Origin of the sequence: Shinella sp. SUS2, from assembly GCF_001262505.1 — a bacterium.
In the GTDB taxonomy this organism is placed as follows: Bacteria; Pseudomonadota; Alphaproteobacteria; order Rhizobiales; family Rhizobiaceae; genus Shinella.
Genome location: NZ_KQ410731.1, coordinates 170,389 through 227,057, shown reverse-complemented (window position 1 = coordinate 227,057; position 56,669 = coordinate 170,389). Strand labels below are relative to the sequence as shown.

Here is a 56,669-nt window from a genome sequence, read left to right as displayed (position 1 = left end):
GCTTGAGGTAGCCATCGGGCGGCACGATGACGCCGCCGGACGCCATGACCGGCTCGGCGATGAAGGCGCCGATATGCTCCGCCCCCTTCTCCTCGATGACCGCGCGGAACTCCTCGACAAGGAAATCGCAAAAAGCCTCGACGCTCATGCCCTCCGGCCGGCGGAACGGATCCGGGCAGGAGAGCTTGACGACGAGATCGGCAGCGCTGTCCATCCAGTCGTGGTCGCGCGGCCGGCCGTTGAGCGAGGCGGAGAGGTATGTCGAGCCGTGATAGCCGCCCTGGCGCGAGACGATCAGCTTCTTCTCCGGCCGACCCTTCACATTGTTGGCAAACTGCATGAAGCGCAGCGCCGTCTCGACCGCGGACGAGCCGCCGGTCGTGTAGAAGACATGGTCAACCCTGTCGGGCGCGTGTTGCGCAAGGCGCGCGGAGAGCACGGCGGATGGCGCGTTGGTCGTGTACCAGGGCGAATTGTAGGAAAGCTCCATGGCCTGCGTGGCCATGACGTCGGCCAGCAGCCTGTTGCGATGCCCGGCATTGACGCACCACATGCCGGCAGGCCCGTCGATCAGGCGGCGGCCGGCGGCGTCGGTGACATAGATGCCCTCGCCCGCCTCGATGCGCCCGCGCGCCTCCGCGCCGATGGAGCCGGAAACCGGCCAGGGCTGCACCAGGTGGCGCTCGGCCAGCCGGGTAAGCGCGTCACCAGTCGCCTCGTCGGCACACCGGTCCTCGTTCACCGTCTTCGGAATTGCCGCCATGCCCCTCTCCATCGATTATTTCCCAAGAAGAATACCAGACCAACAATATGAAAGATCTTACCTTTCTCAATCATATTGAATGTTCGTTCAATCAATATTGCAGAACCAGGGCTTGATTTCAACGGGGATTTCAGCGCATGCTGTCAATCAGGGAACAGCAGCGTGCCCGAAAAGCAGCACGCAGAGGCCGAAAAGGCGCAAGCGCATGGGAACGGGAAATCTCACGCTCTATGAAAGTTGTCGCGGCGGGAGTTGTGGCCGATGACGGCGGCGGCGTTCGGCCCGCTTGCCGACACACCCTCCCCCGGGAGGCGCAAGGTCTGGATGCGCAGCGAAGAGGCCCGCGGCCTCGCACTGATCTCCCCGACCTTCCTCTATGCGCTGGCGCTGCTCTTCCTCCCGGTCCTCATCGTCATCGCCTACAGTTTCTGGACCCAGAACTATCTCGACATCGACCGCACCTTCACGCTGGAGAACTACCGCCAGGCCCTCACCGAGCCGATCTACCGCGACCTCTTCGTCCGCTCGCTCTGGATCTCGCTGACGGTCAGCATCGTCACCGTCGTCTTCTCCTATCCGATTGCCTGGTTCATCTCCTTCCATGGCGGGGTACACAAGAACCTCTGGCTGTTCCTCGTCACCGTGCCCTGCTGGACCAGCTACCTTTTGCGCGTCATGTCGTGGAAGGTCATCCTCGGCTATGGCGGCGTCTTGAACACCGGCCTCATCTCGATGGGCCTCATCGACAAGCCGCTGACCTCGCTCGTCTACAATTCCAACGCCGTCGTCATCACGCTGGTGCACAGCTGGGCCGCCTTCGCCATCCTGCCGATCTACGTTTCGCTGCAGAAGATCGACCGCACGCTGATCGAGGCGGCTCGCGATCTCGGCGACAGCCGTTTCAGGGCCTTTCTGCGCATCACCCTGCCGCTCTCGCTGCCCGGCATCATCTCCGCCTTCCTGATCGTGATGATCCCGACCGTCGGCGACTATGTCACGCCGCGCCTCGTCGGCGGCAAGGACGGCGTGATGATCGCAACCGCCATCCAGGCGCAGTTCGGCAAGGCCGCCAACTGGCCGCTCGGCGCCGCTCTCTCCGTCACGACCATGGTGCTCGTCTCGCTCACGGCGGCGGCCGTCGTGCTGGCGCTGAAATTCGCCGTCAGGAGGATCAGATGAACCTCCTCACGCAGCGCCTGCGCGTTCTTCCGTTCCTGCCGGCCTATGTCGCGCTCTATTTCCTTTTTCTCTATCTGCCGATCCTGCTGCTGCCGGTCTTCTCCTTCAACAACGCAGCCACCACCACCTTCCCGCTCGCCGGCTTCACCACCAAGTGGTACGCCTCGCTGGCCGGCAATTCGGTCATGCTGGAAGCGGCCTGGAACAGCCTCGTCGTCGGCGTCTCCGTCTCGCTGCTCTCCACCGTTCTCGGCATCTGCGCCGCCCGCGCCATCACGCGCTACCGTTTTCGCGGCCAGAGGGCTGCGGCCGGCCTCATCATGGCGCCGCTCTTCCTGCCGGAGATCATCGTCGCCGTCTCTCTCCTGATGATCGTGCTCGCAATGGGCGTGCAACTGTCGCTGATCACGGTCATCCTTGGCCAGACGGTGTTCTGCGTGCCCTACGCCATGGCGGTGCTCGTCTCCGGCTTCGAGGGGTTCGATCGCAGCCTGGAGGAGGCCTCCTACGACCTCGGCGAGACCGCCATCGGCACATTCCTGCGCGTCACGTTGCCGGTCGTCGCGCCGGCTATCGTCTCCAGCCTGCTCGTCACCTTCACCATCTCGCTCGACGAGTTCATCCTCGCCTTCTTCCTGTCGGGCACCGAACCGACGCTTCCGGTCTATATCTGGGGGCAATTGCGCTTTGCGGCGAAGCTGCCGGGCGTGCTGGCGCTCGGCACCGTCATGCTCGTCGCCTCCATCCTCATGCTCACCCTTGCCGAAATCCTGCGCCGCCGGGCCGAACGCCGCACGCAGATGGCCTTCACGCTGCCCTGAGAGGAGAAGTCCGCCATGGCCGACCGCCCGATGATCGAAATCGCCAACGTGTCCAAGTACTACGGCATCTACAAGGCGCTCGACGACGTCTCGCTCACCATCGGCGAAGGCGAGTTCTTCTCGCTGCTCGGGCCGTCCGGCTGCGGCAAGACCACGCTCCTGCGCTCCATCGCCGGCTTCGAGACACCGACGGCGGGAGAAATCTTCATCGACGGAATACCCTCCCTCGCACTGCCGCCGAACAAGCGCCCGACCAACATGGTCTTCCAGAACTACGCGATCTTTCCCCATCTCGACGTCGCGGAAAACGTCGCCTACGGTCTGAAACGACTGCGGCTTTCGGCGCAGGAGGAAAAGAAGCGGGTGGGCGACGCGCTCGACCAGGTGCGCCTAGCGGGCCTCGGCCAGCGCAAGGCGCATGAACTCTCCGGCGGCCAGCGCCAGCGCGTCGCGCTTGCCCGTGCGCTTGTCATGCGGCCGAAGGTGCTGCTGCTCGACGAACCGCTCTCCGCCCTCGACAAGAAGCTGCGCGAGGAGATGCAGGTGGAGCTGCGCACGCTGCAGAAGGCTGTCGGCATCACCTTCATCCTCGTCACCCACGACCAGTACGAGGCGCTGGCGTTGTCGGACCGCATCGCCGTGATGTTCGGCGGCCGCATCGCGCAGATCGCCGGCCCGAAGGAAATCTACCAGCGCCCGCGCACCCGCAAGGTCGCCGACTTCCTCGGCGGCATGAATTTTTTGAAAGCGAAGGTGCTGGGAGAACAGGGCAACGCCGTCTCCGTCGATGCCGCCCGCTTCGGCGCCGTCAACCTCGACAAGCCGCAGGGCTTTGCCGCCACAAACGGCCATGTCACCGTCGGTATCCGCCCGGAACGGCTGCGGCTCCTGTGGGACGACGACCGCGCCCCGCACGAGCTTGCCGGCCGCATCGAGAACCGCGCCTATTTCGGCGAGGTCACCCACCTGACCGTCGGCGTCGACGGACTGGAACAGCCGCTCTCGCTGGTCGAGACGAACAATTTCGGTGCGGACGATCTGCCGGTCGGCGCGGAGATCCGGCTGGCCTACGATCCGGAGGCGTTCGTGTTGCTGGCGGAAGACCCGCCGGTTACGCGCGTGTGACCTAGCCCCTCATCCGGCCTGCTGGCCACCTTCTCCCCGCAAGCGGGGAGAAGGAACCGTGCTGCAGGGCTTTCCTTCGATCAACGTGAAGAGGTCGCCACAGCCTCCTTCTCCCCGCTTGCGGGGAGAAGGTCGCGGCAGCGGGATGAGGGGCCGCTGCCCTCTCAATACCCCGCTTTGATCTTCTCGAATTCCGCGATCATCTTCTGCCGCAGCTCTGTCGGGATCGGCGCCTGGAACAGCGTGTTGGCGACGAAGGCGTCGACATCCGCATACCCCTTGTCGGCGAGGATCTTCGGATCGACCGCGGCCATGCCCTTGGCGTTGGAATGGCCGTAGCCCCAGCTTTCGACCATATAGGCGGCAACGCCGGGATCGGTGACGGCGTTGAGGTAGTCATAGGCAAGGTCAGGGCTGCCCTCCGCACCCTTCAGCCGCGAATAGCCGCAGACCCAGGTGGACAGCCCCTCCTTGGTATCCTTCTTGATGGCGACCGGCTGGCTGTCGGCCTGCAGCGTCGTCGCCGTCTCGTTCCACGCCCAGGCGAGATCGACCTCCCCGCTCGCCAGCGCCTGGCTGAGATCGGTGTTGTCGGTCCAGTAGAGCCGCACGTTCTTGTGCACCTCGCGCAGAAAGGCGGAGGCCTCCCCGAACTGTGCATCCGTCATCGTGGTCAGGTCCTTGAGGCCCGTGGCAAGGCCCGCCAGCGCATAGGCATCATCGACATTGTCGCCGATCGACACGCGATCCTTGAACTTCGGATCGGCAAAGGCCTTGAGGGAGGCGATCTCCTCGGGCTTTACCGTGTCGGTGCGGTAGGTCAGCACCGTGTTGCCCCATTCGAAGGGCAGGAACCAGGCCGTACCGTCCTCGGACATCATCAGGTTCTTCATGCCCTTGAAGGCCGGCAGGATATCGTTCCACGCAGCCAGCTTGGACGTGTCGAGCGGTTCCAGCAGCCCAGCCTCGCGCCACTTCACGATGCTCTGCGCGCAGGGATGCGCAAGATCGGCCTTGAAGCCGGAGCGCAGCTTCTGGAAGGCCTCTTCCTCGTCGCCGAAGAAGGAAAAATCCGGCGAACCGCCATGCTTTTCCGTATAGGCGGGGTGGAAGGCGGGGTCCTCGTAACCGGACCAGTCGAAGACGGTGAGCGTATCGGCGGCGAAGGCTGGGAGGGCGGTTCCGAGGGCGAGGAAGGCGGTGAGTGCCGCCATTGTGGTGCGCTTGGCCGTGTGTGCAGTCTTCATGCCATACTCCTTCCCCGTTCCGGGTTCCCTATTGTGATTGTGGTCCTTGCAAGGTGAGATGCTTCGGGAAGGTCGTGGCGACGAAGGCGATCGCCGCCTCCAGCGCCTTTTCCCGCGTGGTGCCGTCGCCCATCATCAGGCGCAGCCACAGGCCCTCCAGCATGGCGCAGAGCGACAGCGCGGTCGGCTCCGGCTCATAGGCATAGCCGCCCTCCGCCTTTAACGCGGCGCAGAGCGAGATCACGGTCTCCTGGTACTTCACGTCACGCGCGCCGCACAGCGCCTGGTAGGTCGGCCGCGACTTGGCCTCGCCCCAGAAGGCGCACCAGGCTGCAAGCTTGCGCTTTGTACAGATCTTCCGGTCGAAATCCGCATGAACAAGCGCCCAGATGCGGCTCGCCGCGCTCGGGCCGGCCTTTTCGAGCGCCGCGTTCCAATGGTCCGCATATTCCTCGGACATGAACTGCAGCGTGGCGATGAGCAGGTTTTCCTTGCTCTCGAAATGGAAGTTGACGATGCCGCGGGAAAGGCCGGCGCCGTCGGCGACATCCGCGAGCGTCGTGTCGGAATAACCGCGCTTGGCGAGCGAATCGATCGTCGCCTCGACGAGCTGCTGCCGCCGCGTCTCCTTGGAGGCCTTGCGTCCCCGCTTCTCGCCGTCGCCCGAGCCCTGTTCAGCCCCGCCTGCCCGCATCTTCACCGCCACCTTGCCTTTGGGATTGCGCATCGTCACGGTCACGGGCGAACTCCCGCGGCCGGCTTGATGCCGCGCAGATGAGCCGGACAATGCTCCCCGCTGTCAAGAACCTTCTGCATCGCCGTCCAGGTGCGGATGTTCTTCGCGACATAGGCGTCGCCCACTGCCGCCACCGCCTCGGCATGAAGCGGCCCTTTGAGGCGCTCCAGCTCACCGCGCGCCACGTCGCGATACCAGGCATTGCGGCTTTCGACCGTCCCTTCGGAAAAGCCGGCGGCGGCCATCGCCAGAAGATAGCGACGTGGCGAGGCCATGCCGAAGGAGAGGCCTTCGGCGGCAATATAGTCTTTAATATCGGCACTCGGCTCACCGTCATGGCCAATCAGCCAGTCGGACGCCGCAAGGATGCCGCCCGGCTTGAGCACACGGAAAAGCTCAGAAAACAGCGCTTCCTTGTCCGGCACGTGGATCATCGCATCCTTGGAGAAGACGACGTCGAATTCGCCGTCGTCGAACGGCAGGCGGCCCGGCGGGCTGGAGGCGAAACGCGCGACCGCGGAAAGCCCCGCCTTGGCCGCGGCCACCCGCGCCCGGTCGATGACCGGCTGCTCCACGTCGTAGCCGACGACCTCGGCCGGGCCATAGGTGCTGGCAATGTGCAGCGCGATGCCGCCGGCACCGCAACCGAAATCGAGGATGCGCCGGCCCTTCAGATTGACGCCAGAAAGGATGCGATCGACCTCCGCCGAACCGCCCGGCGAAAGATAGCCCTCGCCCCAGAGGACCGCAAGGAAGCGGATCGCCGCCTCGTCATATTCCGGCTCCGCCGCCGCACCGTCCCTGCCCGTTGCCGTCATGGCCTCCGTCACCCTCCGGCCGCATGGCCGTCGCGCTTTTCCCGTGGCCGAAATTCTAGCGCATAATCAGGCGATTGCAAGATACTTGCTGAATGATCATTCAGAATATCTGGACAACATTTTGCTTTTGATGCAGCTTTTAGAAACAAGGGAGACATCAAAAATGCAAAAATACGATGCCCTGATCGTCGGCGGCGGCCATAACGGGCTCGTCACCGCCTGTTACCTCCAGCGATCCGGCCTGAAGGTCGCCGTGCTCGAAAAGAACGGCTGGGTCGGCGGGGCGGCGACGAGCCGCGAGCTGACCCCGGGCTTCCTCTACTCCAACTGTTCCTATGTCTGCTCCCTCTTCCGGCCGGAGATCATGCGCGACCTGGAACTGCCGAAACACGGCCTCCAGGTCATCGCCTACGAGGGCGGCGCGGTCTTCACCCGCGACGGGGACTACCTCGCCTCCTACCGCGACCACGACAGCCACCGCCGCGAGTTCGCGCGCTATTCGAAGCGCGACGCGGAGGCCTACGAGCGCTACGCCCGCGACGTGACGCGCCAGTGCCGTTTCATCCAGCCGCTCCTGATGCGCACCGCCCCAGATCCGTTCGGTTTTCGCCCGCGCGACCTGTCCGAATTCCTCTACCTCGCCAAAAAATTCGGCGAATTCAGCCCGCAGGAAATGGCCGAGACGCTCCGCTTCTGGACCATGTCGATCTCCGACTTCCTCGACGAATATTTCGAGACCGACGTCATCAAGGCCTATCTCGCGCTGTCGGGCATCATCGGCACCGCGCTCGGCCCCCTGTCGCCCGGCACCGCCTATGTGCTGCTGCACCACTATATGGGCGAGGTGGACGGCTCCGTCGGCGCCTGGGGCTATGCGCGCGGCGGCATGGGCGCGGTGACGCAGGCCCTCGCCCGCTCCTTCGAGGCCGCCGGCGGCACCATCCGCACCGACGCCGAGGTCGCAAAAATCCTTACCCGCGGCGGCCGCACGACCGGCGTGGTGCTCGCCAATGGTGACGAACTCAATGCCGGCCTCGTCGTCTCGAATGCCGACGTCAAGCGCACCTTCCTCACGCTCGTCGACGAGGACACCCTGCCTGGCGAATTCGTCCACCGGGTCAGGCATTTCAAGATGCGCGGCTCCTCCGGCAAGGTGAACATCGCGCTCGACAGCCTGCCGGAGTTCCCGGCCTTGCCGGAAGGCTCCTCCTGCCTGCGCGGCGACATGCATTTCACCGATTCGATCGAGCGCATGGAGCGGGCCTACGACGACTGGAAGGCTGGGCGCTGGTCGGCCGATCCCTTTCTCGACATGGTGATCCCGACGACGCTCGACCCGACCATGGCCTCGCCGGGAAAACACTTCATGAGCTGCTTCGTGCAGTACTGTCCGCCAAAGCTCGAGGGGCGCGACTGGACGGACGCCGACCGCGACGCCTTCGCCGAGACGGTGATCGGCCAGATCGCGGACTATTCGCCGGGCTTTCGCGAGCGCATCGTGCATATGGAGGTGCGCACCCCGCGCGAGATCGAGAACGAGGTGGGCCTGACGGAGGGCAACATCTTCCAGGGCGAGCTCACCTTCGACCAGCTGCTCTTCAATCGGCCCGTGCCCGGCTACGCTCAGTACCGCAGCCCGATATCCGGCCTCTATATGTGCGGCTCCTCCACCCATCCGGGCGGCGGGGTGATGGGCGCGCCCGGCCGCAACGCCGCCGCCGAAATCCTGCGCGACCTGAAGCGTTCCCCCGAGCAGATGAGCAAAGCCCATGACGTCATTTGATGCCATCGTGATCGGCGCCGGCCACAACGGCCTTGCCGCCGCCGCCCGCCTCGCCAAGGGCGGCCGCAGGGTTTTGGTGCTGGAAGCGGCGAACGAACCGGGCGGCGCGACGCGCGGCCGCGAGTTTTTCCCGGGCTTCCGCTCCGCCGGCCTTGCCCATCTCGTCAACCGGCTCGATGCGGACATGGCCCGCGACATCGGCCTCGACCTTGCCGGCACGGACAGCTTGCTGCCGACGGCGGTTCTCGACGGCTCAGGAAGGGCCACCGTGCTGCACGGCGCCTATGGCGAGCGCATCGACGGCGTGTCGCCGCAGGAGGCGGAAGCCTTCGCGGCGCTGCGCGCGAAGCTGGTCTTCCAGGCGGGCATCCTGAAGCGGTTCCTCCGCCGCCCGCCGCCGCAGATCGGCGCGCTCTCGCTCGGCGACCTCTCCACCTTCGCTTCCGCCGGCTTCGGCCTCATCCGCAAGGGGCGCAGCGAAGGCCGCGATTTCCTGCGCATGCTGCTGATGAACGTCGCCGACGTCGCGGACGAATATCTTGCGGACGACCGGCTGAAGGGGCTCCTTGCCTTCGATGCGACGCTCGGCATCCATCTCGGCCCCCGCTCGCCGACCTCCCTGCTCGGCCTCTATTATCGCCTGACCGGTGAGGTCGCCGGCAAGGCGGGCGGGCAATTCGTGCCGGCGGGCGGCATGGCGCGCGTCGCGCCCGCCTTCCTGCGCGCTGCCGAAAAGGCCGGCGTCACCCTGCGCTGCGGCGCGCCCGTCGGCCGCATCCTTGCCGATCGCGGCCGGGCGAGCGGCGTCGTTCTCGCCGACGGGACGCAGATCACCGCACCCGTCATCGTCTCGGCGATCCACCCGCAAACGACCTTCCTCCACCTCATCGATCCCGCCGAAAGCGGCACAGGCTTCGTGCGCTCGGTGAAGAACGTGCGCAGCCACGGCAACGTCGCCAAGCTCGACCTCGCACTCGACCGCATCCCCGATTTCACCGGCCTGCCAAAGGAAGCCTGGGGGGGCCGCATCGTGCTGGTGCGCTCGATGGAACAGGTCGAAGAGGCTTTCAACCCGGCAAAATACGGCGAATTCTCCAGCGATCCCGTCATGGAAGTGACGCTGCCGAGCCTTGCCGACTCGTCGCTGGCGCCGGCCGGCGGCTGCACGCTCTCGGCGCTCGTGCAATATGCTCCCTATCGCCTCAAGAGGGGCTGGGAGAACGGCAAGCCGGCCTTCCTCAAGATCGTGCTCGACACGCTGGAGCGCCATGCGCCGGGCCTCGGAAAGTCCGTGGTCTCGGCCAGCCTGATGACGCCTGTTGATATCGAGGCGGAATACAACCTGCCGGGCGGCCATTGGCACCACGGCGAGCTGCAGGCCGACCAGTTGCTCGTCAACCGACCGACCAGCGCCGCCTCCGGCTATCGCACGCCGATCGAAGGCCTCTATCTCGCGAGCGCCGGGGCGCATCCGGGCGGCGGCATATCCGGTCTGCCGGGCTGGAACGCGGCCCGTCACATCCTTTCGGGAGCGACCGCATGAACGCCATGACGAAATCCGCCGCCGAAATCCGCCGCGCCGCCCGCAACCACATTCTCGCGCCGCGACTGGAGAGCCCGTTCCATGAGCGCCTGATGGCGCTGAGCGAGGTGAACGACTGGTACAACTGGGCCGGCTACAAGGCGCCGCATGCGCTGTTCGACGGCGAACTCGAATATTTCGCCATCCGTTCCACGGCCGCCCTCTTCGACATCTCGCCGATGGTGAAATACCGCATCACCGGCCCCGACGCCGAGCGTTATCTCAACCGCCTGACCCTTCGCGATGTGCGCAAGCTCGCCGTGAACCGCGTGCACTACACCGCCTGGTGCGATGACCACGGCCATGTGCTTGATGATGGTACGCTCTTCCGCCTCGGCGAGAGCGAGTTCCGCCTCTGCTGCCAGGAACGCCACCTGCCCTGGCTCATCGACAGCGCCTTCGGTTTTACGGTCGATATCCACGAGGAGACGGAGGAGATCGCCGGTCTCGCCCTGCAGGGTCCGACAAGCTACGCCGTGCTGCGCGATGCCGGCTTTGCCGGCGTGGACGTGTTGAAACCCTTCCATATAGGTACTTTCCCGCATGAGGGCGGCGAGGTGACCATCTCGCGCACCGGCTTCACCGGCGATCTCGGCTACGAACTCTTCGTGCCCCGCGCAAACGCGCTCTCGCTGTGGGATCGGCTGTGGAGCGCCGGCGAGCGGCACACAATCCGCGCCATCGGCTACGGCGCGCTCAACCAGGCGCGCATCGAGGCGGGCTTCATCGTCGCAAACACAGATTTCGTCACCGCCGAGGGCGCGCTGCGCGCCGACCGGGTGCGCATGCCCGACGAGATCGGCCTCGACTGGCTGGTCGATCCGGACAAGCCGAACTTCAACGGGCGCCGGCCCATCCTCGACGCGCGGCGGAATCAGTCTCTGAAGCACATCCTCGTCGGCCTTGAAATCGAAGGGAATATTCCCGCCGAGCATGCCATCGTCTATCATCGGCAAAAGCGCGAGGCAGGCCTCGTCACCGCCGCGATCTGGTCGCCGACGGCCAAGCGCAACATCGCCATCGCCAGCCTCGAGCGGCCCTACGGATCGAAATTCACGGAGGACCTCTGGGTGGAGATTTATGCGATGCGGGAGCTGAAATACCAGAAGCTGATGAAGCGCGCCAAGATCGTGCCGCGTCCCTTCGTCAGGCTCGCAAGGCGGACGGCAAGCCCGCCGGGCCTCACCTGACATGGACGAGGAGGCCCGCCGCAACTGGGAGATCATCACCATGCCCCCCGGCATTGAATGGTCCGGCCGGGCGCGCTACGCGGCGGCCATGTACTTTTGCCAGCGTGGCGAGATGGCACCGGAGGTGCTGGAGGTCTACCGCATCTGTTCACGGCTCGACGCGGAGGACCCCGTCTCGGTGCTCAGGCGCTGGCAGATCGGCGCAGACTGGATCGCGCGGCTTGAAGCCCCCCGCTCAGTGTGACGGTACGGGACTCGCATAGGTCAGGAAGAGGCGGCGCAACGCGTCCTTGCCCTCGCTGGCGATATCGAACCGCCGGCCGAACAGCAGCCATTCTGCGCAGAGTCCCTTGATGAGCCAACGCAGCATCGAGGCGGCGGAGCGCGGCGTCCAGGCCGCGCCCAGCTTGCCCTGTCCCTCGGCCTTCGCAAATGCCGCTTCCAGTGCTTGCATGTGCTCGTCGTTGATGTCGTTCTGCCGTTCGGAAATGGCGGCGAATTCGCCCGACGTATCGCAACGCAGGAGGATCGACAGGATGCGTTGGCGGTGCTCGTCGGTGGCCAGCAGCTCGAGCCATTCCCGGCCGATCCGTTCGAGCACGCCGAAAACATCGGCGTTCTCCGCTTCCAGCTCGCGGGCGATCAGCTCCTCCTGCGGCATGGGCAACGAATTGTAGAGTTCCAGCACGAGATCCGCCCTATTGGCGAAGTGCCAGTAGATGGCGCCGCGGGTGACCCCCGCGGCGCGCGCCACATCCTCCATGGAGGCGTGGGCGACACCCTTTTCGTAGAAGACCTTCTCCGCCGCCAGCAGGATCTGCTGGCGGGTTTCCTTGGCCTCTGCCTTGGTCCGGCGCATGGCGACTTACTCCGCCGGATTTGCCGCCGGAGCCGGCTCCTCCTTCTTCTCCTTGCCGTAACCGAACATCTTCATCACGAAGACGAAGAAGACGGGCACGAAGAAGATGGCGAGCACCGTGGCCGTGATCATGCCGCCCATCACGCCCGTACCGATGGCGCGCTGGCTGCCCGAGCTTGCGCCCGTGGCGATTGCGAGCGGCAGAACGCCGAGCGTGAAGGCGAGCGAGGTCATCAGGATCGGGCGGAAGCGCAGGTGGCAGGCCTCGATGGTCGCCTCGATCAGCGACTTGCCGTCCTCCATCAGCTCCTTGGCGAACTCGATGATCAGGATCGCGTTCTTCGCCGAAAGGCCGATGATCGCGATCAGGCCCACCTTGAAGTACACGTCGTTCGACATGTCGCGCAGGGTGACCGCGATGACCGCGCCGATGACGCCGAGCGGCACGACGAGGATGACCGCGAACGGGATCGACCAGCTTTCATAGAGCGCCGCAAGGCACAGGAACACCAGGAGGATCGAGAGACCGACGAGGATCGGCGCCTGCGAACCGGACTGGATTTCCTGCAGCGACTGGCCCGTCCATTCATAGCCGAAGCCCGGCGGAAGCTGGGCGGCAAGCCGCTGCATCTCCGCGATCGCGTCACCGGACGAGAAGCCCGGCTTCGTGTCGCCGCTGAAGCGCATGGAGGGGTAGCCATTGTAGCCGACGGTCTGCGTCGGCGCCATCGTCCACTCCGCGGTCGCGAAGGCGGAGATCGGCACCATGCCACCCGACGCGTTCCTGACATTGAGATTCAGGAGGTCGGCCACCTGCATGCGTTCGTTCTGGTCCGCCTGGACCGTCACACGCTGCATGCGCCCGGCATTCGGGAAGTCGTTGACATAGGTCGAGCCGAGGTTCGTCGAGATCGTCGAGTTGATGTCGGCGAAGGTCACACCGAAGGTATTGGCCTTCTCGCGATCGATCATGACGTTGACCTGGGCTGCATCCGGCATGCCATCGACGCGCACGCCCGCAACCACGTTGCTCTGGGCCGCAAGGCCGAGAAGCTGGGCGCTCGCGGCCGACAGTGCCTGCTGGCCGAGGCCGCCTCGGTCCTGCAGACGGAACGAGAAGCCGCCCGTCGTGCCGAGACCCTGGATCGGCGGCGGCGACAGCGCGAAGCTGATCGCATCCTTGATCTGGCTCATGGCCATGCTGGCACGCCCGGCGATCGCCTGCGCCGAATTCTCCGGCCCACGCTCGCTCCAGTCCTTCAGCGTGACGAAGGCAAGGCCTGCGTTCTGCCCCGAACCGAAGAAGGAGAAGCCGTTGATGCCGACGATCGTCTCGACCGCGGGCTCCTGACCGAAGATCTGCTCGACCTGGGTCAGCACTTCGTCGGTCCGGTGGCCCGTCGCTTCGGAGGGAAGCTGCATCATGACGATGGCAAAGCCCTGGTCTTCGTCCGGCAGGAACGAGGACGGAAGCTTCATGAACAGGTAGCCGAGGCCGGCGAGGATCGCGAGATAGATCACCATGAAGCGACCCGTCCGGCGCACCAGCCAACCGACGCTGCCGCTATAGCTCTTCGACGAACGGTCGAAACCGCGGTTGAACCAGCCGAAGAAGCCGCGCTTGGCGTGATGGTGGCCCTTCGGCACCTGCTTGAGGAAGCTGCCGGCAAGCGCCGGGGTCAGCGAGAGTGCGAGGAACGCCGAGAACAGGATCGACACGACCATCGTCAGCGAGAACTGCTGGTAGATGACGCCGACCGCGCCCGGGAAGAAGCCCATCGGGATAAACACCGAGGCGAGCACCAGCGTGATGCCGATGACGGCGCCGGTGATCTGCTTCATCGCCTTGCGGGTCGCCTCCTTCGGGGGCAGGCCCTCTTCCGACATGATGCGCTCGACGTTTTCCACGACGATGATCGCATCGTCGACGAGAATGCCGATGGCGAGAACCATGGCGAACATGGTCAAGACGTTGATCGAAAAGCCCATGGCGAGCATGACGGCGCAAGTGCCGAGCAGCGCGACCGGGACGACGAGCGTCGGGATGATCGTGTACCGGATGTTCTGCAGGAACAGGAACATCACGAGGAAGACGAGACCGACGGCTTCGAGCAGCGTATGCAGAACCTTCTCGATCGACACCTTGACGAAGGGCGAGGTGTCATAGGGCGTCGAATATTCGAGGCCCGGCGGGAAGAACTGCGCAAGCTCGTCCATGCGGGCCTTGATTGCCTCGGAGGTCGCCATGGCGTTGCCGGTCGGCGAGAGCTGCACGGCGACGGCGGCCGAAGGCTGGCCGTTAAGGCGCGTCGAGAACGAATAGGTCTCGCCGCCCACCTCGACGCGCGCGACGTCGCGCAGACGCACGGCCGAACCATCCGCATTGGCGCGAAGCACGATGGCGCCGAATTCTTCCGGCGTCGTCAGCTGGCCCTTGATGTTGACGGGAGCCGCGATCTGCTGGGTGATCGGGTTCGGCTGCGCGCCGATGCTGCCGGCGGCGATCTGGGCGTTCTGCGCCTGGACGGCGGCCGTCACGTCCGCGGCCGTCAGGTTGAGGCCGCGCATCTTGGCAGGATCGAGCCAGATGCGCATGGAACGCTGCGTGGCGAAGAGCTGCGCACGGCCGACGCCGGGCACGCGCTGGATTTCCGAGAGAACGTTGCGGTTGACGTAATCGCCGAGGCTGATGGCATCCATCGAGCCGTCGGTGGAGGTCAGCGCGACGATGAGCAGGAAGCCGGAACCGGCCTCTTCGACCTGCACGCCCTGGCGGCGCACGGAATCGGGAAGGCGCGGCTCGACGCGGCTGACGCGGTTCTGCACGTCGACCGACGCCTGGCTCGGGTCGGTGCCCGGCGCGAAGGTGATGTTGATTTCGGCCGAACCCGAGGCACTCGAGGTCGATTCGAAATAGAGCATGCCCTCGACGCCGTTCAGCTCATCCTCGATGAGCTTGGTGACGCTCTGGTAAGTGTCCTGCGACGACGCGCCGGAATAGGTCGTCGACACCGTGATCTGCGGCGGGGCGACGTCGGGATACTGCGCGATCGGCAGAAGCGGAATGGCGATGGCGCCGGCGATCATGATGAAGATCGCGACGACCCAGGCGAAAATCGGCCTGTCGATGAAAAAACTGGGCATCCTTCAGATCCTCACTTCGCCTGCTCGGCCTTGGCGGCGCCTTCGCCGCCCTCCGCCTTGCCGGCTTCGCCGGTCTGTGCAGCACCGGCTTCGGCCTTGCCGGCCTCCCCGTTCTTGGCCGCGCCGCCTTCGGCAGCCTTCGCCACGGCATTCGGGTCCCACTCGGCCGGCACGACTTCGCCGCCCGGCTGAACCTTCTGGAAGCCTTCGACAATGATCTTCTCACCGTCCTTCAGGCCATCCGGGATGACCCAGTTCGTGCCGATGGCACGGCCGACGCGCACATTGCGGGTGCCGGCCTTGTTGTCGGCGGAAACGACATAGACGAGCGCGCTGCCCGAAGCGTCACGCTGGACGGCCTGCTGCGGCACGATCACGGCGTTCTTCTCGATGCCCTGTTCGATCTGCACGCGCACATACATGCCCGGCAGGAGGTCGCCGTCCGGGTTCGGGAATTCGCCGCGCAGCGTCACCTGGCCGGTCGTCTCGTCGACGGCGGCTTCGGAAAACAGGAGCTTGCCCGGATGCGGATAGGCGGACCCGTCGTCGAGCACCAGCTTGACGTCGGCCGAATTGTTGTCGGCCATCAGCGCGCCGTCTTCCAGCGCCTTGCGCAGGCGCATCAGGTCGGTCGCCGACTGGGTGAAGTCGGCATAGACCGGGTCGAGCTGCTGGATCGTCGCAAGGTTTTCCGTGCCATTGGCCGAAACCAGCGCGCCCTCGGTGATGAGCGCACGGCCGATGCGGCCGCTGATCGGCGCCTTGACCTCGGTATATTCGAGATTGAGCTTGGCGGTCGCAAGGCTCGCCTCGGCGATGGCGACATCGGCGTCCGCCTGCGCAAGCTGGGCGACGGCGTCGTCATAGGTCTGCGCGGACGCGACGTTCGACTTGCGCAGCTGTTCCTGGCGCTCGGCGGTGTTGCGCGCCTGGGCCTGGACGGCCTTGGCACGGCGCAGCGTCGCCTCGGCGCTGTCGACCTGCACCTGGAACGGCGCGGGATCGATGCGGTAGAGCACGTCACCTTCCTTGACCTGCGAGCCCTGCTCGAAGATGCGGTCGATGACGATGCCGGTCGCGCGCGGCCGGACTTCCGCCGTGCGGGTCGCTGCGATGCGGCCCGGCAGGTCGTTGGTGATCGGCACATCCTCTGCCTTCACGGTGATGACGGCCACCTGCGGCGGCGGGAACGCAAAGCCGCCCTGCGGCGCCTGCTCGTCCTGGCAGCCGGCGAGAATCAAAAGGGCGCCGAAGGTCGCAATCGAAATCGGTCTCGTGAAACGCATGGGTTCTTCCATAAGCGGTGCCGCCTGAAGCGCGGCAGGGTCCTGAAAACATGAAGATGCGGTGATCGCAGGACCACCGCATCGCAACATACAAACAACGCTGTATGTTAGTTTCTGATCTTTGACAATCGTAGACCACGGCCCCGCCCGCCGCAATCCTCACCCATCACGGACTTGTGATGAGGGTCCTCAACGTATGGCGTGACCATTTGCGTCGAAACGATGCATCTGGTTTGCGGCCGGCGTGGCGAAAACCACGTCACCGGGCGCGTAGTGATGCTCTCCGAACAGACGGACGGTGAAGGCACCGACTTTCTCCGATTCGAGATAGACGATCGTGTCCGCGCCGAGGTGCTCGACATGCACGGCCCTCGCCTGCCATTCACCGCTGTCGCGTGACAGAGTGACGTGTTCCGGGCGCACGCCAATGGTCTTGGCATCGGACGCGCCGAGGCGGCCCGCATCGATGAAGTTCATGCCCGGCGACCCGATAAAGCCGGCAACGAAGAGGTTGGCAGGCTGGTTGTAGAGTTCCATCGGCGAGCCGACCTGCTGGATGACACCGCCGTCGAGCACCACGATCTTGTCCGCCAGCGTCATCGCCTCGACCTGGTCGTGCGTGACGTAGATCATGGTGGCCTTCAGCTCGCGGTGCAGCCGGGCAATCTCGAGGCGGGTGTTGACGCGCAGCGCCGCATCGAGGTTGGAGAGCGGTTCGTCGAACAGGAAGAGTTTCGGTTCACGCACGATAGCGCGGCCGATGGCGACGCGCTGGCGCTGGCCACCCGACAGTTCGGCCGGGCGGCGGGCGAGGTACTTCTCCAGCGACAGCATGGAGGAGGCCTTGGCGACGCGCCTTTCGATTTCATCTTTCGGCGCGCCTGCCTGCTTGAGGCCGAGGCCCATATTGTCCTTGACGGTGAGGTGCGGATAGAGCGCGTAGGACTGGAAGACCATGGCGATGCCGCGCTTTGCCGGCGGCACGGTCACGACTTCCGTGCCGTCGATGGTGATCGAGCCCGATGTCGCATCCTCAAGGCCGGCGATGATGCGCAGCAGCGTGGACTTGCCGCAGCCCGAGGGGCCGACGAAGATGACGAACTCGCCGTCCTTCACGTCAAGGTCGATGCCCTTGATCACGTCGACATTGCCGAAGGACTTGCGTACGGATTTGAGTTGAAGAGAGCCCACCTGATATCCCCTTAAAGCTTGACCGTTTGACCGGTTCTGACACTTTCATCGGCCGCGAGGCAGATCCTCAGCGACTGCACCGCATCGTCCATATGCCGCGTGAGGTCGATGTCCTCGCGGATCGCCTTCAGCACATAGGCCTGTTCGCGGTCGCAGAGTTCCTGGTGGCCCGGCTCGCCGGCCATCTTCAGGTCTTCGTCCGGCGACAGGAACTTGCCGTCGGGGCCGGTGGCCGCGTTGTGAACGCGGATGACCGCCGTCTTGGTGTGGGTGTCGATGTCGTCGGACTTCGCGTTCGGATCCATGACAATGGAAACGGAGCCGTTCGGCGACATGACGTCCTTCACGAAGAAGGCCGTCTCCGAGATCATCGGGCCCCAGCCCGCCTCGTACCAGCCGAGCGAACCATCGTCGAAGAGCACCTGCAGGTGGCCGTAGTTATACATGTCGGGCGCGATCTCGTTGGAAAGGCGCAGGCCCATGCCGCGCACCTCCACGGGCTTGGCATCGGTGATCTGGCACATCACGTCGACATAGTGCACCCCGCAGTCGACGATCGGCGGCGTCGTCTGCATCAGCGCCTTGTGGGTCGCCCAGGTCGGCCCGCTCGACTGCTGGTTCAGGTTCATGCGGAAGACATACGGGCCGCCGAGCTTGCGCGCTTCCTCGATGAGCCGCACCCAGGAAGGATGGTGGCGCAGGATATAGCCGACGATGAGCTTGCGGCCGTTCGCCTTGGCGCAGGCGACCACCCGCTCGGCATCGGCGACGGTCGTCGCCAGCGGCTTTTCGAGGAAGACATGGGCACCGGCTTCGAGTGCTGCGATCGCATATTCGGCATGGCTGTCCGAATAGGTGTTGATCGAGCAGAGTTCCGGCTTCAGCGCGCGCAGCGCCTCCGGGAAGGACGGATGAATCTCGTAGCCTTCGAGCCCGACCGGGACCGGAACCTTCGACCGGTTGACGAGACCGATGATCTCGAAACCCGGATTCTCATGGTAGGCGAGCGCATGGCTGCGGCCCATGTTGCCGAGACCGGCGGAAAGCACGCGAATGGGGGACGTGGCAGAACTCACTTGACTGCTCCCGAAGTGATGCCGCGGATCAGCTGCCGCGAGAAGATGAAATAGAGGATGAGGACGGGCAGGATCGCGAGCGAGAGTGCGGCGAGCACTGCATTCCAGTTGGTGACGAACTGGCCGATGAAGATCTGCGAGCCCAGCGTCACCGTCTTAGTCGCCTCGCTCGGCGCCAGGATCAGCGGGAACCACAGGTCGTTCCAGATCGGGATCATGGTGAAGACCGCGACGGTCGCCATGGCTGGCCGCACCAGCGGCAGGACGAGGCGGAAGAAGATGGAGTATTCCGAGAGACCGTCGATACGCCCGGCATTCTTGAGGTCATCGGAGACGGTCCGCATGAATTCGGAGAGGATGAAGACCGCGAGCGGGATACCCTGCGCGGTATAGACGAGGATCAACGCCGTCAGCGTGTTGACGAGCCCCGTCGCCACCATGCCCTGCAGGATCGCCACGGTACCGAGACGGATCGGGATCATGATGCCGATGGCAAGGTAGAGGCCCATCAGCATGTTGCCGCGGAAGCGGTATTCCGAGAGCGCGAAGGCGGCCATGGCGCCGAACAGCAGCACCAGCGCGATGGAGGCCACCGTGACGATGAAGCTGTTCTGGAAATAGGTCGCGAAATCCCCCTGCCCCAGCACCGTCGTGTAGCCGACAAGGTCGAAGGTCCCGGGCGTCGGAAGCTGCATCGGGTTGCGGAAGATGGCGTTGCGGTCCTTCATCGAGTTGATGATCGTCAGGAACACCGGGAAGATCGAGATCACGGCGTAGCCGATCAGCGCCAGGTGAACGAGGGACGTGCGGGTCAGCGAGGTGCGTGCTTTGGACATGTCTTGCCCTCCCGATCAGAACTGGTAGCGGCGCATGCGCCGCTGGATGGCGAAGAGATACAGCGAGACGCCGGCGAGGATGATGAGGAACATGACCGTTGCGATCGTCGCGCCCATCGATCGGTCGCCCAGCTGGAGCTGGAAGCCGAAGAAGGTTCGGTAGAGCAGCGTGCCGAGGATATCGGTGGACTTGTCAGGCCCGGCGAGCGCACCCTGCACGGTGTAGACCAGGTCGAAGGCATTGAAGTTGCCGACGAAAGTGAGGATCGAGATGATGCCGATGGCGGGCAGGATGAGCGGCAGCTTGATCTTCCAGAACTGGCTCCAGCCGGTGACGCCGTCGCATTCGGCAGCCTCGATCACCTCTTCGGGGATATTGAGCAGCGCCGCGTAGATCAGCATCATCGGAATGCCGACATACTGCCAGACAGAGATCAGCGACACCGCGATGAGCGCCGAGTTCGGCTTGCCGAGCCAGGGGGCGAAGAGCGACTTCAGGCCGACCAGGTCCATCAGATAGGGCGATACGCCCCAGATCGGCGAGAGGATCAGCTTCCAGATGAAGCCGACGATCACGAAGGAAAGCAGCGTCGGCAGGAAGATCGCCGTGCGGTAGAAGGCGGCAAAGCGCAGCTTCGGGATCGACAGCATGGCCGCGAGCGCCACCCCGATCGGGTTTTGCACCAGCATGTGGATGACGAAGAAGATCACGTTGTTCTTCAGCGCGTTCCAGAAGTCGGCCGCCCAGCGCTCGTCGCCGAACAGCACCTTGAAGTTGCTGAGACCGACGAAGGTCGACTGGCCGTCCACCGTGTTGAACAGCGACAGGCGCAGCGTCTCGATGAGCGGCAGGATCATGACCGCCGAATAAACGATGAAGGCCGGCAGCAGGAAAACGCCGATATGCCAGCGTGTTGGCCGCTTGATCGGTCCTGTTGCCTCATGGGAAGAAGGTATGTCGCTCATGGCCCAGCGTGCCCCGTCCGGTTGTTGTTCGTTAGATCCGCATGCACGGACGCCGTGCGCGGCCGGTAGTGCCGCACATGACAAATTCAGCATACACGATAGTGCCGGGGTCGCTCCCCGATTTTGCCCTTCGGCACCCTCTGTCCACCGGGACGAAGAGGGATACGGCGTGCGCCTGATCATTCGAGCCGCACCGCCCAAGCACCTCCCCCCGAATTTTACGGGGAGAGGGCCGGAGCGGGACGATGCCCGCTCCTCAAAGCAGAATTCAGCAGTCGAGACGCAGGCTTACTTGGCCGGCTTGTACCAGCTGTCGAGGCCCTTCTGGAGCTTTTCGCCAGCCACTTCCGGCGTATCCGTGCCGTTGATGACGTTGGCCGATTCGGTCCAGGTCTCGTTTTCAAGGTTCGGCGTGCCGCGCGACAGGATCTGGTAGGTCGAGCGGATCGTCGGCTGGCACTTTTCACGCCAGGAGACGAATTCCTGCGCCAGCGGGTCGGCCATCTTCACCGCCGTCGAATTCAGGCTGAAGAAGCCCGGCAGCGAGTTGGCGTAGATGTCGGCGAATTCCGGCGAGGAGACGAAGCTCAGGAACTTCTTGGCGGCATCCGCATTCGGGCTCTTGGCATTGAGGCCGATGCCGATGTCGTTGTGGTCGGAGATGTAGCAGGTGTCGCCGGCATTCTTCACCGGCGGCGCGAACGCGCCCATCTTGAACTGCGCCTGCGTGTTGAACAGGCCGATTTCCCACGAGCCGGCCGGATAGATGGCAGCACGGCCGAGCGTGAAGAGGTTCTGGCTGTCCGGATAGGTCTGGGCTTCGAAACCGTCGCCGAGATAGTCCTTCCACTTGGCGAGAACGCGGTAGGGTTCGACCCAGGCGTCGTCGGTCAGCTTCTGCTCGCCCTTGATGAGCGCCTTGCGGCCTTCTTCGCCCTTCCAGTAGGTCGGGCCGATGTTCTGGTAGCCCATGGTGGCGGCTTCCCAGAGATCCTTCGTGCCCATGGCCATCGGGATGTAGCTGCCTTCGGCCTTGATCTTGTCGAGCGCGGCGAAGAACTCGGCTTCCGTCGTCGGAACCGAGATACCGAGCGTGTCGAAGGCGTCCTTGTTGTAGATGAAGCCGTGGATGACCGAAGCCATCGGCACGCAGAAGGCCGTCGCGCCGTCGTCCGTCGTCCAGGCGGACTTGGCGACGTCGGAGAAGTTCTCGATGCCCGGCAGATCGTTCAGGCCGGCAAGGTGGCCCTTGTTGAACAGCTCGAGCGAGGCGTCGAACGGACGGCAGGTGATGAGGTCGCCTGCCGAGCCGGCGTCAAGCTTGGCGTTCAGCGCGGCGTTGTACTCGGTCGGCGCGGTCGGCGCGAAGACGACCTTGATGCCGGGGTTCTTGGCTTCGAAGGCCGGGATGATCTTTTCCTGCCAGATGGCGAGGTCGTCGTTGCGCCAGCTTTCGACCGTCAGCGTGACGTCGGCCGCCTGAGCGATCCCGGCCGTGCCGAGGATGCTCGTGGCGAGCAACAGGCCTTTGATTGCGGTGCGTGTCATTGCATTCTCCCCTTTTATGCGCCGCAGCGCGTTTTGAGACCAGTTATCCGAGGGCTTTCAGGGCGCGCCGGAGGCTCTGCCCCGACCGCTCCAGCGCAGCCTCGGCCGCGCTGGCGTCCTCCACCCCCGCAGCGAGCAGCACGGCCGTCTTGACCGAGCCTTCGGAGCGCTGAAGAAGGCGTTCCGCCTCATCGAGCCCGACACCCGAAATGTCGGACACGATGCGACAGGCGCGCCCCTTCAATTTGATGTTGTCGGCCTTGAGATTGACCATGTGGCCATCGTGAACGTGGCCGAGATGCACGCCGACAAGCGTCGAAAACATGTTGAAAGCGATCTTCTGCGCCGTGCCGGCGCCCATGCGCGTCGAGCCGGAAATGACCTCCGGCGGCGTCTGCAGGAGGATCGCGACGTCGCCGTCCTCGAACAGCGCGACACCGGGATTGTTGGCAAGCGCCACGATCCGGGCACCTTTCTCCTTCGCGTAGGATGCGATCGCCAGCACATAGGGCGTGCTGCCGCTCGCCGAAACGGCGATCACGCAGTCCCGCGGGCCGATAGCGGCAGACGCGGCATCGCGGCCTGCAAGCGCACGGTCGTCTTCATACCCGCCCGCCAGGTCCTCCAGGCTCGCGGCACCGCCGGCAAGCAGGATAACGATGCGATCGCGGGAAATACCGTAGGTGCCGGGGAGTTCGAGCGCATCGGCCATCGCCATCAGGCCGGAGCTGCCGGCGCCGGCATAGACAAGACGTCCACCGGAAAGAAGCGCATCGGCCGCAAGACGGGCCGCAGCGGCAATATCGACAAGCGCGGCATCGACAACGCCGGCGGCTGCCTTCTGGGCATCCGCAAGCACCTTCAGCACATCGACGGGCTGACGTTCGTCCAGCCCGCTTGCCTGATCGTGCCTGCCCTCTGTCCTGCCTGCAGCCATCACCGTGTCTCCTCTGGCCGGAATTAATGCCAAAAAAATACCAATTGTCCATAGGAAATTAATTTTTGAGACCACTTTTTTACCACTCAATATTTTTATTGTTTTAAAACAGTAATTTAAACGAAAGCTTATTCTCCATACCACCATACCCCTTGGTAAATGGTATTTTTTTGGTATCGTTGTGCTCGGAGGTGCCCATGACAGATCTTATTCTCGGTATCGACGGTGGGGGAACGAGTTGCCGCGCGGCGGTCGCACGCCCGGACGGCACAGTCCTCGGGCGCGGCAAGAGCGGCGCAGCCAATATCCTGACCGACCCCAACAACGCGATCATCTCCATTACGGAGGCCGCCAAGGCCGCCTATCGCGATGCCGGACTGGACGAGGCCGGCGTCAGCGGCGCCTCTGCCTTTCTCGGCCTTGCCGGCACCAATGTCGGCGACCTCACCCGCTACGTGCACGACCGCCTGCCCTTCCGTCATACGGATATCGATTCCGACGGCCTGATCGCCCTGCAGGGTGCGATCGGCGATACGGACGGGGCCGTCGCGATCCTCGGCACCGGCTCCATCTATATGGGGCGCAAGAACAACGTGGTCCGCTACATCGGCGGCTGGGGCTTTACCGTCGGCGATCTCGGCGGCGGCGCGCGCATCGGCCATGCCGCTTTGCAGGAGGCCCTGCTCGCCCACGACGGCGTGCATCCGCACTCGGGCGTGACAGACACCATTCTCGACGAGTTCAAGCACGATCCGCGTGGCATCGTCGAATTCGCCCGCCTCTCCAAGCCGGGCGATTTCGGCCGCTACGCTCCCCTCGTCTTCACCCATGCGAAGGACGGCGACGCGCAGGCGATCGCCATCGTCAAGGCCGGGGCGGCCAGCGTCAACGAATCCCTCGACGCCATCATGGCGCTGGCCGGCGCGCCGCGCCTCTGCCTGCTCGGCGGCCTCGCCCCGCTCTATCCGCAATGGCTGTCCGAACATCACCGCGCAATCCTGGTGGAGGCCGAGGCCGATGCGCTGACCGGCGCCGTAGCGCTCGCCGCCAAGGGCTTCAGAGAGCGCACGGGAGCGGCCGCATGAGCACGTCCCTTGCCGCGATCCTCTCGCCGGAAAGCCTGCAGTCGGGCGTGCCCGGCCCGCTCTATGTCAAGCTGCGCCAGATGCTGGAAGAGGCGATCACCTCCGGCAAGCTGACCTACGGCGACGCGCTGCCCGCCGAGCGCGACCTTGCCGACCATGCCAATGTCAGCCGCGTCACCGTGCGCAAGGCCGTCGACGATCTCGTCAAGGACGGTCTCCTGGTGCGCCGCCACGGCTCCGGCACCTTCGTCGCCAAGCCCGTCGCCAAGGTGCAGCAGTCGCTGTCCCGCCTGACTTCCTTTACCGAGGACATGGCCCGCCGCGGCCTCGTCACCCGGGCCGAGTGGATCGACCGTGGCCTGTTCCACCCCTCGCCGGACGAGATGATGATGCTCGGCCTCCCTGCCGATGCGCTCGTCGCGCGGCTCGGGCGCCTGCGCGTTGCCGACGACATGCCGCTCGCCATCGAGCGCGCCTGCATCTTCTCGGAGTTCCTGCCGGATCCCATGCAGGTGCAGGGCTCGCTCTATGCCGCGCTGGAAAAGCGCGGCTGCCGGCCGGTGCGCGCCGTGCAGCGTATCTCCGCCTACAACATGAAGGATCCCGATGCCTCGATGCTCGGCGTGCCGCCGGGTTCGGCGGGGCTGTCCATCGAGCGGGTCTCCTATCTGCGCTCCGGCCGGGTGGTCGAGTTCACCCGCTCCATCTATCGCGGCGACGCCTATGATTTCGTCGCCGAACTGACGCTTTCCGAGACGTGACCAACCGCAAAGGGAATTCCATGCAGACCAACATGCGCAAAGAGATCAACGAAATCCCGGAAGCGGCGGCCCGCCTGCTCGAAAATTCCGCCAGCGCCATCACGGCCGCCGGCAGGGCGCTCCGGGAGCGTGATCCGCAGTTCTTCGTCACCGTCGCCCGCGGGTCTTCCGACCATGCCGCGCTCTTCCTGAAATATGCGATCGAACTGACCGCCGGCCGGCCGGTCGCCTCGCTCGGCCCGTCGCTCGCCTCCATCTACGGCGCCAAGCTGAAACTCGGCGGTGCGGCCGCCATTGCCATCTCCCAGTCCGGCAAGAGCCCCGACATCGTCGCCATGGCCGACGGCGCCACCAAGGGCGGCGCGATCTCCATTGCGCTCACCAACACCCTGCCCTCACCCCTCGCCGATGCCTGCTCGCATTCGCTCGACCTCTCGGCCGGCCCGGAACTCAGCGTCGCCGCTACGAAGTCCTACGTCAATTCCATCGTCGCCGGCCTTGCCGTGCTCGCCGAGTGGACGGGTGACAACGATCTCGACCGCGCCGTCAAAAACCTGCCGGAGCAGTTCGCGAAGGCCGTCGCCCTCGACTGGTCCGACCTTGCCGGCGACCTCAAGGACGCCCAGTCGCTCTACGTGCTCGGCCGCGGCCCGGGCCTTGCCATCGCCAGTGAAGCCGCGCTGAAGTTCAAGGAAACGTCCGGCATGCACGCCGAAGCCTATTCCTCGGCGGAGGTGCTGCACGGCCCGGTCGCGCTGGTCGGCCCGTCCTTCCCGGTCATCGCACTTGCGGCACGCGATGCCGCGGAAGCCTCCGTCACCGGCATGGCCGACAGCCTCGCCGATCGCGGTGCCTATGCCTGCGTCACCGCCGCCGGCGCAAAGAGCGCGCGAAAACTGCCCTTCGTTGCCACCGGACACCCGATCACCGATGCGCTCGCCCTCATCGTGCCGTTCTACGGCTTCGTCGAAGCCTGGTCGCGCGGCAAGGGCCTTGACCCCGACAAGCCGGTCAACCTGAAGAAAGTGACGGAAACCCGATGACAGCGCTCACCGCCCTTACCGGCGCCCGCATCTTCGACGGCGATCTGTGGCATGAGGACAGTGCGCTCCTGCTCGCGGATGGCAAGGTCGCCACCATCGCGGCGGCCCGCGACGTGCCGGCCGATGCCCGCGTTGTGCCGATGGACGGGCATTCGCTCGTCCCCGGCTTCATCGACCTGCAGGTCAACGGCGGTGGCGGCGTGCTGCTCAACGAGCGGCCGGACCTCGAAGGCATCCGCACGATCTGCGCCGCCCATGCCCGCTTCGGCACGACGGGCCTCCTGCCGACGCTGATCACCGACAATGTCCAGGTGACGACGGAAACGATTGCCGCGGGCCTTGCAGCACAGGCGGCAAAGGTGCCGGGCTTCCTCGGTCTCCATCTCGAAGGCCCGCACCTGTCGGTCGCCCGCAAGGGCGCGCATGACCCGAACCTCATCCGTCCGATGGAGCAGGCGGACCTCGAGCGCACCATCGAAGCGCGACACAGCCTCGATGCGCTCCTCATGACGCTGGCGCCGGAAAACGCCACCAACGACCAGATCGCGGCGTTGCGTGCGGCAGGCGTCACCGTCAGCCTCGGCCATTCGGACTGCGGCTACCGGACCGCCGCCGCCGCCGCCGAGGCGGGCGCCAGCATGATGACCCACCTCTTCAACGCCATGAGCCCGCTCGGCCACCGCGAGCCCGGCATGGTCGGCGCGGCGCTTGATCTCGGCCATCTCAATGCCGGCCTCATCGCCGACGGCTTCCATGTCGACCCGGCCTCCATCGGCGTGGCGCTGAGGGCCAAGCGTGGCCCCGGCCGCATCTTCCTCGTCACCGACGCGATGTCGACCATCGGCACCGACATGAGGAGCTTCTTCCTCAACGGCCGCGAGATTTTCCGCGAGGGCGGGCGCCTGACGCTCGCCAACGGCACGCTCGCCGGTGCCGATATCGACATGGCCTCCTGCATCCGCTTCATGCGCGACGAGGTCGGCATCGATCTGGAAGAGGCGCTGCGCATGGCCTCGCTCTACCCGGCGGAAGCGATCGGCATGACCGGCCGCAAAGGGCGCCTCACCCACGGCCACGACGCCGATTTCGCTGTCATCGACGACAATGTCAACGTCGTCTCGACCTGGATTGCCGGCACGCCGGTCTTCGCCGCCTGATGCCTCCACCGCGGTTCTTGCGGGCCGCGGCGGAATCGGCTCTACCCCGTCGGACAATCTGACCTATCGATCCGGGAGCGCCCCATGCAATTGATCTTCGACGGCCACAATGACGTTCTCCTGCGCCTGTGGGAGCACGCCCGGAAGGGTGCCGATCCGGTCGCGGAATTCGTCGGTGGAACGGATCAGGGCCATATCGACGCCCCGCGCGCGAAGAAGGGCGGCCTTGCCGGCGGCTTCTGCGCCATGTTCATCCCGCCGGTTGAGGATTACCCGCCGCGCGAAGTCGATGGGAACGGCCACTACAATATCCCGATGGTCGGGCCGCGCGCCCATGCCGATGCGCTTGAGATCGCGCTCGAGATGGCCGATATCGCCAACCGGCTGGAAGCGGCCGGCGGCCTCGCGATCTGCCGCTCCACCGCGGCGATCCGCGCCGCCATGGAGGCCGGCCGCTTTGCCGCCGTGCTTCATATCGAAGGCTGCGAGCCGATCGCCGAGGACCTGTCGAATCTCGAAACCTTCTATGACAACGGCCTGCGCTCGCTCGGCCCCGTCTGGAGCCGGCACAACCTCTTCGGCCATGGGGTGCCCTTCGCCTATCCCTCCTCGCCCGACACAGGCCCGGGCCTGACGGCCGCAGGGGTCGAGCTTGTGAAGGCCTGCGACCGGCTTGGCATCATGATCGACCTCGCCCATATCACCGAGCAGGGTTTCTGGGATGTCGAACGCGTCAGCACCCAGCCGCTCGTCGCCACCCATTCCAACGCCCATGCTCTGACGCCGATCTCGCGCAACCTCACCGACCGCCAGCTCGACGCAATCCGCGAGCGCAAGGGCATTGCCGGCCTCAACTACGCCACGACCATGCTGCGCGCCGATGGCCTCGAAAGCCCCGAAACGCCGCTCGCCGACATGGTGCGCCACATCGACCACATGGTCGAGCGCATGGGCATCGACTGCGTGGCGCTCGGCTCGGATTTCGACGGCGCAACCATTCCCGGCGCGATCCACGACGCCGCCGGCAGCCAAGCCCTCGTCGAGGCGCTGCGCCAGGCCGGCTACGGCGAGGACGACCTGACAAAGCTCTGCCGGGAAAACTGGCTGCGGCTCCTCAAAACCGTCTGGCACGAAGCCTGACCCGAAGCCCCGGAAGGACACCATGGCCAAGCCCCTCATCGAACTCTGCGTCGAAGGCATCGACGGTTTCCTGGCCGCACAGGATGCAGGCGCCGACCGCGTGGAACTCTGCGCCAGCCTTGTCGAGGGCGGTCTGACGCCGAGCCTTGCGACGATCCGCGCCGCGGTAAAGGCCGCCAAAATCCCCGTCCACGTCATCATCCGCCCGCGTGGCGGCGACTTCCTTTACTCGGAAACGGAATTCGAGACGATGGTGGAGGATATCGCCGCCCTCCGGGGCGAAGGCGTTTCCGGCGTCGTCATCGGCTGCCTGACGCCGGACGGCAGGATCGACGAGGCGCGCACCAAACGGCTGGTCGAGGCCGCGCGGCCGATGTCCGTCACCTGCCACCGCGCCTTCGACATGACGGCCGATGCCGGCGAGGCACTGGAGGCGCTCATCCGCTGCGGCGTCGACCGCGTGCTGACGTCGGGCCAGCGCGACACGGCGCTGGAGGGCCTTGCCATCCTCAAGGCCGCCAACGAGCAGGCTGCCGGCCGCATCGTGATCATGGGCTGCGGCGCGCTCGATGCGGACACCATCCGCGCGGTCCGCGACGGCGCCGGACTTGCCGAGCTGCACTTTGCCGCGCTGAAGACCGTGCCGAGCGGCATGGCTTTCCGCAACCCGCATGTCGGCATGGGCGGCACGGAGAAAGACCGGGAATACGAGGTGACGCTGACCGACAGGGATGCGGTGCGCGCCACCATCGCCGCGGCAAAATCGTAAGGGCAACTTCAGCGAAAGCGAAAATGCGCCGGGCGCCGGCTTGCAAGCGGCCGACGCCTCCTTACCTTGAAGACGGAACAAGGAGACCTGCCATGTCGCTGACGAAACTTGCCGCACCTCGCCTTCGCACAGCCCTTGCTGCCGGCCTGATGGCGCTCGCCGCCCTGCCCGCTGCCGCCGAGACGGTCGGCACGGTCGGCGTCGACTGGATCGGCAACGATATCTATATCGATGCGGTGACCGATCCGGAGGTGTCCGGCGTCACCTGCCACGTCACCTACTTCGACCGCAGCGTCATCGACCGGCTGAAGAAGGGCAACTGGTTCGAGGATCCCTCGAACAACGCCATCTCCTGCCAGCAGACCGGCCCGATCACCATCGGCGACATCGAACTGGACAAGGAGGGCGAAGAGGTCTTCAAGTCCGGCCTGTCACTGATCTGGAAATCGCTGATCGTCACGCGCATCTACGACAAGAAGAACGACACGCTGATCTATCTCGCCCATTCGCGCGAACTGACGGAAGGGTCGGCGAAGATGTCGATCTCCACCGTGCCGCTCTATGGCGAGATAGTCACCTGGACGAACGGCAAGCCCTGAAAACGCAAGACACCCGGCCGTGAACCGGCCGGGTGCAGAAGATGTCGATCGCTCGGCTGCCGCGTCAGGCGGCCTGGGCGAGTTCGTCGGCGATGACGGTGTCGAGGTTGAGGAAGCAGACCATCGACTTCTCGAGCGCGACGATGCCGCGGCAGAAGGCCCGCTGGGCTTCCGGAATGATTTCCGGCGCCGGCTGGAGGGCTTCACTCTTGATGGTCATCATGTCGGAAACCTGCTCGACGAGCAGGCCGACGAGCTTGCCGGCAATGTCGGTGACGATGATCGCGGAGCGCTCGGACGGCTCGGTCATCTTCATGCCGAGGCGGCAGGCCATGTCGATGACCGGGATCACCGCGCCGCGCAGGTTGATGAGCCCGAGCACGTAGGGCGGCGTGTGCGGCATCGGCGTCACCGGCGCCCAGCCGCGGATTTCGCGGATGGCCATGATGTCGATGCAGAATTCCTGCTCCCCGAGATGGAAGGAGACGATTTCGAGATAGGCGCCGGACTGTTTCAGGGCGTTGGACATGGGTGAGGCTCTTTCCAATCGACGATGGACTTGTTGGAATGCGCTGCACGCCGTCTCCGGCGCACGGCGGACATCATGTCCAGCGGGTCAGACCGGCCCTTTGCGCGTTATCCGAAAGTGGCAAAGAGAGATTAAACAATGGCTAAGGAAGGGCACCGGGAACTTGCATTTTAGCCGCTTTTGATGAATTCCCGGGCGGCGAAACGCCTTCCGTTACGGCAGTCCTGCCCCGTTTGAAATTCCGCGGTTCCGGTCTATACTCGCCCTATGGACAAGACCGCCCGCCGATACACCGCCCTGCCCGCTGCACTCATCGTGCTCGGCCTCGGCGTTATGGCCGCCACAGCCGCCTTTGCCGGCTGGGTGGAGCATGGTTCGGCGATCTTCCTCAGCCTTGCCGAATCCGGCATGGCCTGGTGCTTCTGATCACAATTCCGCGAGCCCCCGATCCTTCCGCGCATTGCGGCAATTGGCCCGTTTGCGCGCGCCGGACCGAAGGACTATGACACGCGCAGACCTCGGACATAGCCTTATCGAAGGACTGCCATGAAGACCCTGCGCCTCGTACTCTGGATCGCCGTCGCCCTCGTCGCCGCCCTGCTCGGCTGGCTGACGCTGGAAATGACCAAGACGAAGGAAGAGGTCGCGGGCGGTCCGTTCGGCGTCCCCTTCGAGCTCGTCGCGCAGGATGGCAAGCCGATCACCGAAAAGGCCTTCACCGGCAAGCCGACCGCCCTCTTCTTCGGCTTCACCCACTGCCCGGAAGTCTGCCCGACGACGCTGTTCGAGATGAACGGCTGGCTCACCAAGGTCGATCCCGACGGTTCCAAACTGCAGGCCTATTTCATTACCGTCGATCCGGAGCGCGACACGCCAGAGCTGATCGGCCAGTATGTCGGCAACGTCTCCAAGCGCATCACCGGTATTTCCGGCCCGACGGACAAGGTGCTGGAGATGGTCAAGGGCTACCGGGTCTACTACCGCAAGGTGCCGCTTGACGAGGCCAAGCCCGACGGCGACTACACGATGGACCACACGGCATCCGTCTTCCTGCTCGACGCGACCGGCCGCTTCGTCGGCACCATCGCCTATGGCGAGAACCCCGAGGTCGCCGAGCAGAAGCTGACGAACCTGATCAAGGGATAATCGTCAGGCCGGGCATACACCTTTGCCCTCCGCTTTCGGACATGCTAGGCGGACCTGAAACAACAGGGACCCCGAGCCGTGAGCGAAATCCGCCTCTATATCACCACGACCGAGAAGCGGGCCGATATCGCCCTCTCGCTGATGACCGACGCCTTCGAGGAAGAAGGTTATGCCATCGCGACGATGGAGATCGACGAAAAGAAGGACATCTGGGAAGCCTCCGTCTACATGTTCCGTGAGGACGAGGCTGAAATCCACGGGCGTTTCGCGGCGCTGCTTGCCGAGGCGTTTCCCGATGCGCCGATCGAGCGAGAGGAACTGCCCGATATCGACTGGATCGCCAAGTCGCTGGAAGGCCTGAAGCCGGTGCGCGCCGCGCGTTTCGTCGTGCACGGCTCGCATGACCGCGGCAAGGTGCGGGCTGGCGAGATCGCCATCGAGATCGACGCCGGCCAGGCCTTCGGAACCGGCCATCACGGCACGACGGCGGGCTGCCTGGAGGTGATCTCCGACGTGATGCGCACGCGCAAGGTCAAGCGCGTTCTCGACCTCGGCACCGGCAGCGGCGTTCTGGCGATTGCCGCGCGCAAGCTCGCCCCGGTCACGGTTCTGGCGACGGACATCGACCCGATCGCCACGCGCGTCGCACGGGAAAACGTCCGCCTCAACGGCATCGCCTCCGGCGTCGCACTGGAAACAGCGCCGGGCTTCCACTCCACCGCCTTCGGCCGCCACGGCCCCTTCGACCTCATCATCGCCAATATCCTCGCCCGGCCGCTGATGCGCATGGCGCCGCAGCTCGCCGCACAACTGGCGCCGCAGGGCGATGTCATCCTGTCCGGCATCCTCGCCTCGCAGCGCTGGAAGGTGCTTGCTGCGTACAATGGCGCAGGCCTGCGTCATGTGCGCACGATCTGGCGCGAAGGCTGGGTGACGATCCACCTCGACAACCGGCGGTGACGGCACCGTCCGGAAGCGGGGTGGCAACATCCCGCTTCAACGCAAGGGAAATACAGGCAAAATAAAAGGCGGTGCCAGAGGCACCGCCTATGGGCCGGCGAACCGACCTGCCCGCGAGCTTGAGGAGGAGGAGTGCTCAAGCGGGCCTATGTGTTCCGAGCGCCTTCCCGGAGGAGGGAGGAGGAGTGACCGGCAAGACGCCTGATCGGAACACCTAGTCTTTTGCCTTTCGGCAGTTCATTTTGCGATCCGAAGGACTGGAGGGGCTTTCACTTCGTTTCGCTTGAAGCGCGTTTTGTTTCGCTTCGTTGGCGCCGCTTATACAAGATTCGAAAATTTGCGACAGAGCCTTTGGGACATGGGTGCCATGCACACAATGCATAAGTCCAATTACAGACCTCTTGGCACGATCCGGGAGCTTTCCTGATCATGGCCGCCACCATCATTCCGCTCATCACCCTTGCGATTATCGTCTTCGTGCTGTGGATCGCGATCCGCGCCAACATCGAGGCGCGCAGGAATCCGCACCGCGTCGAAAGCACCATGCGCAACGAGGCTGAACGCCGTCGTATCGCCCTGTCCCTGCGCGATGCCCTCAGCCGCAAGCCGCTCGGCGCAACGCTGGCCGAACAGCTCTGGCGAAAGCTGGCAAACGAGGTGCCGGGCAACGGCGTGATCTACGACTATCACCGGGATTTCTGCGGCCAGGGCCTCATCCGCACCGATGACGGCGTCATGCTCGCCGACGTGCAGGATGGCGGGGCCTATTTCGGCTCCCCCATCGCGGCGTGGAAGACCGAGGAAGACTTCGTCGCCTTCCTCGCCCGCCAGTCGGATTTTTCGATGAGCGGCTGGGATGCCGGCGAACCCGCCTTCTTCACCGAGGACGACTGGTATCGCAACAACCAGCGCCTGACCCGCGCCGTGCTGGAGCGCTATCTCTCCCGCCTTTGACGCAGCCGGCCGATAGCCAAAGCGTACCGCGATCGGCCAGATTCGCTCTCTGCGCTTCAATGCTTAGGTTTTTCGCATGCCGGCAGCGCAAAACCGCCGCGCACTTTTGCGCGACATGCTTTAGATTGCCGGCACGATTCATCGCCATACCGGAAGTCTCCCATGTTCCAGAGTTTCGACGTCACCTCCACGCCCCAGTTCGGCCGCGAACGCGCCGATGCGCTGCGCGCCAGCTTCGATGCACTCGGCATCGACGGCTTCCTCGTGCCGCGCGCCGACGAGTATCAGGGCGAATACGTGCCGGCCTCGGCCGAGCGCCTTTCCTGGCTGACGGGCTTCACCGGTTCGGCCGGCGTTGCGCTCGTCATGCACGGTGCGGCCGTGGTCTTCGTCGATGGCCGCTATGTCACGCAGCTCGCCGAGCAGGTCGACGGCAGCGTCTACACCGGTGGCGACCTCGTCGGCGAACCGCCGCATCTCTGGCTGCAGAACCACGCGCCGAAGGGTTTCCGTCTCGGCATCGACCCGTGGCTGCACACCGGCGCTGAAGTGCGCCGCCTTGAGAAGGCGCTTGCCGGCCTCGGCGGCGCCCTCATCTTCCTGCCCCACAACCCGCTCGACAAGGCCTGGGCCGACCGCCCGAGCGAACCGCTCGGCCGCGTGACGATCCAGGCGATCGACCAGGCCGGGGAACTGGCCAGGGACAAGCTCGCCAAGATGGCGGAGGCGACCGCCAAGGCCGGCGCGGATGCCCTCGCCGTCACCGACCCGTCCTCCATCGCCTGGATCTTCAACATCCGCGGCAGCGACGTGCCGCACACGCCGCATCCCTTGGCCCGCGCCATCATTCCGGCAGAGGGTCGCCCGCAGCTCTTCCTCGACAAGCGCAAGACCGGCATCGAGCCCGAGGCCTACCTCACCCAGCTCGCCGACCTCGTACCGCCGTCGCAGTTCGACGAGCGCATCGCGGCGCTCGCCGCCGAGGGCAAGCGCATCCTGATCGATCCTGACCAGGCGCCCTTCGCGCTCGCCGAGATCGTGCGCCGCAAGGGCGGCACGCTGGTCGAGGCCAACGACCCGGCCCGCCTGCCCCGCGCCTGCAAGAACGCGGTCGAGCTGCAGGGTTCCGCGCGCGCCCATCTTCAGGACGGCGCGGCCATGGTGGAGTTCCTCGCCTGGCTCGACGGCACGACGCCCGGCACGCAAACAGAAATGGCCGTCACGAAGAAACTGGAGGCCGTGCGCGCCAGCGTCGGCGAGCGTCACCAGAACCCGCTGAAGGATGTGTCCTTCGACACCATCGCGGGCGCCGGCGCCCATGCCGCCATCATGCATTACCGGGTGACGACCGCATCGGACACGCTCATCGAGCCGGGCACGCTCTTCCTCATCGATTCCGGCGCGCAATACATCAATGGCACGACCGACATCACCCGCACGGTGGCGATCGGCGCGGTGCCGGAGGAACAGAAGCGCTTCTTCACCCTGGTGCTGAAGGGCATGATCGCGATCAGCACGGCACGCTTCCCGAAAGGCTCGCGCGGCTGCGACCTCGATCCGCTCGCCCGCATCGCGCTGTGGAAGGCCGGTGCCGATTTCGCCCATGGCACAGGCCACGGCGTCGGCTCCTATCTCTCCGTGCATGAGGGTCCGCAGCGCATTTCCCGGCTTTCGACGCAGGAGCTTCTGGCCGGAATGATCCTGTCCAACGAGCCCGGCTACTACCGCCCCGGCGCCTTCGGCATCCGCATCGAGAACCTGATCCACGTCCTGCCGGCCGCCCCGGTCGACGGCGGCGACATGGACATGCTCGGCTTCGAGACGCTGACCTTCTGCCCGATCGACCGCCGGCTCGTCGTCGCCGCCCTGATGACGGAAGACGAGCTTGCCTGGCTGAACGCCTACCACGCGGATGTGCGCGAAAAGATCACGCCGCTGCTGTCGGACGAAGCAACGAAGAGCTGGCTGGAAAAGGCGACGGCGCCGGTCAGCCGATGAACTGACGCAGCACCATCACGACGACCCAGCCGATGGCCAGCACCGGCAGGAGCGAGAGACGCAGGCCAAGCAGGAAGGCGATGGCCATCGTCACGCTGACGTCGAAACCGCCCGTCACGGCTGCCGGCGCCACCAGCGTGGTGAGCACGGCGGCCGGAACGGCGTTCAGCGCCGCTTCGGCGCGCGGTGGGATGCGCTTCATGCGCGTGATGAAGACATAGCCGCCGACGCGCGTCAGGTAGGTCGCGATGGCGCCAGCGGCGATGATCAGCAGCGTCTGCGTGTGGAACAGCGTGTCCATGCTCATGCCTCCCCACGTGCAGCGTCGCCGACCGGCTCGGCCGGTGCCTTGTCATCGAGCGGCATGACCGCCGCGACGAGTACCCCCGCAAGCGCGCCAAGGCTGACATGCCAGGGCGAGCCGACGAAATGCAGCGCCAGGATCGAGCCTGCCGAGGAGGCCAGCACCACCGGAAGCCAGTTCGCCCGGCTGCGGAAGCCGAGCACCAGGCCCATGAAGTAGATCGGCAGCAGCACATCGATGCCGATCTCCTTGGGATCGCCGATCAGGTTGCCGAGCAGTCCCCCGACAACCGTCAGGCAGAGCCAGGGCACATAGACGCTGAGGCCGAGCACCATCGACCAGATATAGCTGACGCGGATACCCGCATCCGCGCGACGCTCGGTTTCGGCGAACTGAGGGTCGGTGAGGAAGAACAGCGACGTCGCCTTCTGCCAGAAGGTGAGATGCCGGATATGGGCGGCGATCGCCGCCGAATAGAGCACGTGCCGGAAGTTCACGGCGAAGATCGACAGCACCACCAGCCAGGGCGCGACATTGTGATCGAAGAGCTCGACGCCGACGAGCTGGCTGGCGCCGGCATAAAGCGTCGCGCTCATCAACGCCGCTTCCGCGATCGTCAGGCCGTTGTCCACGGCGACGGCGCCGAACAGCACGGCAAATGGCGCCGCGGCGATCGCGACGGCGCTGCCACGCCGGAAGGCGTCGCGGATTTCTTCTTTCGTGGCGGGGGTCATGGGTCTGCTCAAGATCTGTCGCAAATCCGGGAGGAGCGCACGGCGGTCTTCCGGCCGGACTTGCAGGAAACGATCCGCCACCCATAGAACAGGCGCGATCCACCCGCAAACCAATATGGCTGATGGACCGTTCAGCGTCGTTGATCAATCAGCGCCGGTTTTCTTCCGGCGCTGATTGATTATCAGCTCTTCTTGAGCTGGAACGTGTGCTCGGGTGCCGGAAAGCTGCGCGCCTTCACCTCTTCGGCGTAGGTCGCGAAAGCCTCGCTCATGACGGGGGCGAGATTGGCGAAGTGCTTGACGAAGCGCGGCTTGAAATCCGTGAAGATGCCGAGCACGTCGTCGACGACCAGCACCTGTCCGTCGCAGGCCGGCGAGGCTCCGATGCCGATGGTCGGCGCCTTGACCGTGCCGGTGATCTCGCGCGCCAGCGGCTCGACCGTGCCCTCGATGACGATGGCGAAGGCGCCGGCATCGTCGATGGCCGCAGCGTCGCGGCGGATCTTCTCGACTTCCTTGTCGTTGCGCCCGAGCGAGCGGTAGCCGCCGGTCGTGTTGATGAGCTGCGGCATCAGGCCGACATGGCCGAGCACCGGAATGCCGCGCTGGGTGAGGAAATGCACCGTCTCGGCCATTTCCGCCCCGCCCTCCAGCTTGATCGCCGAACAGCCGGTTTCCTTGAGAACCCTGGCAGCCGTCGCAAAGGCCTGTTCCTTCGACTGCTGGTAGGAGCCGAAGGGCAGATCGACGACGACGCAGGCGCTGGACGAGCCGCGCATGACGGCCTGGCCATGGGCGATCATCATCTCGATCGTCACGCCGACGGTGGAATCGAGACCGTAGAGCACCATGCCGAGGCTGTCGCCGACCAGCATGAAATCGACATGGGGATCCATGAGCTTGGCGACCGGGGTCGTGTAGGCGGTGAGGCTGACGATCGGACGCTCGCCCTTGAGGGCCCGGATGTCGGCGGGCGCCAGACGGCGCTTGGCGGTATGTACGCTCATGTCACGCTACCTTTTTCATGTTTTTCGGGCCAAAAACCCGATTATCGAGGAGTTTCGTGCTCCCAAAGCGCACGAAAAGCAACAAAAGAACCGGTCGATCGCCGACCGTGTCGATCTCGGCAAGCGTCTGCGGATCGCGGATCGCGACCACTTCGGGCTTGGCGAGCGGCTCGCTGGCAAGAAAGGCGGTAACGCCCGCCTCCAGGCGCCTTGCATCCGTCTCGCCCGCCATGATCAGCCGCTCGGCTTCCTCCAGCGCGCGCGGCACGATGGCGGCAGCGGCGCGCTCCCCGGCCGAGAGGTAGACGTTGCGCGAGGAACAGGCGAGCCCGTCCGCCTCGCGCACCGTCGGCACGCCGATCACCTCGACCGGCTGTGCCAGGTCCTCGGCCATGCGGCGGATGATGGTGAGCTGCTGGAAGTCCTTCTCGCCGAAATAGGCGCGGTCCGGCTGGGCGATATTGAAGAGCTTGGTGACGACGGTCGCGACCCCCGCGAAATGCCCGGGGCGGACGGACCCTTCGAGCTCCGAGCCGAGCTTCGGCACATCAACGACAGTCTCCATCGGCCGCGGATACATGTCGGAAACGCCCGGTGCGAAGAGATAGTGCACGCCTTCGGCCTCCAGCATCGCCTGGTCGCGGGCAAGGTCGCGCGGATAGCGCGCAAGATCCTCGTTTGCTCCGAACTGCAGCGGATTGACGAAGATGGTGGCGACGACGATGTCGTTGTCGGCGCGGGCCCGCCGGGCAAGCTCCATATGGCCGACATGAAGGTAGCCCATGGTGGGCACGAGACCGATGGTGCGACCGTCCAGCCGGTGCGGCGCCAGCGCCGCGCGCAAATCCGCGATGGTTGTAAAGGTCTGCATCGACGGTTCCTCCTTGCTCTCGCCCTCTCCCGCGGGCGATGCCACCTGCACGATCTCTGCGGATCGGCTCCAGGAAGCGCCGTTTTCTATCTTGTGCAGCGCAAAAAGACAATCGGCAAACACCTTGGGCGGCGATAGGCCCCGCCGCTGGGCAGCATTGCATTTTGCGCACTGTACATTTCGCTCAATGCCCAGTAGAGAGCGCGTTGACACGCCCGTCGCATACGAGCGCAGAGTGCGACGCCAGATCGTCGCGGAACCCGAATTCCGAAAGACCCTACATGACGAGTTTTGAAAGCCTCGCTCCGGCGATGGCAAAGGCGTTGGAAAAACGCGGCTACACCACCTTGACGCCGGTGCAGATCGCCGTCTCCGACCCCAAGATCGGCGATTCCGATGCGCTGGTCTCCGCCCAGACCGGCTCCGGCAAGACCGTCGCCTTCGGCCTCGCGCTCGCCCCGACGCTGCTTGAGGGCGAAGAACGCTTCGCCCGCGCCGAGAGCCCGCTTGCCCTCGTCATCGCGCCGACGCGCGAGCTTGCCATGCAGGTCAAGCGCGAGCTGGAATGGCTCTACGAGATGACCGGTGCCGTCATTGCCTCCTGCGTCGGCGGCATGGACGTGCGCAACGAGCGGCGCGCGCTGGAGCGCGGCGCCCATATCATCGTCGGCACGCCGGGACGCCTGCGCGACCACATCACCCGCGGCAACCTCGATCTCTCCGCCATCCGCGCAGTCGTGCTCGACGAAGCCGACGAGATGCTCGACCTCGGTTTCCGCGAAGACCTCGAATTCATCCTCGAAGCCGCGCCGGAAGACCGCCGCACGCTGATGTTCTCGGCCACCGTGCCGAAGGAGATCGCCGCGCTCGCCAAGAACTACCAGCGCGACGCGCTCCGCATCTCGACTGCGTCCGAGCGGGAGCAGCATGTCGATATCGACTATCGCGCCCTGCTAGCCGTGCCCGCCGACCGCGAGAACGCCATCATCAACGTTCTGCGCTACTACGATGCGCAGAACGCCATCGTCTTCTGTTCGACGCGCGCAGCGGTGAACCACCTGACCGCCCGCTTCAACAATCGCGGCTTCTCGGTCGTGGCACTCTCCGGCGAACTCAGCCAGAACGAGCGCACCCACGCGCTGCAGGCCATGCGCGATGGCCGCGCCCGCGTCTGCATCGCCACCGACGTCGCCGCCCGTGGCATCGACCTGCCCAATCTGGAGCTCGTCGTGCATGCCGACCTGCCGACCAACCCGGAAACGCTGCTGCACCGCTCGGGCCGCACCGGCCGTGCCGGCCGCAAGGGCGTCAGCGCGCTCATCGTGCCGCTCAGCGCCCGCCGCAAGGCCGAGCGCCTGCTGCAGGCCGCCAACCTCAAGGCGAACTGGGCGACCCCGCCGTCCGCCGAGGACATCCTGCGCCGCGACGACGAGCGTCTGCTCGCCGACCCCATGCTGACCGACACGATCGGAGAAGACGAGATCGAGACGATCGACGCGCTCGCCGCACGCTTCGATGCCCGCCAGCTGGCCGCCGCCGTCGCCCGTTTCTTCAAGGCTGGCCGCTCGGCGCCGGAAGACCTGGTCGAGGTCTCGCTCGAACAGCGCAAGCCGCGCGAGCGCGGCAACGACTTCATTCCCGCCGAAACCAAGCGCCCGCGCGACGGTTTCGGGGCAAGCGTCTGGATCTCCGTGTCGGTCGGCCGCAAGCAGCGCGCCGAACCGCGCTGGCTGATCCCGATGCTCTGCCGCAACGGCAGCATCACCAAGAACGAGATCGGCGCGATCAAGATGCAGCCGGAAGAGACCTATATCGAGCTCTCCGCCGCGGCCGCCGACGGCTTCCTCGGCCATCTCGGCCCGGGCAGCATGCTGGAGCGCGGCATCCGCGTTACCGTGCTGGAAGGCCAGCCCGACCTGACGCCGCAGCCCTATACGCGTGCGCCCGGCGAGAAGACGCAGCGCTACGACAAGCCGGAACGCCGCGCCGACTGGAAGCCGAAGGGCGAATTCGAGAAGAAGCCGCGTTTCGAGAAGAAGCGCGATTTCGACAAGCCGGAAGGTGCCGCCGCCAAGCCGCACTGGAAGGACCGCGAAGACGGCGGCAAGAAGCCCGCCAAGCCCTTCGCCGGTGCCAAGCCCTTCAAGGGCAAGCGCGACGAAAAATTCGCCAAGCCCGACGGCGCGCCGCGTAAGCCGAAGGGCAAGAAGCCGGATCGCTTTTAAACAATGACACCTGACCGGCGCGGAACCATCCGGTCCGCGCCGCGTTACCCCCGCGCTTTTGCGAGGGGGTTTTCATGGCAGGAAACGACGCGCAGACGGCGGCGGACAAAGACGAACTCAACCGGTTCGTGACCGGCCTCGGCCGCGGTGTCGCCGGCGCCCTGTTCCTGGCGCTGCCCATGCTGATGACCATGGAAATGTGGCATCTCGGCTTCTCCATGGCGCGCGAGCGCCTGTTCCTGCTGCTCCTCCTCGACATTCCCCTGTTGATCCTGCTCGCCCATCGCATCGGTTTCGAGGAGACATTTGGCTGGCGCGAGGCAATCCGTGACGCGGCGATCGCCTATGGCATCGGCATCCTGACCAGCTTGGTAGTGCTGACGGCGCTCGGCCTGCTGCGTGGCGGCATGCCGGCGAGCGAACTTTCCGGCAAGGTCGCCCTGCAATCCGTCCCCGCCAGCATCGGCGCCATGCTCGGCCGCAGCCAGCTCGGCCATGATGACGATGACACCGGAACGAAGGAGACGAGTTATGCCGGCGAGCTGCTGCTGATGGCGGCCGGGGCCCTCTTTCTCTCGCTCAACATCGCGCCGACCGACGAGATGATGGTGCTCGCCTACAAGATGACCGTCTGGCATGCCCTTGCCGTCGCCCTCATCTCCATCGCCCTCATGCACGGCTTCGTCTATGCGGTGTCCTTCACCGGCGGGCACGAGCTTTCCCCGCAGACGCCCTGGTGGCACGCCTTCGTGCGCTTCACCCTGCCCGGCTATGTCATCGCGCTGGTGATCAGCATCTTCGCCCTGTGGATCTTCGAGCGCCTTGGCGGCAGTGCGCCGGTCGAGGTCACATTGTCCGTCATCGTGCTCGGTTTTCCCGCAGCGCTTGGCGCCGCAGCCGCGCGATTGATCCTGTGAGGCAGCCATGACCCGATCCGAACGGGGCCGCCATCGCGAACGCCACGATCCGCACTGGATCGAATGGCTGACCGGCCTGGTCTCCGCGCTCCTCGTCGCCGGCATGCTCGGCTGGATCGGCTGGGAGGCTTTCACGCGGGAGGCGACGCCACCGGACCTTTCCGTCACGGTGCTGACGACGGAGAAGACCGGCGCCGGACAGCGCGTCACCTTCGACATCGCCAATTCCGGAACCACCACCGCGGCAGCCGTCACCGTCATCGGGCGGCTGATGGAAGGCGAAAAGATCGTCGAGGAGAGCCACGTTGTCTTCGACTATGTCGCCGCAGAATCGAAGTCGACAGGCGCCATCCTGTTTGCGGGAGAACCGGCCGGACGGCGGGTGGATATCCGTGCCGCGGGCTACACCGGTCCATAGCGGCCAACGGCTTGAAAAAGCGGAACCAAATACGCATCTGCGGATTGAACAAAAGACAAGTATCCGTGTCCGCATCGAAATGGGCATTCCAGACCCCGCAAGGCTTCACCATGGCATGGCCCATTCTCATCCTGCTGACCACCCAGGTCCTCCTCCCGGCCTTCTTCTTCTCCTGGCTCTTTCTGCCCCGCCCCATCGACCGGCTCGGCTGGCTGACACGCGTCGCCTACGGGGCGGCCTACTTCGCCTTCATCGCCGTCATCGGGCGCTGGGATTTCCTCGGCGCCGCCCTTGCAATGCTCCTGCCGGCGGCGTTCGTCGTGGCCACCGCCCTCTCCTATCTGCGCGTTCGCGGCCGGCCCTGGAATGCATCACCCTCGCTCTTGCGCGCGCATGGCTTCACCGCAGCCATGGCCGTGTTCTTCCTGGCGCTGACGGCACGGGCCCTTTCCGGCTACGGCTACAAGGAGACGGCCGTGGAGCTCGCCTTCCCGTTCGCCGCCGGCACCTACTATGTCGGCCAGGGCGGCGGCACGACCTCGATCAACTATCACCATGCCAGCCAGAGCCAGCGCTTCGCGCTCGACATCGTCGCGCTTAACGGTTTCGGCATGCGCGCGAATGGGCTGATGCCGAAGGACCTTGCGGACTACGAGATCTATGACCGGGAGGTGAAGAGCCCCTGCAACGGCGTCGCCATCGCCACCCACGACGGTGTCGAGGACAACCGCATCTCCGAGAGCAATACCGAGGCGCCGGCGGGCAACCACATCATCCTCGCCTGCGGCTCGGCGCGCATCCTGCTTGCCCATTTCCGCAAGGGTTCGGTCGCCGTCGCCGATGGCGCGGTCGTCACGAAGGGCGAAACGCTCGGCCGGGTCGGCAATTCCGGCAATTCATCCGAGCCGCACCTGCACATGCATGCCTATCTCGGCGGCACGCGGGACTACAACGAAGGCCAGGGCGTGCCCATGACCTTCGACGGCCGCTTCCTCGTGCGCGGCTCGATCGTCACGGCGCCTTGACCCGCTCGAGCCAGCCGTCCTCGTCGATGACCTCGACGTTGAACTCCCGTGCCTTGTCAAGCTTGGAGCCGGCGCCCGGCCCGGCGACCACGAGATCCGTCTTCTTGGAGACAGAACCCGCCACCTTGGCGCCCAGCCGCTCGGCCATCGCCTTGGCCTCGTCGCGCGTCATCTTCTCCAGCGATCCCGTGAACACCACCGTCTTGCCGGCGACCGGGCTCGCAGTCGCCACCACCGCTTCGGCGGCCTGCGGCTCCACCTCCTTGCGCAGGGCAGCGATGACCTGAAGGTTGCGCGGTTCCTTGTAGAACTCCACGAGAGCCCGGGCGACGACCTCGCCGATCCCGTCGATGCTGTTCAGTTCGGTCCACGCGTCGCCCGAAAACGACGACGCCGCGATCAGCGCCTCCTCGAAGGCCGCGTAGGTGCCATAGGCACGCGCCAGCAGCTTGGCATTGCCTTCCCCCACATGGCGGATACCGAGCGCGTAGATGAAACGGTTGAGCGCGATGGAGCGCCGCGCATCGATGGCATCATAGAGCTTGCGAACGCTCACCTTGCCGAAACCGTCAATATTCTCGAGTTTCGTCAGCTCGGATTCGTCCTGCCGCTTCCGGAGCGTGAAGATGTCAGGCGCGGTGCGGATGCTGAGACTGTCGTCCTGCGCGGTGAAGAAGAAGTCGATCTGCTTGGTTCCGAGGCCTTCGATGTCGAAGGCGTTGCGCGAGACGAAATGCTTGAGATGCTCCACCGCCTGCGCGGGGCAGACGAACCCACCCGTGCACCGTGTCACCGAATCGAGGCGGCCGGTCTTTTCGTTGCGCTCGCGGACGGCATGGCTGCGGCAGGACGGGCATTCCGTCGGAAATTCGTATGGTTGCGATTCCGGTTTGCGTTTCTCCAGCACGACGTCAAGCACCTGCGGAATGACATCGCCCGCGCGCTGCACGATAACGGTGTCGCCGATGCGAATGTCATGGCCCTCCGGCCGGATGCGGTCGCCGCTGTTGCCGATGCCCGCGATGTAGTCGGCATTGTGCAAGGTTGCATTGGTGACGACCACGCCGCCAACGGTAACGGGTGCAAGGCGGGCGACGGGCGTCAGCGCCCCGGTCCGACCCACCTGGATGTCGATATCCTCGACGGTGGTGAAGGCTTGCTCGGCCGGGAACTTGTGCGCCGTCGCCCAGCGCGGCGAGCGAGAGCGGAAACCGAGGCGTTCCTGCAATGCCAGCTCGTCCACCTTGTAGACGACGCCGTCGATGTCATAGTCGAGATCCGGGCGGTCGAGGCCGATCTCGCGGTAATGCGCGATGATGTCATCGACGCGGGAAAGCCGCTTGGTCATCGGATTGACCGGGAAGCCCCAGGCCTTCAGCACCTCGATCATGCCATATTGCGTATCGGCCGGCATGGCCGACATCTCGCCCCAGGCATAGGCGAAGAAACGCAGCTTTCGGCTCGCCGTCACCGTCGCGTCGAGCTGGCGCAGCGAGCCCGCCGCCGTGTTGCGCGGATTGACATAGGTCTGCTTGCCCTCCGCCGCCATCTTCTCGTTGAGCGCCAGAAAGTCGCTCTTGGCCATATAGACCTCGCCGCGCACCTCAACGACATCAGGCGCACCGGCCGGCAGGCGGTTCGGGATCTCGCCGATGGTCATGACATTGGCGGTGACGTTCTCGCCCGTCGTGCCGTCGCCGCGCGTCGCCGCACTGACCAGCCGGCCGTTCTCGTAGCGGATCGACATCGAAAGGCCGTCGATCTTCGGCTCGGCTGTAAACGCGATCGAATCGTCCGGCAGACGGCCGAGGAAGCGGTAGACGGAGGCGACGAAGTCCCGGACGTCCTCGTCGGAGAACGTATTGTCGAGCGAGAGCATCGGGCGCGAATGGGTGATCGGCGCGAAGGTCGGCAGTGGAGCCGAGCCGATGCGGCGCGATGGGCTGTCGTCGCGCACCAGCGCCGGAAACCGCGCCTCGATCGCCTCGTTGCGCCGCTTCAGGGCGTCATAGTCGGCATCCGAAATTTCCGGCGCGTCCTGACCGTGGTACAGGTCGTCGTTGCGCGCGATTTCGGCCGCCAAAAAGGCGAGTTCTGCCGCAGCCTCTTCTTCACTGAGATTCTCGACGGGGGTTTTCACGTTCGCCATGGCCTGCTCCGGGATTCTGCCACCGTTCTAGAGGAAATGAGGTGAAAGAAAAGATGGGAGCACGATGAGGGGCCGTCGCCGGCTATACCCCACCCGAAAGCAACCGCGCCGCCGCCGCCCTCGCCTCGTCGGTCACCGAAGCGCCGGCGAGCATGCGGGCGATTTCTTCCGTGCGCGCGCCATCGTCCATGCGGGCGACGCGGGTGGCGACGGTCTCGCTGCCTTCGACTGGTCCCTTGGAGATGAGAAGGTGCGTCGCCGCACGGGCCGCGACCTGCGGGGCGTGGGTGACGGAGAGCACCTGCACGGTGGAGGACAGCCGCTTCAGCCGCTGGCCGATGGCATCGGCCACCGCACCGCCGACGCCGGTGTCGATTTCGTCGAAGACGAGGGTCGGCGCGGAGCCGCGGTCGGCGAGCGCCACCTTCAGCGCCAGCAGGAAACGCGAGAGTTCCCCGCCGGAGGCGACCTTCATGATCGGACCGGGACGCGTTCCGGGATTGGTCTGGACGTGGAATTCGACCGTGTCGATCCCCTCTTCCGCGCCACCCTCCAGGTCGGTGGTGATCTCGACGGTGAAGCGCGCGCGCTCCAGCTTCAGCGCCGGCAGCTCCGCCATGACGGCGGCGGCAAGCGCCTCGGCCGCATGGTGGCGCTTGTCGGAGAGCGAACGGGCGGCCTGGTCGAATGCGGCACGCGTCTCGGCAAGATGCGCCTGAAGCCGCACCAGCTTCTCCTCGCCGGCATCGAGATCGGCAAGATCGGCGATCATCTTGGCGGCAAGGGCCGGAAGGCCGGTGACGGGCACGGAGTATTTGCGGGCGGCCGCGCGCAGGGCGAAGAGGCGCTCTTCCGTGCGCTCCAGCTCCTTCGGATCGTATTCGGTCTTGCGCAGCGCCACCTCGACGGCCATCTGTGCGTCGGAAAGCTGGTTCAATGCCTGGTCGAGCAGCTCGACCGTCTCCTCCAGCAGGCCCGGCGCCTCGTGGCTCTTGCGCTCAAGACGGCGCACAAGCGCGGCGATGAGGGGCACGGGCGAGGCATTGCCATTCAGGAATTCGCTCGCCTCGTTGATGTCACCGGCGATACGCTCGGCCTTCATCATGCGGGCGCGGACTTCCGCCAGCGCATCCTCCTCGCCATCGCGCGGCGAGAGGACTTCCAGCTCCTCGACGGAGGAACGCAGGTAATCGGCCTCGCGGGCAGCCGCTTCCACCTTGTCACGGTGACGGCGCAGCGTGCGTTCGGCTTCCTTCCACTGGTGATAGAGCGTGCCGACATCGCCTGCCGCCTCGCCGAGACCGCCGAAGGCATCGAGCAGCAGACGGTGCGCATCGGTATCGACAAGCGCACGATCGTCATGCTGGCCATGAATTTCGACGAGGCGCTGGCCGACCTGCCGCATCAGCTGCACGGAGACCGGCTGATCGTTGACGAAGGCCTTGGTGCGCCCGTCGGCGGATTGCTGGCGCCGGAAGATGAGATCGCCATCGTCGTCGATGCCATTGTCGCGCAGGAGCGTCCGGGCGGCGTGACCATGCGGCACGTCGAAGACCGCCGTCACCTGACCGCGATCCACGCCATGGCGCACCAGCGAGCCGTCACCCCGCCCGCCGAGCGCGAGCGACAGACTGTCGAGAAGAATGGATTTTCCGGCGCCCGTCTCGCCCGTCAGCACGGAAAGGCCCGGCTCGAAAGCAAGGTCGAGCCTTTCGATCAGGACGATATCGCGGATCGAAAGCTGCGCCAGCATGGCCCTGCCATATCTCTTGCTTAGACGCCGAGCAGCTTCTTGCCTGCACGAGAAATCCAGGACCCGCTGTTTTCACGCGGTTCGAGGCCCTTCGACTGCAGGAGCTTGTAGCTGTCGGAATACCACTGGCTGTCGGGATAGTTATGGCCGAGCACCGCCGCCGCCGTCTGCGCTTCCGTATCCACGCCCATGGCGTAATAGGTCTCGACGAGACGGGCGAGCGCTTCCTCGATCTGGTTGGTCATCGGATACTTTTCGACGACGACGCGGAAGCGGCTGGCTGCCGCGATATATTCCTTGCGCTCGAGATAATAGCGGCCGACCTGCATTTCCTTGCCGGCGAGCTGGTCACGGGCAAACCGCATCTTGGTCTGCGCGTCCTCGACATATTCCGAATCGGGGTAGTTCTCGACAACGGCCTGCATGGCTTCCAGCGTCTGCGCGGAGGCGCGCTGGTCCTGCGTCACGCTCGGGATCTGCTTCCAATAGGCAAGGCCGACGATGTACTGCGCATAGGCCGCGTCTTCCGAACCCGGATAGAGGTTGAGATAGCGCTTGCCGGCGGTGATCGCCTCCTCGTTGCGGCCCTGGCGGTAATTGGTGAAGGCCGACATGACGAGCGCCTTGCGCGCTTCCTCGGAGAAGGGATGCTGGCGATCGACGGCCTCGAACTTGCGGCTCGCCTCTCCCACCTTGCCGGCGTTCAGGTTGGCAAGGCCCTGGTTGTAGAGCTTGTCGGCAGGCTCAGTCTCGCCGGCCAGCTTGGTGATGTCGATATCGGGATCCGACTGGCACGCGGAAAGAACGACAGGCGAAGCCGCCGCAAAAAGCGTAAGATAGACAATGCGCGCCGTCTTCTTCACACCAACAGACCCTGCAACAACCATGTGACAATCCCAGTTCAACGGACGCGATGCGGTAACCCGCCCCGCGCGCCCCGCGTTGTATCTCCAAATACGTGAAGACCGCAACGCCATGCCGATGCATTAACGCATTTTTGTGGCAAGGCTGTCTGGAAAGCAGCGGCCGGAAAAATTCCCCTCAAAGGGACCAGGGCGCAAATTCCGGCGCGTTGACCGCGATCAGCTCGCGCTGCCCCGGCCGCGAGCGCGGCGCGGCGGCTTCGACGACCTCATAGGCCGTACGGTCGCTGAGCAGCGCCTTCAGGGCATGGGCGTTCATCTTGTGGCCGCCGCGATAGGAGCGGTAGCAGCCGATGAACTGTGCGCCGGCAAGCGCAAGGTCACCCACGGCGTCGAGCGTCTTGTGGCGCACGAACTCGTCCTTGGCGTACCGCAGGCCCTCGACATTGATCACGGTGTTGTCATCGGAAATGACGACGGAGTTTTCCAGCGACGAGCCGAGCGCAAAGCCGGCGGCCCAGAGCTTTTCCACGTCGCGCATGAAACCGAAGGTGCGGGCGCGCGACAGTTCGTTGCGGAACGCTGTCGGCGTAAGGTCGCCCTTCCAGGACTGGCGGCCGATCAACGGGCAGTCGAAATCGATCTCGACTTCGAATCGCGTGCCGTCATAGGGCGAGAACTCGGCCCAGGACGCGCCTGCCTCGACACGCACCGGCTTGACGATGCGGATATAGCGGCGCTTGACGGCAAGCGGGATGAGGCCGACCTGATCGATCGCATCGATGAACGGCGCAGAGCTGCCGTCCATGATCGGCATTTCGGCGCCGGTGACTTCGATCAGCACGTTGTCGAGGCCAAGCGCGTACAGCGCAGCCATGACGTGCTCCACGGTGGCGATCATGGTGGCCGGCGAAAAGCCGAGGACCGTGCAGAGGTCCGTGTTGCCGACCTGTGCGGAGACCGCGCGGTATTCGCTGACGGTGCCGTCGTCGTGCAGGCGCTGGAAGACGATGCCGCTGTCGGCTTCGGCAGGATTGAAGGTGATCGAAACGGCCGCGCCGGAATGGACGCCCGTGCCCGAAATGGTCACCGGGTTCGCAATCGTCGTCTGGAAACCGAGCATACCGATCGTCATGTGCATTCGCCTCGTCTTACTGTCGGCTCATTCCTCGCCGACATTCTGTCTTTCACGGGCTCGCGGAAGCCCCGGTCTTTCATTGGCCCAAGGAAACCCTTGGCCGGGCGCGCTGCGCCCACCGACAAGTCCGCCTCAACGTCTGGAGTGATTTGATGCTCTCCGGCGTGATGCCGGCATCCGATCCCTGACTGGCCCCTGTGCCTAGCCTGAATGTAGTAGGTCCCTCAGGGCTACACAAATCACTGTTTCTTTCGCTTTGTAACGCTTTATCTCGGCGGCAAGCTCTTGAAATCAGAGGCGAATCAAAAATGCCCGGACCAGGGTCCGGGCATTCTGAAAAACGATCTCCGGGAAGACCTCAGTTCGACTGGCGGCGCAGGAAGGCCGGGATTTCGAGCTGGTCGTCCTCACCGAGCGAACGCGGCTGCGGATTGGCGCGGCCATGGTCGTCGAGCTGGCCGCGGCGCGGAGCGTAGAGGCTGGCTTCAGCCGACAGCGGGCGGCGCTGCTGCTGGGCCTGCGGTGCCGGCTCCTGGGCGACCTGCGGCTCCTCGTGACGGCCGAGCGAGGACGTCAGGCGCTTCAGGAGACCCATCGGGCCGCGTTCTTCGCTGTGCGAGGCGACCGGCTGCTGGGCAGCGCGATGGTCGATCTCGGCCTGCACGACCGGCGGGAAGTCCTCGATCTTCGGCATGCGCATCGTCTGCGGCTCCTGCCGGATGATCGGAGCGGACGGTTCGACGCGCTGCTGCATGACCGGAGCCTGGTGCATCGGCTGCTGCTGGACCGGACGCTGCGCCGGCATTTCGGCCGGAGCGGCGAAGAGACGGTTCTGCAGGCGCGGCTCTTCCTGGATGGAAGCGACCGGCTGCTGCACCGGAGCCGGACGATTCACCGGAATGGCCAGTTCCCGCTCGAGGCTCTCCTCCGAGGCACGGATGGCTTCGGCGATCGGATCGATGAGCGGCTGCTGGGCAACCGGCTGCTGCATGACGGGCTGCTGCATGACCGGCTGCGGCTGGGGCGCGACGGCCTGGAACTGCGGCTGGACCGGAACGGCGGCGGAGGGACGAACTACCGGCTTGCTGAGGCTGCGAAAGTCAGCATTACGTGCAGCCACCTCCGAGGCCGCGCGGTCGATACCGGTTGCAACAACGGAAACGCGGATCAGGCCTTCGAGCTCTTCATCGAAGGTAGCGCCGAGTATGATGTTTGCGTCCGGATCGACTTCCTCGCGGATGCGGGTTGCGGCTTCGTCGACTTCGAAGAGGGTGAGGTCACGGCCACCCGTGATGGAGATGAGCAGGCCCTGTGCGCCCTTCATCGAGGTTTCGTCGAGCAGCGGGTTGGCGATCGCGGCTTCGGCAGCGGCCATTGCGCGGCCTTCGCCCGAAGCTTCGCCCGTGCCCATCATGGCGCGGCCCATCTCGCGCATCACCGAACGGACGTCGGCGAAGTCGAGGTTGATGAGGCCTTCCTTGACCATCAGGTCGGTGATGCAGGCGACGCCCGAATAGAGCACCTGGTCGGCCATCGCGAAGGCGTCGGCGAAGGTGGTCTTGTCGTTGGCGATGCGGAAGAGGTTCTGGTTCGGGATGACGATCAGGGTGTCGACCGACTTCTGCAGTTCCTGGATGCCTTCTTCGGCGAGGCGCATGCGGCGGCCGCCTTCGAAGTGGAACGGCTTGGTGACGACGCCGACCGTCAGGATGCCCTTGTTGCGGGCAGCCTGGGCGACGACCGGAGCCGCACCCGTGCCGGTGCCGCCGCCCATGCCGGCGGTGACGAAGCACATGTGGGTGCCGTTGAGGTGGTCGATGATCTCGTCGATGCACTCTTCGGCGGCGGCGCGGCCGACTTCCGGCTGCGAGCCGGCGCCAAGACCTTCGGTGACGGCGACACCCATCTGGATGATCCGCGTCGCCTTGGTCATGGTCAGCGCCTGGGCGTCGGTGTTGGCGACGACGAAGTCGACGCCTTCCAGGCCCGCGGTGATCATGTTGTTGACAGCATTGCCACCGCCCCCGCCGACACCGAAGACGGTGATGCGGGGCTTCAGCTCGGTGATGTCCGGCTTCTGGAGCTTGATAGTCATTGCAGTGTTCCTTTCGTTTCCGGCCGCTTCGCCCAGCCGGTCTATTCCCAAAACTCAAATCTCGGTCTTTCCCGGCACTACGCCGCCGGAAAACCCGTCAGAAACTTTCCTTCAGCCACTGGCCCATGCGGGCAATGCGGCCGTTGCCACCCGTGAGCTGCGAGAGCATGCCGCCCTGCACAGCGTGTTCTTCCAGTTCCGCGACCTGCGGATAGATCATCAGGCCGACCGCTGTCGAAAAGGCCGGGCCCTTCGCCGCCGTCGGCAGGCCGGACACGCCGAGCGGACGGCCGATGCGGACATTGCGGGCGAGGATGCGGCGCGCGACTTCCGGCAGGCCGGTGAGCTGGCTCCCGCCGCCCGTCAGCACGATTCGTTTTCCAACGATCGGCGAAAAGCCGGAGCGCTGGATGCGGTCGCGGATGAGTTCGATGGTCTCTTCGATGCGGGCACGCACGATGCGCGAGAGCAGCGCACGCGGCACATGGGTCGGCTGGTCGCGGTCATCCTCGCCGATCGGCGGGACGGTGACGATGTCGCGCTCGTCGGCCGCGTTCGGCAGCGCCGAACCGTGCACGACCTTCAGGCGTTCGGCATCCTCGATGCGGGTCGAAAGACCGCGCGCAAGGTCCGTCGTGACGTGGTGGCCGCCGAGCGAGACGGCGTCGGAATGCACCAGCTTGCCTTCGGCGAAGACGGAGATCGTCGTCGTGCCGCCGCCCATGTCGATGCAGGCGCAGCCGAGTTCGACCTCATCGTCGACGAGCGCGGAAAGGCCGCTGGCATAGGGCGTCGCGACCATGCCCTCGACGGAGAGGTGGGCGCGGTTGATGCACAGTTCGAGGTTCTTCAGCGCGGCGCGCTCCGCCGTCAGCACATGCATGTCGACGCCGAGCACGTCGCCGAACATGGAGAGCGGATCGCGGATGCCGCGCTCGCCGTCGAGCGAGAAGCCCGTCGGGAGCGAGTGGAGGATGGCGCGGTCCTGGCGCAGCGACTGCTGGCCGGCAACGGCAAGCACCTTGCGCAGGTCGTTCGCGTCGACTTCCTGGCCACCAAGATCGATGGTCGCGGTGTAGACGTCGCTTTGCAGGCGGCCGGCCGAAACGTTGACGATCAGGCTCTCGATGGTGAGGCCGGCCATGCGCTCGGCCGCATCGACGGCAAGGCGTACGACGCTTTCGGCCGCGTCGAGATCGGTGATGACGCCGTTCTTCACGCCGCGGGATTTCTGGTGGCCGATGCCGATGACTTCGACATTGTGCGTGCGGCCGGGCAGGATCTCGCTCTCGGCGCGCGGCGTCAGCCGGCCGATCATGCAGACGACCTTGGTGGAGCCGATATCGAGGACCGAAACGACATGCGCCCGCTTGGAGGAAAGCGGCTTCAAGCGCGGCAGGCCAAAATGGGACGAACCGAAAATGCTCATGTGCGCTTCGCTGCCTTCTTCAGGTCCTTCGTTCTCTGCTCGACCGCCGCATTGCGGCGTTCGAGCGCCCCTTCCGTCAAACGAACCGTCGTGCGGTCTTCCAACCGAAGATCAACGGCCGCGATGTCCCGTTCCAGAATGCCCTGCTCCGCTTCAAGCGTTGCCAGCGTATCCATGGCGCGCGGCACGTTGTGCTCCGGCAGCTTGACGACGATGCCGTTGTCGAGCCTCAGGTCCCAGCGCCGGCCGGCAACCCGGATGTAAGCCTTCACGCGCGCCTTGATTTCCGGCCAGTTGTCGAACTCGTCGGCAAAGCCGGCGGCAGCGGTTTCGGCGTCGCGGCCGACGAACAGCGGCAGCGTCGAAAACTTGTTGTCGCGCAGCGGCGCAATCACGCTGCCGTTCTTCTCGATCAGCGAAAGATCGCTGCCGTGCTGCCAGATGCCGAACGCTTCGCGCTCTTTCAGTGCGATCTCGATCGTGCCCGGATAGATCTTGCGAACCGAGACATCCTCGACCCACGGCAGTTCGGTGAGCTGCTTGCGGGCTTCGTTGACGTCGAGCGCGACCAGCGAGGTCGTGCCATCGAGGCCAAGGCGCTCGAGAATGTCGATTTCCGAAGTCTCGCGGTTGCCGGAAACCTTGACGTCCTCGATGGCAAAGCCGATCGCCGTCGTCGAGGCCTGGGCGACATCCTGCGAATGACCGCCGAGCGACATGCCGTAGAGGCCCGTCGCGCCGATGAAAAGCACGGTCGCGATGCTGCCGGTATGGCGCGGAATGTGGATACGACCGGCCGCAAGGCTGACCAGGAACCGGACGATCCGGCGCAGCGGGCGCGGCAGCACACGACCGGCTTCCGTTTCCGGAGGCCCGACGGGGCGTACCCTGCTCCTTTTGACGCTCAACGCAAACACGACGCGTCCTCCACCATCCACCGCAAGAATTCACCAAAGGAATGGCCGGCATGAACAGCCATTTCGGGCACCAGGGAGGTGGGGGTCATGCCGGGCTGGGTGTTGATTTCCAGCCAGACAAGCTCGCCATTCTCGGAGAATCGGTCGTCGTAACGGAAGTCGGAACGGCTGACGCCACGGCACCCGATCGCTTGATGCGCCTTGAGGGAGAGTGTTTGTACTTTTTGGTAAATATTCGGTGAAATTTGTGCCGGGATGACGTGTTTCGAACCGCCTTTTACGTATTTGGAATCATAGTCGTAGAAGGCGTGGCCCTGGGGCACCACTTCCGTGACACCAAGCGCCACGTCTCCCATAACGCCGCAGGTCAGTTCGCGGCCGTAGATGTAGCGCTCGACCATGACGCTGTCGCCATAGCGCCATTCGGACGAGGTAATGATCTGCGGGGGATGAGACTGGTCTTCCTTGACCATGACGACGCCGAAGGAGGACCCCTCGCGCACGGGCTTCACCACATAGGGCGGCTTCATCGGATGCGAGGAGGTGAAATCGAAGCGGTTCATCAACCGCTGCTCGGCGATCGGAATGCCCGCCGCCTTGGCGACGATCTTTGCCTGCGCCTTGTCCATGGCGAGCGCCGAGGCGAGCACGCCGGAATGGGTATAGGGGATCTCGAGATATTCGAGCACGCCCTGGATGGTGCCGTCCTCGCCGAAGGGGCCATGCAGCGCATTGAAGGCGACATCGGGCTTCAGTTCGGCAAGCACGCTTGCAACATCGTGACCGACATCGACACGCGTGACCTTGTAGCCCTCGGCCTCAAGCGCGTCGGCGCAGGCGTTGCCCGACGAAAGGCTCACCGGCCGTTCCGACGAAAAACCACCCATCAGCATCGCGACATGCTTTACGCTCATAGAACCCCCAACTGAATTCCGCACACTGCCTCTCGTCCCTTGCGCGGACCTGATTTGCCTCTGCGATCCGACTCGGCGAGCGAGTTGGGACCACTAGAGCGCCATTAAGGTTAATGAAGCGTTTACTTTCGTTAACCGCGGCCGCCCGGAGGCGAATTTTCCTGTCCCGAATCAGGTCACGCTTCGATTCTCTCTCTGGAATCAGAGAGTTGTGACGGACGCAAGAAAAAGAAAAATTTAGCTCTTCCTAAAGCGACACCGAACGGCCGCTGCCTGCCCGCAAAGGCTTGGTAAATGCGGGATCGCCCGAAAGCGTACGAAAAGTACGATTTTTTACCGTTCAGCGTACTTTTATTGTTTCACCGACCGATCGGTTGACGTAATAGAACGGCGCTGCCTCCCAAGACAGCCTCAAAACCAAGAAAAGGCACCCACGATGAGTGATACGCTCGCTTCCGGGTCGCCGACCGCAACGCATTCCAACCGCGCCGGGCTCAACTCCCCGGCGCGCGTTCTCTTTGCAAGCCTGGTCGGAACGACCATCGAATTCTTCGATTTCTACGTCTACGCCACCGCCGCCGTGCTGGTCTTCCCGACGCTGTTCTTCCCGAACAGCGATCCGACGACTGCCCTGCTCGCGTCCTTCGCAACCTTCTCGATCGCCTTTTTCGCCCGTCCGCTCGGTGCGGTCGTCTTCGGGCACTATGGCGACCGCGTCGGCCGCAAGACGACGCTGGTGGCGGCGCTCCTGACCATGGGCGTCTCCACCGTGATCATCGGCCTCCTGCCCTCCTACGAGACGATCGGCGTGCTCGCACCGCTGCTTCTGGCGCTCTGCCGCTTCGGCCAGGGCTTCGGGCTTGGCGGCGAATGGGGCGGCGCGGTGCTGCTCGCCACCGAAAACGCCCCTCCGGGCAAGCGCAGCTGGTACGGCATGTTCCCGCAGCTCGGCGCCCCCGTCGGCCTTTTCCTCTCCTCCGGTGTCTTCTGGCTTCTGCTGCATGTCATGTCGCAGGAATCGCTGCTCGCCTGGGGCTGGCGCATCCCCTTCGTCGCCTCGATCATCCTGATCGCCGTCGGCCTGTGGGTTCGCCTGTCGATCACCGAGACGCCCGCCTTCCAGAAAGCCATCGACAAGCAGGAGCGCGTGGAAGTCCCGGTCGTGGAGCTCTTCCGCAACCACAAGCGCAGCCTCGTGCTCGGCACCTTCGTGGCGCTCGCCACCTTCGTGCTGTTCTATATCGGCTCGGCCTATCTGCTGTCCTACAACGTCAAGATACTGAAGCTGCCCTTCGTCGAAGCGCTGGAAGTCCAGCTCCTCGGCTCGGTGCTGTTCGGCCTCTTCATTCCTTTGGCCGGGAAGCTTGCCGAAAGGTTCGGCCGCCGGGAGGTGCTGATTCTCACGACCGTGCTGATCGGCGCCTTCTCGTTCCTCCTGCCGGGCCTGATGACGGGCGGCGAGAGCGGCATCTTTGTCTTCGTCATCCTCGCCATGGCGCTGATGGGCATGACCTATGGTCTGATCGGCACGGCGCTCGCCGCGCCCTTCCCGACGAAGGTGCGATATACGGGCTCGTCGATCACCTTCAACTTCGCCGGCATCTTCGGCGCGTCGCTTGCGCCCTATATCGCGACGTGGCTCCAGGCGAACTACGGCATGACCTATGTCGGATACTATCTCGGCCTGTCAGCCGTCATCACGCTCGTCTGCATCCTGCTCTCGGGCAAGGAAGAAGTCTGAGCCCTTCGTGGCTTCCTTCAAAAAACCCGCCGCGGCAACGCGGCGGGTTCTTTTTTGTCCGCAATCAGTCGTCCTCGCCGACGATCTTCCAGATCACCGCGCCGACCACGGCGCCGAGGACCGGGGCGAGCCAGAACAGCCAGAGCTGCGAGAGCGCCGCCGTATCGGCAAAGAGCGCGGCGCCGGTCGAGCGGGCCGGGTTGACCGAGGTGTTCGTCACCGGGATCGAAATGAGGTGGATCAGCGTCAGGCCGAGGCCGATGGCGATCGGCGCGAAACCGACGGGCGCACGGCCATGGGTCGATCCGAGGATGATGATAAGGAAGAACGCCGTCAGCACCACTTCGGCAACCAGCGCCGCCGTCAGCGAGTAACCGCCCGGCGACAGGTCGCCATAGCCGTTCGAGGCGAAACCGCCCGCCTGGAAGCCTGTCTTGCCGGACGCGATGAGGTAGAGCACCGCCGCCGCCGCAACCGCCCCGACGACCTGCGCCACGACATAGGGCACGAGGCTGGAAGCCGGGAATTTGCCGGCGACCGTCAGGCCGACAGAGACGGCGGGATTGAAATGCCCGCCGGAAATACCGCCGACCGTATAGGCCATGGTCAGCACCGTGAGGCCGAAGGCGAAGGACACGCCGAGATGGCCGATGCCGACCTCCGGGAATGCGGCAGCCAGCACCGCACTGCCGCAGCCGCCGAAGACAAGCCAGAACGTGCCGAGGAATTCGGCGGAAAGTTTCTTGAACATGAATGCCCCCTGGTCAAAGCCCCGCTGGAGCGAGGCTTCATCGCGCAACCATCGCGCGATCCAGCATAGCTTTCGCTAAACCCCTATGAACAGGGGCTGAACAGGAAAAATAAATGTTCGTATTTTCTAATTAAGCACATTATTTCCGCTCGAAACCAGAGCCGGTTTCGCCTGCGCTTCGTCTGCCTCT

52 protein-coding genes (2 of these 52 only partly in view) are annotated in these 56,669 nt (G+C 65.0%); 24 read left to right on the top strand and 28 right to left on the bottom strand.

Going from position 1 to position 56,669, the window contains the following annotated elements; all coding sequences use genetic code 11:
* Positions 1-763: the 5' portion of an aminotransferase gene (locus AKG11_RS15905; RefSeq protein ID WP_050744567.1), read on the bottom strand. 662 nt of this gene lie to the left of the window's left edge; the window shows 763 of its 1,425 coding nt (coding positions 1-763); the start codon lies at positions 761-763; the stop codon falls past the left edge of the window.
* 261 nt (positions 764-1,024) lie between these two features.
* Between AKG11_RS15905 and AKG11_RS15900 the strand changes: the two genes are divergently transcribed.
* From AKG11_RS15900 to AKG11_RS15890, 3 genes are read left to right on the top strand one after another with little or no spacing between them, the layout of a single operon-like run.
* On the top strand, positions 1,025-1,942 hold the full coding sequence (locus AKG11_RS15900) for an ABC transporter permease (RefSeq protein WP_024270536.1): 918 nt from the start codon (positions 1,025-1,027) through the stop codon (positions 1,940-1,942).
* A complete protein-coding gene (locus tag AKG11_RS15895; protein ID WP_050744566.1) occupies positions 1,939-2,763 on the top strand; it encodes an ABC transporter permease in 825 nt (274 codons plus the stop codon). The genes AKG11_RS15900 and AKG11_RS15895 overlap by 4 nt, the downstream gene beginning before the upstream one ends.
* A 30-nt stretch (positions 2,764-2,793) precedes the next feature.
* Positions 2,794-3,888: an ABC transporter ATP-binding protein gene (locus AKG11_RS15890; protein ID WP_037407170.1), complete on the top strand. Its 1,095-nt coding sequence runs from the start codon at positions 2,794-2,796 to the stop codon at positions 3,886-3,888.
* A 164-nt stretch (positions 3,889-4,052) separates the two neighbouring features.
* Here the strand turns inward: AKG11_RS15890 and AKG11_RS15885 are convergent, their stop codons facing one another.
* Genes AKG11_RS15885 through AKG11_RS15875 form a run of 3 tightly spaced genes read right to left on the bottom strand, consistent with a single transcriptional unit; the run spans position 4,053 to position 6,689 of the window.
* On the bottom strand, positions 4,053-5,135 hold the full coding sequence (locus tag AKG11_RS15885; protein ID WP_050744565.1) for an extracellular solute-binding protein: 1,083 nt from the start codon (positions 5,133-5,135) through the stop codon (positions 4,053-4,055).
* Between the two features lie 28 nt (positions 5,136-5,163).
* Positions 5,164-5,829: a TetR family transcriptional regulator C-terminal domain-containing protein gene (locus AKG11_RS15880; RefSeq protein WP_050744605.1), complete on the bottom strand. Its 666-nt coding sequence runs from the start codon at positions 5,827-5,829 to the stop codon at positions 5,164-5,166.
* Positions 5,830-5,870: 41 nt separating this feature from the next.
* The gene (locus AKG11_RS15875; protein WP_050744604.1) at positions 5,871-6,689 is read right to left on the bottom strand and encodes a class I SAM-dependent methyltransferase; all 819 of its coding nucleotides are present in this window, start codon (positions 6,687-6,689) and stop codon (positions 5,871-5,873) included.
* A 163-nt stretch (positions 6,690-6,852) separates the two neighbouring features.
* Here AKG11_RS15875 and AKG11_RS15870 point away from each other — a divergent pair, with 163 nt between their 5' ends.
* From AKG11_RS15870 to AKG11_RS15855, 4 genes are read left to right on the top strand one after another with little or no spacing between them, the layout of a single operon-like run.
* Positions 6,853-8,472 (top strand): phytoene desaturase family protein, encoded by a 1,620-nt coding sequence (locus tag AKG11_RS15870; protein WP_050744564.1) that lies wholly within the window; start codon positions 6,853-6,855, stop codon positions 8,470-8,472.
* Positions 8,459-10,015 carry a phytoene desaturase family protein gene (locus tag AKG11_RS15865; RefSeq protein ID WP_050744563.1) on the top strand — a complete coding sequence of 519 codons (1,557 nt, stop codon included), beginning with the start codon at positions 8,459-8,461 and terminating at the stop codon, positions 10,013-10,015. Before AKG11_RS15870 ends, AKG11_RS15865 begins: the two co-directional genes overlap by 14 nt.
* 5 nt (positions 10,016-10,020) lie before the next feature.
* Entirely contained in the window at positions 10,021-11,244 is a 1,224-nt protein-coding gene (locus AKG11_RS15860) for an aminomethyl transferase family protein (RefSeq protein ID WP_082342458.1), read from the top strand.
* Positions 11,245-11,284: 40 nt separating this feature from the next.
* Positions 11,285-11,488 (top strand): hypothetical protein, encoded by a 204-nt coding sequence (locus tag AKG11_RS15855; RefSeq protein ID WP_371260092.1) that lies wholly within the window; start codon positions 11,285-11,287, stop codon positions 11,486-11,488.
* On the opposite strand, the gene AKG11_RS15850 is transcribed toward AKG11_RS15855, so the two are convergent.
* The 9 genes from AKG11_RS15850 to AKG11_RS15810 all read right to left on the bottom strand — a co-directional run bounded on the left by AKG11_RS15850 (position 11,480) and on the right by AKG11_RS15810 (position 23,087).
* Positions 11,480-12,103 carry a TetR family transcriptional regulator gene (locus AKG11_RS15850; protein WP_050744560.1) on the bottom strand — a complete coding sequence of 208 codons (624 nt, stop codon included), beginning with the start codon at positions 12,101-12,103 and terminating at the stop codon, positions 11,480-11,482. The genes AKG11_RS15855 and AKG11_RS15850 overlap by 9 nt on opposite strands.
* 6 nt (positions 12,104-12,109) lie before the next feature.
* A complete protein-coding gene (locus AKG11_RS15845) occupies positions 12,110-15,247 on the bottom strand; it encodes an efflux RND transporter permease subunit (RefSeq protein ID WP_023515745.1) in 3,138 nt (1,045 codons plus the stop codon).
* Positions 15,248-15,258: 11 nt separating this feature from the next.
* On the bottom strand, positions 15,259-16,545 hold the full coding sequence (locus AKG11_RS15840; RefSeq protein ID WP_082342452.1) for an efflux RND transporter periplasmic adaptor subunit: 1,287 nt from the start codon (positions 16,543-16,545) through the stop codon (positions 15,259-15,261).
* Between the two features lie 177 nt (positions 16,546-16,722).
* Positions 16,723-17,724 carry an ABC transporter ATP-binding protein gene (locus tag AKG11_RS15835; RefSeq protein WP_024271552.1) on the bottom strand — a complete coding sequence of 334 codons (1,002 nt, stop codon included), beginning with the start codon at positions 17,722-17,724 and terminating at the stop codon, positions 16,723-16,725.
* Positions 17,725-17,735: 11 nt separating this feature from the next.
* On the bottom strand, positions 17,736-18,800 hold the full coding sequence (locus AKG11_RS15830; protein WP_050744559.1) for a Gfo/Idh/MocA family protein: 1,065 nt from the start codon (positions 18,798-18,800) through the stop codon (positions 17,736-17,738).
* On the bottom strand, positions 18,797-19,636 hold the full coding sequence (locus AKG11_RS15825) for a carbohydrate ABC transporter permease (protein WP_024271551.1): 840 nt from the start codon (positions 19,634-19,636) through the stop codon (positions 18,797-18,799). Before AKG11_RS15825 ends, AKG11_RS15830 begins: the two co-directional genes overlap by 4 nt.
* Positions 19,637-19,651: 15 nt before the next feature.
* Entirely contained in the window at positions 19,652-20,602 is a 951-nt protein-coding gene (locus AKG11_RS15820) for a carbohydrate ABC transporter permease (RefSeq protein WP_023516266.1), read from the bottom strand.
* Between the two features lie 288 nt (positions 20,603-20,890).
* On the bottom strand, positions 20,891-22,150 hold the full coding sequence (locus AKG11_RS15815) for an ABC transporter substrate-binding protein (protein ID WP_050744558.1): 1,260 nt from the start codon (positions 22,148-22,150) through the stop codon (positions 20,891-20,893).
* 43 nt (positions 22,151-22,193) lie between these two features.
* Positions 22,194-23,087: an N-acetylmuramic acid 6-phosphate etherase gene (locus AKG11_RS15810; protein ID WP_050744557.1), complete on the bottom strand. Its 894-nt coding sequence runs from the start codon at positions 23,085-23,087 to the stop codon at positions 22,194-22,196.
* A 197-nt stretch (positions 23,088-23,284) separates the two neighbouring features.
* Here AKG11_RS15810 and AKG11_RS15805 point away from each other — a divergent pair, with 197 nt between their 5' ends.
* The 7 genes from AKG11_RS15805 (at position 23,285) to AKG11_RS15775 (ending at position 29,641) form a co-directional block, all read left to right on the top strand.
* Positions 23,285-24,172, top strand: coding sequence for a glucosamine kinase nucleotide-binding domain-containing protein (locus tag AKG11_RS15805; protein ID WP_023514286.1), 888 nt, complete (start codon positions 23,285-23,287; stop codon positions 24,170-24,172).
* Positions 24,169-24,933, top strand: a complete 765-nt coding sequence (locus AKG11_RS15800; RefSeq protein ID WP_050744556.1) for a GntR family transcriptional regulator — start codon at positions 24,169-24,171, stop codon at positions 24,931-24,933. The genes AKG11_RS15805 and AKG11_RS15800 overlap by 4 nt, the downstream gene beginning before the upstream one ends.
* 20 nt (positions 24,934-24,953) lie before the next feature.
* A complete protein-coding gene (locus tag AKG11_RS15795; protein ID WP_050744555.1) occupies positions 24,954-25,976 on the top strand; it encodes an SIS domain-containing protein in 1,023 nt (340 codons plus the stop codon).
* Positions 25,973-27,133 (top strand): N-acetylglucosamine-6-phosphate deacetylase, encoded by a 1,161-nt coding sequence (gene nagA, locus AKG11_RS15790; RefSeq protein ID WP_050744554.1) that lies wholly within the window; start codon positions 25,973-25,975, stop codon positions 27,131-27,133. The genes AKG11_RS15795 and nagA overlap by 4 nt, the downstream gene beginning before the upstream one ends.
* Positions 27,134-27,217: 84 nt before the next feature.
* Complete coding sequence (locus tag AKG11_RS15785) at positions 27,218-28,273, top strand: dipeptidase (protein WP_023514282.1); 1,056 nt, start codon at positions 27,218-27,220, stop codon at positions 28,271-28,273.
* 22 nt (positions 28,274-28,295) lie between these two features.
* Positions 28,296-29,042 (top strand): copper homeostasis protein CutC, encoded by a 747-nt coding sequence (locus AKG11_RS15780; protein WP_050744553.1) that lies wholly within the window; start codon positions 28,296-28,298, stop codon positions 29,040-29,042.
* 92 nt (positions 29,043-29,134) lie between these two features.
* Positions 29,135-29,641: a CreA family protein gene (locus AKG11_RS15775; RefSeq protein ID WP_050744552.1), complete on the top strand. Its 507-nt coding sequence runs from the start codon at positions 29,135-29,137 to the stop codon at positions 29,639-29,641.
* Positions 29,642-29,705: 64 nt separating this feature from the next.
* Here AKG11_RS15775 and AKG11_RS15770 read toward each other — a convergent pair whose 3' ends face one another.
* Positions 29,706-30,170, bottom strand: a complete 465-nt coding sequence (locus tag AKG11_RS15770) for a chemotaxis protein CheW (RefSeq protein ID WP_023514279.1) — start codon at positions 30,168-30,170, stop codon at positions 29,706-29,708.
* 267 nt (positions 30,171-30,437) lie between these two features.
* On the opposite strand from AKG11_RS15770, the gene AKG11_RS35130 reads away from it, so the two are divergent.
* The 5 genes from AKG11_RS35130 to AKG11_RS15750 all read left to right on the top strand — a co-directional run bounded on the left by AKG11_RS35130 (position 30,438) and on the right by AKG11_RS15750 (position 35,228).
* Positions 30,438-30,596 (top strand): hypothetical protein, encoded by a 159-nt coding sequence (locus AKG11_RS35130; protein ID WP_197283984.1) that lies wholly within the window; start codon positions 30,438-30,440, stop codon positions 30,594-30,596.
* Between the two features lie 120 nt (positions 30,597-30,716).
* Positions 30,717-31,316, top strand: coding sequence for an SCO family protein (locus AKG11_RS15765; RefSeq protein WP_050744551.1), 600 nt, complete (start codon positions 30,717-30,719; stop codon positions 31,314-31,316).
* A 78-nt stretch (positions 31,317-31,394) separates the two neighbouring features.
* Complete coding sequence (locus tag AKG11_RS15760) at positions 31,395-32,276, top strand: 50S ribosomal protein L11 methyltransferase (RefSeq protein ID WP_050744550.1); 882 nt, start codon at positions 31,395-31,397, stop codon at positions 32,274-32,276.
* A gap of 429 nt (positions 32,277-32,705) precedes the next feature.
* A complete protein-coding gene (locus tag AKG11_RS15755; RefSeq protein WP_050744549.1) occupies positions 32,706-33,230 on the top strand; it encodes a hypothetical protein in 525 nt (174 codons plus the stop codon).
* A 162-nt stretch (positions 33,231-33,392) separates the two neighbouring features.
* Complete coding sequence (locus tag AKG11_RS15750) at positions 33,393-35,228, top strand: aminopeptidase P family protein (RefSeq protein WP_050744548.1); 1,836 nt, start codon at positions 33,393-33,395, stop codon at positions 35,226-35,228.
* Here AKG11_RS15750 and AKG11_RS15745 read toward each other — a convergent pair.
* From AKG11_RS15745 to panC, 4 genes are all read right to left on the bottom strand, one after another.
* Positions 35,218-35,529 carry an AzlD family protein gene (locus AKG11_RS15745; protein ID WP_023513525.1) on the bottom strand — a complete coding sequence of 104 codons (312 nt, stop codon included), beginning with the start codon at positions 35,527-35,529 and terminating at the stop codon, positions 35,218-35,220. The two genes, AKG11_RS15750 and AKG11_RS15745, sit on opposite strands and share 11 nt — an antisense overlap.
* 2 nt (positions 35,530-35,531) lie before the next feature.
* A complete protein-coding gene (locus AKG11_RS15740; RefSeq protein WP_023513526.1) occupies positions 35,532-36,266 on the bottom strand; it encodes an AzlC family ABC transporter permease in 735 nt (244 codons plus the stop codon).
* A gap of 182 nt (positions 36,267-36,448) precedes the next feature.
* Positions 36,449-37,273, bottom strand: a complete 825-nt coding sequence (gene panB, locus AKG11_RS15735; protein ID WP_050744547.1) for a 3-methyl-2-oxobutanoate hydroxymethyltransferase — start codon at positions 37,271-37,273, stop codon at positions 36,449-36,451.
* A 1-nt stretch (position 37,274) separates the two neighbouring features.
* On the bottom strand, positions 37,275-38,144 hold the full coding sequence (gene panC, locus AKG11_RS15730) for a pantoate--beta-alanine ligase (RefSeq protein ID WP_050744546.1): 870 nt from the start codon (positions 38,142-38,144) through the stop codon (positions 37,275-37,277).
* 281 nt (positions 38,145-38,425) lie between these two features.
* On the opposite strand from panC, the gene AKG11_RS15725 reads away from it, so the two are divergent.
* The 4 genes from AKG11_RS15725 to AKG11_RS15710 all read left to right on the top strand — a co-directional run bounded on the left by AKG11_RS15725 (position 38,426) and on the right by AKG11_RS15710 (position 42,729).
* A complete protein-coding gene (locus AKG11_RS15725) occupies positions 38,426-40,369 on the top strand; it encodes a DEAD/DEAH box helicase (RefSeq protein WP_050744545.1) in 1,944 nt (647 codons plus the stop codon).
* A 74-nt stretch (positions 40,370-40,443) separates the two neighbouring features.
* Entirely contained in the window at positions 40,444-41,286 is an 843-nt protein-coding gene (locus AKG11_RS15720) for a TIGR02587 family membrane protein (RefSeq protein ID WP_050744544.1), read from the top strand.
* Between the two features lie 7 nt (positions 41,287-41,293).
* Positions 41,294-41,704, top strand: coding sequence for a TIGR02588 family protein (locus AKG11_RS15715; protein ID WP_050744543.1), 411 nt, complete (start codon positions 41,294-41,296; stop codon positions 41,702-41,704).
* Positions 41,705-41,769: 65 nt separating this feature from the next.
* Complete coding sequence (locus AKG11_RS15710; protein ID WP_156334104.1) at positions 41,770-42,729, top strand: M23 family metallopeptidase; 960 nt, start codon at positions 41,770-41,772, stop codon at positions 42,727-42,729.
* Here AKG11_RS15710 and ligA read toward each other — a convergent pair.
* The 8 genes from ligA to AKG11_RS15670 form a co-directional block, all read right to left on the bottom strand.
* Positions 42,716-44,878 carry an NAD-dependent DNA ligase LigA gene (ligA, locus tag AKG11_RS15705; RefSeq protein ID WP_050744541.1) on the bottom strand — a complete coding sequence of 721 codons (2,163 nt, stop codon included), beginning with the start codon at positions 44,876-44,878 and terminating at the stop codon, positions 42,716-42,718. The genes AKG11_RS15710 and ligA overlap by 14 nt on opposite strands.
* An 82-nt stretch (positions 44,879-44,960) precedes the next feature.
* Positions 44,961-46,631 (bottom strand): DNA repair protein RecN, encoded by a 1,671-nt coding sequence (gene recN, locus AKG11_RS15700; protein WP_050744540.1) that lies wholly within the window; start codon positions 46,629-46,631, stop codon positions 44,961-44,963.
* A gap of 20 nt (positions 46,632-46,651) precedes the next feature.
* Complete coding sequence (locus AKG11_RS15695) at positions 46,652-47,518, bottom strand: outer membrane protein assembly factor BamD (RefSeq protein WP_023513535.1); 867 nt, start codon at positions 47,516-47,518, stop codon at positions 46,652-46,654.
* Positions 47,519-47,672: 154 nt separating this feature from the next.
* Entirely contained in the window at positions 47,673-48,629 is a 957-nt protein-coding gene (gene lpxC / locus AKG11_RS15690; protein ID WP_050744603.1) for a UDP-3-O-acyl-N-acetylglucosamine deacetylase, read from the bottom strand.
* Between the two features lie 361 nt (positions 48,630-48,990).
* Positions 48,991-50,727: a cell division protein FtsZ gene (gene ftsZ, locus AKG11_RS15685; protein WP_050744539.1), complete on the bottom strand. Its 1,737-nt coding sequence runs from the start codon at positions 50,725-50,727 to the stop codon at positions 48,991-48,993.
* A 97-nt stretch (positions 50,728-50,824) separates the two neighbouring features.
* Positions 50,825-52,156 carry a cell division protein FtsA gene (gene ftsA, locus AKG11_RS15680; RefSeq protein ID WP_023515848.1) on the bottom strand — a complete coding sequence of 444 codons (1,332 nt, stop codon included), beginning with the start codon at positions 52,154-52,156 and terminating at the stop codon, positions 50,825-50,827.
* Positions 52,153-53,073, bottom strand: coding sequence for a cell division protein FtsQ/DivIB (locus AKG11_RS15675; protein ID WP_023515847.1), 921 nt, complete (start codon positions 53,071-53,073; stop codon positions 52,153-52,155). Before AKG11_RS15675 ends, ftsA begins: the two co-directional genes overlap by 4 nt.
* The gene (locus AKG11_RS15670) at positions 53,061-53,987 is read right to left on the bottom strand and encodes a D-alanine--D-alanine ligase (protein ID WP_024271548.1); all 927 of its coding nucleotides are present in this window, start codon (positions 53,985-53,987) and stop codon (positions 53,061-53,063) included. Before AKG11_RS15670 ends, AKG11_RS15675 begins: the two co-directional genes overlap by 13 nt.
* 436 nt (positions 53,988-54,423) lie before the next feature.
* On the opposite strand from AKG11_RS15670, the gene AKG11_RS15665 reads away from it, so the two are divergent.
* The gene (locus AKG11_RS15665; RefSeq protein ID WP_050744538.1) at positions 54,424-55,728 is read left to right on the top strand and encodes an MFS transporter; all 1,305 of its coding nucleotides are present in this window, start codon (positions 54,424-54,426) and stop codon (positions 55,726-55,728) included.
* Positions 55,729-55,792: 64 nt separating this feature from the next.
* On the opposite strand, the gene aqpZ (AKG11_RS15660) is transcribed toward AKG11_RS15665, so the two are convergent.
* Together aqpZ (AKG11_RS15660) and aqpZ (AKG11_RS15655) are read right to left on the bottom strand one after the other, a co-directional pair.
* Positions 55,793-56,479, bottom strand: coding sequence for an aquaporin Z (gene aqpZ / locus AKG11_RS15660; protein WP_023516476.1), 687 nt, complete (start codon positions 56,477-56,479; stop codon positions 55,793-55,795).
* 126 nt (positions 56,480-56,605) lie between these two features.
* On the bottom strand, positions 56,606-56,669 hold the 3' end of the coding sequence (gene aqpZ, locus AKG11_RS15655) for an aquaporin Z (RefSeq protein WP_050744537.1). It continues 674 nt past the right edge of the window; only the last 64 of its 738 coding nucleotides appear in the window; its start codon lies beyond the right edge, outside the window — the gene reads right to left on this strand; it ends in the stop codon at positions 56,606-56,608.

What these genes read in the sequence shown, in the direction of transcription:
- AKG11_RS15725 (WP_050744545.1), top strand. Translation starts at nt 38,426, where the DNA reads ATGACGAGTTTTGAAAGCCTCGCTCCGGCGATGGCAAAGGCGTTGGAA.
- AKG11_RS15840 (WP_082342452.1), bottom strand. Translation starts at nt 16,545, where the DNA reads ATGGAAGAACCCATGCGTTTCACGAGACCGATTTCGATTGCGACCTTC.
- AKG11_RS15670 (WP_024271548.1), bottom strand. Translation starts at nt 53,987, where the DNA reads ATGAGCGTAAAGCATGTCGCGATGCTGATGGGTGGTTTTTCGTCGGAA.
- AKG11_RS15810 (WP_050744557.1), bottom strand. Translation starts at nt 23,087, where the DNA reads ATGGCTGCAGGCAGGACAGAGGGCAGGCACGATCAGGCAAGCGGGCTG.
- ftsA (WP_023515848.1), bottom strand. Translation starts at nt 52,156, where the DNA reads ATGAGCATTTTCGGTTCGTCCCATTTTGGCCTGCCGCGCTTGAAGCCG.
- AKG11_RS15720 (WP_050744544.1), top strand. Translation starts at nt 40,444, where the DNA reads ATGGCAGGAAACGACGCGCAGACGGCGGCGGACAAAGACGAACTCAAC.
- panC (WP_050744546.1), bottom strand. Translation starts at nt 38,144, where the DNA reads ATGCAGACCTTTACAACCATCGCGGATTTGCGCGCGGCGCTGGCGCCG.
- AKG11_RS15785 (WP_023514282.1), top strand. Translation starts at nt 27,218, where the DNA reads ATGCAATTGATCTTCGACGGCCACAATGACGTTCTCCTGCGCCTGTGG.
- AKG11_RS15740 (WP_023513526.1), bottom strand. Translation starts at nt 36,266, where the DNA reads ATGACCCCCGCCACGAAAGAAGAAATCCGCGACGCCTTCCGGCGTGGC.
- AKG11_RS35130 (WP_197283984.1), top strand. Translation starts at nt 30,438, where the DNA reads ATGGACAAGACCGCCCGCCGATACACCGCCCTGCCCGCTGCACTCATC.
- AKG11_RS15665 (WP_050744538.1), top strand. Translation starts at nt 54,424, where the DNA reads ATGAGTGATACGCTCGCTTCCGGGTCGCCGACCGCAACGCATTCCAAC.
- AKG11_RS15775 (WP_050744552.1), top strand. Translation starts at nt 29,135, where the DNA reads ATGTCGCTGACGAAACTTGCCGCACCTCGCCTTCGCACAGCCCTTGCT.
- AKG11_RS15780 (WP_050744553.1), top strand. Translation starts at nt 28,296, where the DNA reads ATGGCCAAGCCCCTCATCGAACTCTGCGTCGAAGGCATCGACGGTTTC.
- AKG11_RS15795 (WP_050744555.1), top strand. Translation starts at nt 24,954, where the DNA reads ATGCAGACCAACATGCGCAAAGAGATCAACGAAATCCCGGAAGCGGCG.
- recN (WP_050744540.1), bottom strand. Translation starts at nt 46,631, where the DNA reads ATGCTGGCGCAGCTTTCGATCCGCGATATCGTCCTGATCGAAAGGCTC.
- ftsZ (WP_050744539.1), bottom strand. Translation starts at nt 50,727, where the DNA reads ATGACTATCAAGCTCCAGAAGCCGGACATCACCGAGCTGAAGCCCCGC.
- lpxC (WP_050744603.1), bottom strand. Translation starts at nt 48,629, where the DNA reads ATGACGATCGGTATGCTCGGTTTCCAGACGACGATTGCGAACCCGGTG.
- AKG11_RS15755 (WP_050744549.1), top strand. Translation starts at nt 32,706, where the DNA reads ATGGCCGCCACCATCATTCCGCTCATCACCCTTGCGATTATCGTCTTC.
- AKG11_RS15765 (WP_050744551.1), top strand. Translation starts at nt 30,717, where the DNA reads ATGAAGACCCTGCGCCTCGTACTCTGGATCGCCGTCGCCCTCGTCGCC.
- AKG11_RS15870 (WP_050744564.1), top strand. Translation starts at nt 6,853, where the DNA reads ATGCAAAAATACGATGCCCTGATCGTCGGCGGCGGCCATAACGGGCTC.
- AKG11_RS15850 (WP_050744560.1), bottom strand. Translation starts at nt 12,103, where the DNA reads ATGCGCCGGACCAAGGCAGAGGCCAAGGAAACCCGCCAGCAGATCCTG.
- AKG11_RS15770 (WP_023514279.1), bottom strand. Translation starts at nt 30,170, where the DNA reads ATGTCCAACGCCCTGAAACAGTCCGGCGCCTATCTCGAAATCGTCTCC.
- nagA (WP_050744554.1), top strand. Translation starts at nt 25,973, where the DNA reads ATGACAGCGCTCACCGCCCTTACCGGCGCCCGCATCTTCGACGGCGAT.
- ligA (WP_050744541.1), bottom strand. Translation starts at nt 44,878, where the DNA reads ATGGCGAACGTGAAAACCCCCGTCGAGAATCTCAGTGAAGAAGAGGCT.
- AKG11_RS15845 (WP_023515745.1), bottom strand. Translation starts at nt 15,247, where the DNA reads ATGCCCAGTTTTTTCATCGACAGGCCGATTTTCGCCTGGGTCGTCGCG.
- AKG11_RS15900 (WP_024270536.1), top strand. Translation starts at nt 1,025, where the DNA reads ATGACGGCGGCGGCGTTCGGCCCGCTTGCCGACACACCCTCCCCCGGG.
- AKG11_RS15805 (WP_023514286.1), top strand. Translation starts at nt 23,285, where the DNA reads ATGACAGATCTTATTCTCGGTATCGACGGTGGGGGAACGAGTTGCCGC.
- AKG11_RS15880 (WP_050744605.1), bottom strand. Translation starts at nt 5,829, where the DNA reads ATGCGGGCAGGCGGGGCTGAACAGGGCTCGGGCGACGGCGAGAAGCGG.
- AKG11_RS15875 (WP_050744604.1), bottom strand. Translation starts at nt 6,689, where the DNA reads ATGACGGCAACGGGCAGGGACGGTGCGGCGGCGGAGCCGGAATATGAC.
- AKG11_RS15745 (WP_023513525.1), bottom strand. Translation starts at nt 35,529, where the DNA reads ATGGACACGCTGTTCCACACGCAGACGCTGCTGATCATCGCCGCTGGC.
- AKG11_RS15820 (WP_023516266.1), bottom strand. Translation starts at nt 20,602, where the DNA reads ATGAGCGACATACCTTCTTCCCATGAGGCAACAGGACCGATCAAGCGG.
- AKG11_RS15885 (WP_050744565.1), bottom strand. Translation starts at nt 5,135, where the DNA reads ATGAAGACTGCACACACGGCCAAGCGCACCACAATGGCGGCACTCACC.
- AKG11_RS15895 (WP_050744566.1), top strand. Translation starts at nt 1,939, where the DNA reads ATGAACCTCCTCACGCAGCGCCTGCGCGTTCTTCCGTTCCTGCCGGCC.
- AKG11_RS15890 (WP_037407170.1), top strand. Translation starts at nt 2,794, where the DNA reads ATGATCGAAATCGCCAACGTGTCCAAGTACTACGGCATCTACAAGGCG.
- AKG11_RS15800 (WP_050744556.1), top strand. Translation starts at nt 24,169, where the DNA reads ATGAGCACGTCCCTTGCCGCGATCCTCTCGCCGGAAAGCCTGCAGTCG.
- AKG11_RS15695 (WP_023513535.1), bottom strand. Translation starts at nt 47,518, where the DNA reads ATGGTTGTTGCAGGGTCTGTTGGTGTGAAGAAGACGGCGCGCATTGTC.
- AKG11_RS15865 (WP_050744563.1), top strand. Translation starts at nt 8,459, where the DNA reads ATGACGTCATTTGATGCCATCGTGATCGGCGCCGGCCACAACGGCCTT.
- panB (WP_050744547.1), bottom strand. Translation starts at nt 37,273, where the DNA reads ATGAGCGTACATACCGCCAAGCGCCGTCTGGCGCCCGCCGACATCCGG.
- AKG11_RS15860 (WP_082342458.1), top strand. Translation starts at nt 10,021, where the DNA reads ATGACGAAATCCGCCGCCGAAATCCGCCGCGCCGCCCGCAACCACATT.
- AKG11_RS15815 (WP_050744558.1), bottom strand. Translation starts at nt 22,150, where the DNA reads ATGACACGCACCGCAATCAAAGGCCTGTTGCTCGCCACGAGCATCCTC.
- aqpZ (WP_023516476.1), bottom strand. Translation starts at nt 56,479, where the DNA reads ATGTTCAAGAAACTTTCCGCCGAATTCCTCGGCACGTTCTGGCTTGTC.
- AKG11_RS15855 (WP_371260092.1), top strand. Translation starts at nt 11,285, where the DNA reads ATGCCCCCCGGCATTGAATGGTCCGGCCGGGCGCGCTACGCGGCGGCC.
- AKG11_RS15750 (WP_050744548.1), top strand. Translation starts at nt 33,393, where the DNA reads ATGTTCCAGAGTTTCGACGTCACCTCCACGCCCCAGTTCGGCCGCGAA.
- AKG11_RS15715 (WP_050744543.1), top strand. Translation starts at nt 41,294, where the DNA reads ATGACCCGATCCGAACGGGGCCGCCATCGCGAACGCCACGATCCGCAC.
- AKG11_RS15825 (WP_024271551.1), bottom strand. Translation starts at nt 19,636, where the DNA reads ATGTCCAAAGCACGCACCTCGCTGACCCGCACGTCCCTCGTTCACCTG.